The sequence below is a fragment of the Thermincola sp. GK-1 genome, assembly GCF_059412445.1.
On record NZ_JBSQAT010000007.1, the window covers coordinates 115,344 to 166,022 of the forward strand.

A 50,679-nucleotide genomic window follows, 5' to 3' on the forward strand; every position below is an offset into this window, starting at 1 on the left:
TGAAGTATACTGCAAAGTCATCCAGAATGAACATCTTGTTAAGAGTTGAAGAATTAATACCGTACTGGGTAAAGGTAAAAGCCAGAATTCCCGCCAGACCAAAAGTAATCAAGTATCCCAGGCCGTACCTTGACTGTTTCGGAACCAGCAGGCCCACAACCAGTACAACTAATGCCAGAAGGGCTGTTAATGCTTCTACGCTCAATAAGCCGTAATTGATCCCAGCCATTAGAAGTTCCCCCCTATCTTAACGGCCTCAGCAAGTTTGGCAGCTATCGGCGCCATGCCGGAGTTAACCATGTCCATAATTAAGGAGGGGAATACGCCGAAGAGTACCAGAGCGGCACCAAGAACAACAATCGGTACCATGGCCGGACCTTTGGCATCTTCCAGGTGGTCGAATTCTTCTTTCCTGGGTCCGAAGAGTACATTGGCCACCATTCTGAGCACGTAGACAGCGCCCAAAATTACCCCGGTAAGAGCTATTATAGCCAAGGCCCTGTATTCAGGCACCTGGAAAACTCCTACGAAAACCGTGAACTCAGGAACGAAGCTAACTAATCCCGGCAGACCGGCGGAAGCCATAGCGGCCATTACAAATCCTACGGCTGCACGCGGCATCTGGTGGGCCAGACCGCCCAAGTCAGGAATATACCTGGTATGGGTGCTTCCATAGAGGAAACCGATCATAGAGAAGAACAGAGCTGACATTACACCATGCGCAAACATGTTCGCAACTGCTCCGTTGAGACCGATAATATTCAGGGAAGCAACCCCGATCAGTACGAAGCCCATGTGGCTCACCGATGAATAACCGACAACGTATTTCATATCTTTCTGAGCCAGACAGATTAACGCGGCGTATACTACGTTTCCTACAGCAAGGATGGCAATCACGGGAGCCCAGAACTTGGCACCGAGTGGAAGAACAAATAAGCCAATCCTGATTAAACCGTAGCCACCGATTTTCTTCAATACTCCGGCGTGAATCATACTGACTGCAGTCGGCGCGCCGGCGTAACCGTCAGGTGACCAGGAATGGAACGGAAACATGGACAACAGCGTGGTGAAACCAAAAGCCATCATACCAAACACAACTACCTGGAATTCATAGCTGAAGTTGGCCTTAGCCAATTGGTCGATGGCAAAGGTCGGAGCGCCCAGTATGTCAGCAGCGGTAACATACATCCAAATCAGACCGGCCAACAGGAAAGCGCTACCTATCAACAGGTAAATAGTAAGTTTCATACCAGCATATTCCTTGGTAACCGGTTTTTGCTTACTCTGACTACCCCAGATGATAACCATGATGTAAATGGGAATAACCACTACTTCATAGAAGAGGAAGAATATGAACAGGTCACGGGCAATAAATGTTCCCATTACACCGGCTATCAGGATAAGCAACAGGATAAAGAACTCTTTCGGCCTGTTGTCGATACTCCATGAGGAGTAAACTGCCGTAAAACCAATCAGGTTGGTCAGTAACAGCAATGGTAAACTTAAACCGTCAACCCCCAGAGCATAAGTTACACCTAAATCAGGCACCCAGGGAATTGTTTCGGTAAACTGGTAGCCGCCACCGAGGTGGTTTTTGTAATAGATTACAAAAATCACAACGGTCAGAGCAAGGGAAATGAAGGTGGAAATAGCAGAAACTATTTTAATGGTTTTTGCTTCTTCCTTGGGTATGAAAACGTTTATCAGGGCACCGATTATTGGCGCCAGTAAAATCGTCGTCAGTATCGGGAAATCCATTACCTGCCACCTCCTAACAACAGGGCAGCTGCAGTAGTGGAATCGCCGTTAAAAGCCAGGACCAAAACGATAACTACCACCGCAGCAAACAGGACCAGAGCATAATGCTGCAGTTTTCCTGTTTCAGTTCTTCTCAGGATACTGCCAAGAATCTTTGCGGCTAATCCTACACCGTTAACAATATTGTCAACGATTACAATGTCAACCCAGTACAGAATCCTACCTACCCCGTCCAGAATATTATGGATTAGCCAGAGGTAAATTTCATCAATATAGAATTTGTTGTAAGACAGTTTGTAGATTATGCCCAGCTTGGCCAGTGGTTCCTCCATAACGGTTTTTCTACCGTATACCATGAAGGCGCCGATAATACCGATTAGTGCCACAGCAACGGACAACGCTATCAGCGGAACATTAGCATGAATTGGTTCATATTCGCCAAACCGGATGTAATAAGCAAAATTCTCGGCTCCGTGTGTCCAGGGAGTTCCAACCCATCCGCCAACCACTGACAACACTGCTAATACAACCAGCGGTAAAGCCATGGAAAAGGGCGCTTCATGGGGATGGAAATGGCTGTCTCTTTGCTCGCCATGGAAGCAAATGAAAAACATCCTGAACATATAGAAGGCAGTCATCATTGCCGTTAATGTGCCCAAAATGAACAGTATTGAATAGGCTCCCGCATAGGGACCGGTTGCATGATGGAAAGAAGAGTTGGCCAATACTGTTTCCAATATCAGGTCCTTACTGAAAAATCCTGCAAAGGGCGGAATCCCTGCAATAGCCAGACAACCTATGAAAAAGGTCCAGTAAGTAATCGGCATCTTTTTCTTCAAGCCGCCGTACTTCCAAATGTTAGCCTCATTATGCATAGCGTGGAGAACACTACCTGCACCGAGGAACATCAACGCCTTAAAGAATGCATGGGTCATCAGGTGGAACATGCTGGCTGTCAAACCGCCTGCACCTAAGGCCAGCATCATATAACCCAACTGGCTGACAGTAGAGTAAGCCAGGATCTTTTTCATCTCTATTTGAGTGAAGGCTATTGATGCGGCAAAAAAGGCTGTAAATCCACCGACTACTGCAACCAATAGCATGGCTGCAGGTACAGTCTTAAACAAAACCAGAATACGTCCTACCAGGTAGACGCCGGCAACAACCATTGTAGCAGCGTGAATCAACGCTGATACCGGTGTCGGGCCCTCCATGGCATCGGGCAGCCAAACGTGCAGTGGGAACTGACCCGATTTACCAATAGGACCAAGGAACAATATCATGGCAATAGCCGTTAATCCAGCCGCTGTAAGACTGGTGTACTGTGTAAAGTTAGGGATCATTTCTCCTAGCTTTTGCAAATCGAGAGTCCCGAAATTGATTTGCAACAACAGGATACCCATCAGTAAACCGAAGTCACCGGTTCTGGTAGTGATAAAAGCCTTTTTGGCAGCTTCACGGGCTGAATATTTATGCCACCAAAAACCGATCAAGAGGTAAGAACACAAACCTACCAATTCCCAGAAAATAAACATCTGTAACAGGTTGGGAGCAATAACCAAACCCAGCATAGAGGCCGCGAACAATGACAGGTAGGAGTAAAATACGGAAAAGTTCGGGTCTCCGTGCATATAACCAAGGGAGTAAATCTGTACCAAGGAAGCAATTAATGTTACGACAAACAACATCATTGCCGATGTCGGGTCAATCTGTACCCCCATTTCGATTTCCAGTCCCGGCATACTAAACCACGTGACTGCTTGCTTAAAGGGGTGTTCCGCTGTAATCGGGCTTTCCGCGTGGAAAACACCCAGGCCTACACTTATCGCCAGAACAAATGAAATTAAAATGCATGCAATTGATAGAGCTGCGCTGAGTTTCGGCCAGGGTTTTAAAACGAAGACGATTAATACGAAGGATAATACAGGTAGAAGCGGAATCAGCCACGCATTTTGTATGGCGAAATCAATCATTGTTTACTTTGCACCTACCTTTGTTAGTAGATAATCTACCATTTTAACCAATCAAAATCTTCAACGTTAACAGAAATCCGGTCACGGTATATAGCTACGATTAAGGCTAAACCAACTGCTACCTCTGCTGCGGCTACGGCAATAACAAAAATTGCAAAAACTTGGCCAGTAAAGTCGCCTGTAGTAATATACCTTGAAAAAGCAACGAGGTTGATATTAACAGCATTCAGCATTAATTCAAGACCCATCAGTATGGCAATGGCATTTCTTTTCGCCAAGGCGCCGAAAAGGCCTATACAGAAAAGCGTACCACTAAAAATCAAAAAATGTTGCAATCCGATCATGAGGTCTTTTTCACCTCTTTCGCTATTATTACTGCTCCTATCAAAGCAACCAGTAATAGAATTGCAGCTACTTCAAAAGGAATGACATATTTCTGCAACATTAGTTCAGCAATGGGGCCTACAGTCTCGGTGGGAGGCGCTGCATTACTTACAGCCCAGTTGGTTTTGAGAACCATAACTCCGTTGATAACAATCAATGCCAGAGCCACAATAGCTGCCAGTGGAGCATGCTTGGAGAATAAGTTGGACTGTTTCATATCTCCCCGTTGGGTAAGCATGATACCGAACACTACGAATATGGCAATAGCTCCTCCGTAAACAAGCACCTGTACAGCCGCCATAAAATCTGCCTGAAGCATCAGGTAGGTTGCGGCCACTCCGATAAAAGTAACGATCATGAACAGAGCGCTATGAAAAATGTTCCTGTTCATAACCATCATAAGAGCCGATCCTAATGTGATTATGGCTATAACCCAGAACATAATAGTCATCTAGATCTCACCCCTAACTGGCCTGAGCCGACTCGTTTTCTTCACTGTCGGCTTTAGTAGGCTTTTCATCATCCGGGGACGGAACATAACTGTTGAAAAGGTCCAAGTTTACATCTTCCCGGAAAAATTTCGTATTTTCAAATTCTTTAGTCCACTGTAAAGCCTTGGTCGGACAGGTTTCAACACAAAAACCGCAGTATAAACATCTCTCAACCATCATCTTATATCCAGTCAGTTTTTTCTTTTTATCTTCACCTTTTTCAGAGGTAATTTCGATGACATGGTTGGGGCAAGCGTTGGCACACAGTCCACAGGCTATACATTTGGGAACATTTAATTTGAAAGAACCCTTGAAACGGTCCGGTAAATTGGGTCTTTCCTCGGGATACTGCTGAGTAATCTTCTTTTCAAAGAAGTGTTTCAAAGTAATGCTGAGACCTTTTATAAGTCCTTGTCCAAACACTCTATCACCACCTAACCAGTTATCATTCGATAAACGTAAATACCGATTCCCGTAACCAGAATGTTCGCTAGCGAAACCGGAATCAGGAACTTCCAACCAAAGTGCATTAAGTGGTCAATACGGATCCGCGGATATGTCCACTTAACCCACATAAACAGAAAGATCATGAAGTAGATCTTTAGCAAGAGCCAAATAAACGGTGGTATAAAGGTCAAGCCAAAGGGTGCATTCCAGCCACCCAGGAACATAATAGAGGCTATAATAGAGACAGCTACCAGGTTTCCGTACTCAGCAATCATCCAGATAGCATAACGAATTCCCGAGTACTCAGTGAAATAACCGGCAACCAGTTCCTGCTCGCCCTCTGCGAGGTCAAAGGGTCCCCTGTTTGTTTCCGCCACAGTGGATATAAAGTAAACCACAAAAGCAACTAATTGTGGAATAATAAACCAGATATTTTTTTGAGCAGCAACTATATCGCTCAATTTCAGGGAACCAACCATCATCACTACGCCTAGCAGCGAAAATACCATGGGGATTTCGTAACTGATCATCTGAGCTACGGTCCGCATACCACCAATCAAGGAGTATTTGTTATTGGAAGCGAAACCACCCATCAAAAACGAAATTGTTGAAGTAGAACCAATTGCAATAAAGTAGAATAACCCGATATTCATATCTTTCAAGATTACTCCGTCGCCCAAAGGAATAACAGCCCAAGCAAGAAGAGCAGTTATGAAAAGTGTGGTACTTGCAATCTTGAACACTCTTTTATCTGCGGCAGCGGGAATAATATCTTCCTTGCCCAAAACCTTCACGATGTCCACAGGGAACTGCAGGAATCCAGCAGGCCCCAGCCGGTTTGGACCTCTACGCTGTTGGAAAAAAGCGCTGAATTTTCTTTCCAGCCACACAAGAACAATTAGGTTCATTAATATAAAGAGGATTACAACCAGTGTCCAGATAGCGGTGGTTATTAAGTCTGTGGCAGTAGCAGAAAAACCCAGGCTGTTAGTCAACCAATTCCTTAGGGCGTCAGCAACATTAATAAAAAAAGATTTTTCCATGCTTCTTCTCCCCTATAAACCCTATTTTTTTGGTCTTTCTTTCAACTTTAACGGTCGATTTCACCCAGAACTATATCGAGTGATGCCAAGGCTACTACTGCATCCATCAGGTGAAGCCCTTTAGCCATTTCAGGGAATATACCAACATTAACGAAGCAAGGTGAATAAATCCGAGTACGATAAGGCTTCGTTGAACCGTCACTCACAATGTGGAAGCCAAGATGCCCCTTGGCATTTTCAATACGACTGTAAACTTCACCGACAGGCGGTTTGATAACTTTCGGAACCTTGGCCATAATCGGGCCATCCGGAAGGTCTTTTAATGCCTGCTCGATAATCTTCACGCTTTCTTTCATTTCCTCGATACGGATCAGCACGCGGTCATAGGTATCGCCGCCCTGCCGCACGGGAACGTTAAACTTAAACCGGTCATAAACACTGTAAGGTTCGTCTCTTCTCAAGTCATAATCCACGCCCGATGCTCTAAGGTTAGGTCCGGTAAATCCATAATCAAGGGCCATTTCCTTGGAAACAGGCGCAACTCCTATGGTTCGGGCTTTAAATATTTCATTGCCAATTAAAATGCCTTCGTATTCTTCAATACAAGCAGGCAGCTTATCCAGCAACGCTCTGACTTTTTCCTCGAAACCATCAGGCAGGTCAGCGGCAACACCGCCGATTCTCATATAGTTATGCATAAGCCTTTGCCCCGAAACCATTTCCAATACATCAAGTATCTCATCTCTGTCACGGAACCCATAAAACCATGCGGTAGCGCCGGCCACGTCAAGAGCCATGGAAGCAAAATAAATGGCGTGGCTGGCCAAACGCTGCAGTTCTCCTACAATTACCCTGATATATTCCGCTCTTTCAGGGATCTCCTCAGTTATACCCAAAAGTTTTTCGACAGCCATGACATAGCCCCACTCATTAAGCATGCCTGCTACATAATCCAATCTGCCGTTATAAGGAATGAACTGAGTATAGGTGCGGGATTCCGCCAGTTTTTCCAGTCCGCGGTGCAGATACCCGATGTGGTTTACAGCCTTGGTAATATACTCTCCCTCAAGGTTTAATACACAACGGAATACACCGTGGGTACTGGGGTGGTGAGGTCCCAAATTCAGGGTTAGTTCTTGTGTTTTTAACATTATTTTACACCTCTACAATCCCGAAATTAAAATCCACAGTTCTTACTCCTATGCTTGCATTTTAAAGTCCTTCCGCAATGGGTGACCGACAAAATCGTCGGCCAATAAAATTCTCTTCAGGTTGGGATGACCTGTAAAAACTATGCCCATCAAGTCGTATACTTCCCTCTCCTGTACGTTGGCAGCATTCCAAACAGAAGTAATTGAAGGAACCTGAGGATTTGCTTTGTCCAGTTCAACCTTGACAGTTAGCTTATGCAGGTGAGTTAACGAATTCAGATGGTAAACTACGGTAAAGTTTTCTGGATAATCTACAGAACTGAGATTCATCAAAACTTTAAAATCATAATCGGGGTTGTCCCTCAGTTCCAACATCACTTCTACCAACTTATCAGGCTTTACTTTTATGGATTGATTTGTATTGTCTTCAAATATCTCGGCACAATCGCCAAACTTTTTATTCAGCTCGCCCACAAGAGCTTGACGGTCGATAACCTTAGCCATTCGCCTTCAACCTCGCAATTTTCTTTGGATTGGCAACTTTTTCCCGCAATTGCATAATACCGTAGATGAGTGCTTCGGGCCTGGGTGGGCATCCAGGGACATAAACATCTACAGGTAAGAAGGTATCTCCTCCCAAAACAACGTTGTAAGAGTCAACGAATGGTCCGCCGCTTATTGCGCAGCTACCCATAGCCAAAACATACTTCGGTTCAGCCATTTGTTCATAAAGCCGCAGTACTACAGGCTGCATTTTCTTGGTTATGGTTCCGGCTATAATCATAAGGTCACATTGCCGAGGAGAGGGGCGAAACACTTCGGACCCAAACCGGGCAAGGTCGTACCTTGTATCTGCAGCAGCCATCATCTCGATAGCACAGCAGGCCAAACCAAATGTCAAAGGCCAGAGGGACCTCGACCTGCACCAGTTGAATGCCGCTTCAACGGTACTTAGAACAACATTGTTCCTGACCAATTCGTCAACTTGGTTTGGTTTAATTACATCCATTCTAACGCTCCTTCCTTCCAAGCATAGAAAAATCCAACTAACAATATGGCAATAAATATAAACATTTCAACTATTGCAAATAAACCTAAGCTTTGGAATTTAATCGCCCAGGGATACAGGAAAATAGTTTCCACGTCGAAGGCAATAAATATTAACGCGTACATAAAATAACTAATCTTAAACTGTACCCAGGTTTCCCCTTGGGTATCCAAACCGCACTCATAAGTTAAAAGTTTTTGCGGTGTTGGATTTTTGGGGTGAAACAACCTCGAAAGCCATAAGAGCAAGGTCGGGAATATAATACCCCATAGCAAAATGACTCCTAATACCGCATAACCAGCGCCCATTTTCCCCCTCCTTTCATCTAAAGTTTTTTAAGCTGACGGATATAAAAAATATCCATTTAAACCCAGAGTTGACTAATTAATAGCCATAATTTAGAATTTTGCGAATCTTTAAGTTTTTATAAAAGGCGACTGTTTTGACCTGTCACCTTTATTGTCTTTTGGTATTCTTAAAATCAAGCACTTTATTTATGAATAAGGTTGTATTTGTCATCAGGTCCAGTTCTTTTAAGTCTTTAACAGGCTTTCCGTCGGCTGTGGTCAACAACTTAACCACAGGCCGGATGGGAAAACTTCTATGCACCTGCGTTACTACAGCTGTCTCACCTGTATTTAATAACACAGTGGACCCGACAGGATAAATAGAAATATTTTCTACAAACAGGCGGACCAAATCGGAATCAAAATGGTTTCCGCTGGAAGCAATTATGACTTCTATGGCCTCATAAGGATAAACGGCATTTTTATAAACCCTGTCCGCCGTTAAAGCGTCATAAACGTCAGCAATAGAAACTATCTTGCTGTATTCGTGAATTTCGGCGCCTTTAAACTTATATGGATACCCTGCCCCGTTAATCCTTTCATGGTGCTGCAGGCATATTCTGGCAGAGTTGCTACTTAAGTCAGGGTGGTTATTAAGCAATTCATAGCCGTATATAGGATGTTTCTTGATTTCCTCAAACTCTTCGTTAGTGAGATTAGCCGGCTTCAGTAGAATCCTATCGGGAACTTTAGTTTTTCCAATATCATGTAAAAGAGCGCCAATACCCAATTCTCTAAGTCTTAGCCTGCTATAATTGAGTGCGATGCCAATGGAAATCGCCAAAACACACACGTTTACAGAATGGGCAAAGGTGTAATCATCAAGTATCCTGATATCAGAAAGCTTGCCGATTATATTTGCATTTTCAAGTAACTCATTGATAATTTCATCCACAACCTTTTTGGGCCTTGCCAAATTAATAACATTTCCCATTTTGACATCACGGAAAATGTTCTGCACAACCCGTTCGGCCCTCACCCTGGTTTCCCAATTTATTACATCCGGCACTTCATTAACCGGCGCCAACGACTCCGAACTGTCCGATAGGTTGTCTTCAATATAAATAATGGGAACGCCATATCTGGCCAGCATACCGATATTTTTTTCGGATAAGATAGCGCCTTTTTTTAAAAGCAAATGACCTGTCCTGCTCCGCACGTCTCTGCCCACAACCATATTAGGTTTGGCGTCAAATAGAGCAATCCGTTTCATGGCAGATCCTCCGGAAGCAGTGTGAAAGTAGACAAAAACTTACACGGTAATATATATTCTATATTCATTTCAAAAATCCCTTCTTAAAAAAAGAAAATTGCCAAAATTACTGACTTCATTATACACATATTTGTATATTTATGTAGGATTTTGCCGGACCTGCCCAAAGGTTTTTCTGTGCACAGGACATGGCCCGTATTTTTTAAGAGCCTCCAGGTGAAAAGCGGTAGCATAACCTTTATGCTGGGCAAAGCCGTAATGCGGGTATAAAGCGTCCAGTTCCGTCATAATCCTATCCCTTGTTTCTTTAGCTAATATCGAAGCTGCGGCAATGGAACAACTCAAAGCGTCCCCGTGTACAATGGCTTTTTGTGGTATGGACACCCCCGGTATAGTTACTGCATCAACCAATAAATATTCCGGTTTCAAGGAAATTTTAGCCACCGCAATACGCATCGCCTTTAAAGCGGCCTGGTAAATGTTCATCTCGTCGATTTCCGTTTCACTGACTATACCAATGCCATAAGCAACGGCTCTTTCTTTGATTACTTCCTCCAATTCGCTTCTTTTCTCCGGTGACAGTTTTTTTGAATCATTCAGACCCTCAATTAGATCCCCCTGCTTTAGGATTACCGCAGCCGCTACAACTGGACCGGCCAAAGGCCCGCGCCCGGCTTCATCAATACCGGCAACCAATGTATACCCAGCAGCCCAAAGCTCCCTTTCATACTTAAGCAAAGCGTTAAGCCGCTCTTTTTCTTTTTCCATAGCTTCCAGACGTTTTTTACAGGTTAAATACAGATTTCTAACGCCAGTCCTGGAATCCTGCGCCATCAGTTCCAAAAAACCGGGCTGTATTTTCCGTATTTCTTTTACTTTTTCTTTTATCAGAGCCAGGCTCATTTTTGAAATATCCAAGAAACTCTCTCCCCAAAACTGTTGACATTTTTTAGTTTCTATATAAATATTTATTCTTTAACATTCGGGTAAACCCTGCAGAAAAAATAAGTTTTCTCTTTAGATAACAAATAATTGGCAAAAAAAAAACAACGCAGCTATGTATATGCCGCGTTCCGTTAACTACCAGGCAAATCAAGGGTAAATCGTCCCAGTTTTCCCGCCCGGAATTCTGCCAGAATAACACGGGCAGCTTTTTCCATATCTACCTGTCCACCCGGTATCAGAAGTCCCCGGCGGGCACCTATATCGGCGAGAATTTCTACCGGTTTTTCACTTAAACTGTCTAGCTTATAGCGGGCTTTCAATTTTTCCGGATGCATGTCCTTTAAGTATTTGAGCAGTTTTAATACAACCTGCTCCACGTTTATTACTTCTTCTTTTATCGCACCCGTCACAGCCAGTTTAAACCCAACTTCCGGGTCGTTAAATTTCGGCCAGAGGATTCCTGGTGTATCCAACAATTCCATATCTCTGCCTACCCGGATCCACTGTTTTCCCCGTGTTACGCCAGGCCGGTCCCCTGTCCTGGTAGCTCCTTTCCCGGCAAGTTTGTTGATTAAGGACGACTTCCCAACATTCGGTATACCTAAAATCATTGCTCTTATAGGCCTTGGTTTGCGTCCTTTCGCGGCCAGCTTTTGCATAACGGGTTCGCCGGCTTTCTTTGTCAATGCTACAAGCTTCTCTACCCCCTGCCCGGTCGTAGAATTTATGGCCATAGCATTACATCCGTCTCTGGCAAAAACCTGGGTCCACCGTTCTGTAAGATTCTGGTCGGCCAGGTCAGCTTTATTGAGAGCTACAACCCGGGGTTTGCCCTGAATTATTTCCTGTAGGTCAGGGTTCCTACTGCTGGAAGGAATTCTGGCATCAACCAGTTCAATCACAATATCAACAACCTTTAGGTTTTCCCGGACCATTTTCTTGGCTTTCACCATATGACCGGGAAACCACTGAATCACCGTATCTAGTTCCATGGAATCACCTTAAGAGAATAAGCTTGATTCATTTTATCATTCCGGCACGGGCCAGGGGCCAATATATCAGCATAGCCTTCCCTACTATGTTTTCCCGCGGCAAAGTACCCCATACCCGACTATCTTCACTGTTATTCCTATTATCGCCCATCATAAAATAACTTCCTTCCGGTACTTTAACCGGTCCATAACTGCCGTAGCGCAGGCCTTTGGGCAGGTACGGCTGATCAACTTTTTTTCCGTTTATATAGAGAACACTGTCCCTTATTTCCACTGTTTCGCCGGGTAGGCCTATAACCCTCTTAATAAAATCCCTTTTTGGGTTCCTGGGATATTTAAAAACTATTATATCACCCCTGGCCGGTTCCTTAAAACGGTATAGAAATTTATTAACTATTATACGGTCGCCGGGCTGTAATGTCGGTTCCATCGAACCGGAAGGTATATAAAAGGGCTGAAACAGAAATACCCTGATCACGAAAGCCAGGATAACAGCTATCGCCACTGATTCCAGAATTTCGCCAAAGAAACTACCCTTTTTTTTCTGATCATGTTCCAAGGCGCCTTCCGCAAAACCGGTCTGTGCTAATGTGCCTTTGGCCGCTTCAATCTTTTCCGGTTCCACACCAATTTGTCCAATATCTTCTTTAAAACCGTTTTCCCGTTCCATGGTTACCTCCTTATAAAAGGCCGCACTATGACCTTAACCCATCATAAGCCTTTCTACAGAACTATGTTGGCGGAATAAATATATTAGCCGATTGTAGTTTTTCTAAAAAAAACAGATTTTAAAAGGGACTGCGTAACAGTCCCTTTCGCTACTACCGCTTTTCTTTAATCCTGGCAGCTTTCCCTCTAACTTGTCTAAGGTAGAATAGTTTAGCGCGACGTACTTTACCACGTCTGACTACCTCTATCTTTTCTATTCTCGGTGAATGAAGAGGAAATGTCCTTTCCACACCAACACCATATGAAACCCTTCTAACGGTAAAGGTTTCTCTCAAACCGCCACCACGCCGCTTAATAACAGTACCTTCAAAAACCTGAATCCTCTCTCGGTTACCTTCAACTACCTTGACGTATACCTTTACAGTATCACCAGGCCTAAAATCAGGAATATTGTCCTTCATTTGCTCCTGCTCAATAGTTTTTAATACGTCCATTCTATGTACCCCCTTCCCACATAGATGTTCGTGACCGTCTTTTACGGCAGAGGACCATCCGTCATACAAAGAAGCGCATTTTAAAACTGCGTTATGAGAAACTAACAAGAGATATTATAGCATAGCCATATGGAAAACACAAGGTTTAATATTAGTTATTCCCACCATGGTGTTCCTTTAAGCCTGTCCAGAATAATTGCTACTGCGCTGCGCACACTCAAATGGTTATATGGACCGGCGCCATATATAGGTTCAAGGATATAATCAGATTTCAGCATAGTTTCTTTTTCTATCCCCCAGCCCGTACCAAATAATAGCAGATAAGGATCACCCGTATCCAACAATTTCCTCATTTCCTTGTAAGAAATAGTATTGGGGTATATCCGGGCATCGGTAGTTATTAATTTGGGAACCTGCCCTTCAACTTTTTCAATTTCCTGCATGGCAGAGTCCAAAGTATCTATGAGTTTTACCCTTTGAAAGGCCTCTTTGCGGTCTGGGTTGTAACTCGCCCCGTACCCTTCCTGCCAGTAATTAAGGATGTCGCTAATCAAACGCCGCTGGGTTTCAAGAGGATGAATGACATAATACCTGGCTATATCATAAGTACAGGCTGTTCGGGCAATATCATGAATATCCAAATTGGTAATTGAGGTGGTAATAACGTTCATATTTTTGTTGTATACCGGATAATGAAGTAAACCGATATATAATTTTGGCGCACTACTCACTGTGGTCATCCCCTGTATTGGTAATCTTTTTAACCCGTTTATTATCTTCTGCCCCTATCTCTTCCGCCAAAAGCTTGCGCTGCTCGGGCGTTAAACGGTCTTCGGAAAGCAGATCCGGTCGCATCTGCAGAGTCTTTAGCAAAGACTGCTTTAGCCTCCAGACTCTGATTTTTTCATGGTTCCCGCTCAATAAAATGTCAGGTACAGACATGCCCCTAAATTCACGGGGTCGCGTATAGTGCGGATACTCCAGTAGGTTATTGGAAAAGGATTCTTCCTTTGCTGATTCCTCGTCACCGAGAACACCGGGAATTAATCGCGCCACGGAATCAACTACCACCATGGCCGCCAACTCCCCGCCGGTAAGTATGTAATCACCGATAGATAATTCCATATCAATAAGTGATTTAATTCGTTCATCGACACCTTCGTAATGGCCGCAAATCAAAACAATATGGCCGTATTGCGAAAGCTTTCTGGCTATTTCCTGCTTGTACACTCTCCCTTGAGGAGACAAGAGAATGACTTGGCTTCTCCCTTTTTCCGGCCTAAGGGATTCTACAGCTTTAAATATCGGTTCAGGTTTCATAACCATTCCGGCGCCACCGCCGAAGGGATAATCATCTACAATCCGGTGCTTGTCCTCAGCAAAATCCCTAATATTAGTAGTATGTATTTCAATTAATCCTTTCTCTACCGCCCGCTTTATAATGCTTGCTCCAAAAGGTCCCACAAACATTTCCGGAAAAAGGGTCAGTATATCAAACCTCATAGCAACCACCGAACTCGTGCATCTATTCTAACAGCCCTTCCATTGGGCAAATTATCATCTCTTTTTTTTCCGTATCTATACTTTTTACTATCTGCTTTAAAGCAGGTATTAAATAATGTTTACCGCTTTTACTGTCTCTGACTTCATAAACATCGTTAGCCCCCGTTTGAATTACATCAGTGACTTCGCCCAGATATCTACCTTCATTGGTGAATACATTTAAGCCGATAATATCAAAAATATAATAACTGCCTTCCGGTAATGAACGCAGTTCATCCTTGGTAATACAAATTTCCCCGTTTTTTAGCAGTTCCGCTGCATTCATGTCTTTTATTTCCTCAAAACTTAGGACAACAAAATTTTTATGATATCTTACCTGTTTGATGGTTAACTCCCTTGTTGACTCTCCTGAAGTAAAATATACCTTCTCTAGTTCTTCCATCCTCCTGGGATCATCGGTTAAAGGAAATACCTTCACTTCCCCCTTGTGCCCATGAGTATTTATAATCTTGCCGATAGCAATCAACTTTTTAGTTGCCTGTTCCATTACCGATAGTTCTCCTCCGTATTTCTATTATACGGTCATCACATACAACAACCTCTACGTTAAATATATCCTGCCAGTTATCGCCCACTTTTATTTCGGCAAGGGTATCCAATGTACCCTGGATAATCTCTGAACCAATAGCAAGTTTACCAATCTGCTTAATTTGTTCCGTCAGTTGTTCCCTGGCCTTGGTCCTTTTTTCCCTTTCGTCCTGAAAATGTTTTTTCGCAGCAGGAATGCCTGCAGGATTTTGTTTTTCTAATTCGGCCACCGTGCGTTTCAGTTGAAAATCGATATTCTGCAACTCCAAATCAATTTTTCTGATCGCATCCTGGATTTGCGCTGCCATAGTATTTTTGAATTTTTCCGTAACCTTCGCCTTTACTGTAACCTGACGCAAAATAGTCAAACTATCCAAAACAAGACCCCACCCAACACATAAGATAACAAATAAAAAATAGGAGTAAGGGGCTGAAACCAGCCCCTCCTTTGGGTTATATAATTTCAACCATAACCTTTTTGCCTTCTTTAGCAGCAGCAGCTTTGATAACTGTTCTGATAGCCTTAGCAATTCTACCTTGTTTGCCAATAACCTTACCCATATCTTCAGGGGCGACTTTCAATTCCAAAACGAGAGATTTATCTCCCTCAACTACATTAATTTGCACCTGATCCGGGTTATCCACAAGGGACCGTGCTAAGTAATCAAGTAATTCCTTCATGGTTGCACCCCCCCGAAAAACCAAAGACAATTATTTATTAATTATTCCTACTTTGGTAAAAAGTGACCTGACAGTATCAGAAGGTTGTGCACCCTTGTTCAGCCATTCAACAGCCTTTTCTTTATTAACCTCTATAACAGCAGGGTCCTTCAAGGGATTGTAATAACCAATTTCCTCGATAAAGGCGCCGTCTCTCGGGGCCCTCTTATCGGCCACCACTATCCTGTAAAAAGGATTTTTCTTGGCGCCCATTCTGCGCAAGCGGATTCTGGTTGCCATGTTTTCACCTCCTTATATAATCTTACAATTTTTTCACATTATATACTTTATTTGAAAAATGGAAGCTTAAAGCCCCCACCTTTACGCTTCTTCAACATTTTTTCCATACCCATCATTTGTTTCATCATTTTCTTAGTTTGGTCAAACTGCTTAAGAAGTTTGTTTACATCGCTGACTTTGGTGCCGCTCCCCTTCGCAATCCTCTTTTTCCGGCTATCTTTGATGATGGAGGGGTTACGCCTTTCTTCCGGGGTCATTGATTGAATGATGGCTTCGATATGCAGCATTTCTTTTTCATCAACCTGCACATCTTTTAATTGTTTCAGATTTCCCATCCCCGGCAGCATACCCAAAATCTGGTCTAATGGTCCCATTTTACGTACCTGGCGCATCTGCTCCAAAAAATCCTCCAAGTTGTAATCCTGGGACTTAATTTTTTGCTGCAATTCACGAGCTTTATTGGCATCAAGGGTTGACTGGGCCTTTTCAATCAAGCTTAAAACGTCTCCCATACCCAAAATACGGGAAGCCATCCGGTCAGGGAAAAAGGGCTCAAGGGCATCAAGTTTTTCGCCCATTCCGACAAATTTTATAGGTTTGCCCGTGACTGCTTTTACTGATAAAGCAGCACCGCCACGGGTATCACCATCGAGCTTGGTAATAATGACTCCGTCAATACCAAGCTGTTCATCAAAGGTCTTGGCCACATTTACAGCATCCTGGCCGGTGGTGGCATCCATGACAAACAATATTTCGTGCGGTTTTACGCTTTCCTTGATGTTTTTCAGTTCCTCCATCAACTCTTCGTTGATATGCAGCCGTCCGGCAGTGTCGATAAGCACCATGTCATTCCCATAAGATTTGGCATGTTCAACGGCAGCTTTGGCAATATCAACAGGGTTGGTTTTATCTCCCAGACTAAAAACAGGAATATTCAATTGTTCGCCCAATACTTTCAACTGCTTGATTGCAGCAGGCCGGTATACATCCGCTGCCACAAGCAAAGGGCGCCTTCCCTGTTTCCGCAATTGATTCCCCAATTTCCCTACGGTTGTCGTTTTCCCGGCTCCTTGCAGGCCCACCAACATAACCACCGTGGGCGGCTTGGAAGAAATCGTAATTTTACTTTGGGTACCTCCCATCAATTCAGTTAATTCATCATTGACAATTTTAATAACCTGCTGACCAGGGGTTAGGCTTCCCAAAACCTCAGCCCCGATAGCCCGTTCCTTGACTTTTTTTACAAAATCTTTTACAACCTTATAGTTGACATCGGCCTCCAGGAGGGCTACCCTGACCTCCCGCATGGCTTCGTCAACATCTTTTTCATCCAGTTTTCCCTTACCTTTAAGTTTTTTGAAGGTATTTTGCAGCCGTTCAGCCAAGCTTTCGAATATCATATTTAGACCTCCCTATAAATTCGGGTCTTTACTCTGTTGGATATTTATGTTTATTTTCATCAATTAGTCGATTCATATACTAGCGGGTTTCCATTTCGACAACTTCAGCCAATAATTTTAAAGCCCGGTCCAATTCATCGTTTTTATGGTTTCTTTTTAATTCCGCGATAATTTTTGCTACCTGGTTAAGTTTTTCCCGTTCTTTATTAAACTTTTTCACTAACCCCAATTTGTTTTCGTATTCCTCAAGGATTTTTTCGCCCCGCTTTATTATGTCGTAAACCGCCTGCCGACTTACGGAATGTTCTTCCGCTATTTCACCAAGCGACAAATCATTATTATAGTACATTTCCATGTATGCAAATTGTTTATCCGTCAACAGTGGGCCATAAAAATCCAGGAGCAGTGAAATCCAACCGAGTTTGTCCAACCTCTTTCACCCTCTTATGTGTCAAGGGATTTTCCTTTACACATACTTGATTTTATAACAGGCTATATTAATTGTCAAGTAATCTTTAATTCTTTTTATCTACCCGCCGGACCGGCAATCCGGGCCATAATGTTAACATAAATTTAACAATGAATTAACAGGAAATCAACAATTCTAGAAGAACAATAATTATTCGTGTAATTTTAACAATCTTTTCAGACTATTGTCTAAAATTTAAGTTTACGGGGGAAGGAATATGTTTAAAATGTTCAGGTCCGAGGATGATAAGTTTTTTAGACTTTTCGAAGAATCCGCAGACATCTTACATGAAGGCGCTCTGCTTTTAAAGGATATGATGTCCAGGCATGAAGCTATGGAAGAACGGCTCGACGAACTCGTAGCCGTTGAGCAAAAGGGTGATAAAGTGACCGAACAAATTATAGACAAGCTGAACCAAACTTTTATAACCCCTTTCGACCGGGAAGACATCTATAGTTTGGCCAGGGAACTGGACGAAATATTAGATTCCATCTGCAGTACCGTGGAAAAAATGGTTATTTATGAAACCGGAATTCCTATCCAGAGATTTAGAGAAATGGTCGACATTTTCGTTGATGCTACCGATAAAGTTAAACAATCAGTTTACTACCTGAAAAACACCAAAAATAATACCGTCCAAATAATGGACCTGTGCTATGAGATTAAAAAACTGGAAACGGCAGGAGACAAAATATACAGGTTCGGAGTAGCCGATTTGTTTAAAAAGGCCGATGATGCTATTTTGGTTATCAAGTGGAAAGAAGTTTTCGAACAACTGGAAACAGCCCTTGACCGATGTGAAAAGGTGGCCAAACTGATACGCGGGGTAGTGGTGAAATATGCTTGATCTTTTAATCATCCTCGTAATTATTCTTGCCCTGGTTTTTGATTTTATTAACGGTTTTCACGATACAGCTAATGCCATAGCCACTTCCGTATCTACTAGAGTACTGACGCCCGCCAAAGCAATTATAATGGCTGCAGTCCTTAATTTTGTGGGAGCGCTTGCGAGTACGGAAGTGGCTCATACCATCGGCAACGGAATTGTGGACCCAAAGCTTATTAATAATGAAATCCTCATAGCCGGTCTAGCCGGCTCCATTATATGGAACCTCTTCACCTGGTATTACGGGCTACCCAGCAGTTCTTCCCACGCTCTAATCGGCGGCCTGGCAGGAGCGGCAGTGGCAAGTCGGGGGTTTGCCGTTCTTAATGTCAGAGGCTTAATAGAAAAGATCTTTATCCCCCTTATAACCTCTCCAATCATAGGTTTTCTTATTGCCTATTTGGTCATGAAATTTATTTTTATTCTTGTCGGCAACTGGTCCCATAGAAACGTTAACAAATACTTTTCCAAACTACAGATCTTATCCGCCGCATTTATGGCCTTTAGTCATGGTTCCAATGATGCCCAGAAATCAATGGGCATTATTACGGCGGCATTATTATCCGCCGGTCTCATCCCCGAGTTTAAAGTGCCGACTTTAGTCGTTGTTGCTTGCGCTACGGCAATGGCGTTAGGTACGTCTCTGGGCGGCTGGCGTATAATTAAAACCATGGGTTCCCGAATCATTCGCCTTGAACCTGTACACGGTTTTGCCGCTGAGTCATCGGCAGCGCTGGTAATCATAGCTGCTTCTTTATTAGGAAAGCCTGTCAGCACTACCCACGTTATATCGGCATCCATCATGGGTGTAGGCTCTACCCAACGACTGTCGGCGGTAAGATGGTCCGTGGCGAAAAATATTGTTAATGCCTGGATCCTTACGGCTCCACTCTCTGCCATCGTAGCAGCAATAGCATTTTTTATAATTAACTTTTTCCGGTAAAGCTCAAGACGCGCACCATAAAAAAGAGGCTTTTTCAGCCTCTTTTTTATGTACTCAGATTCACAATCCCAGTCAATTAAAAAGAACCAAATTTTTTCAGGTTTCTTTTGCGAAGGTAATCAATTTCTCTATCAATATCATCGTCTAAGTCCATAATTCTAACCAGCAGTTTTGCGCTTTCGGGACCTTTCTTGCTTTTCCATTCGTCAATTAAGTGGTTCCTCTCTAAGCGCAAGGATGCTAACCTACGCCCCGCCATTCACCTTCACCTCCTTACTCAAATGTGAAAATCTTCACTAACTTGTTTTATATATTATTCGACAGGTTTAAACAAATTCCTTCTTTTTTAAAAACTTTTTTATTTTTTTTGAAAAATCTTAATACATTAAAAAACAACGACAGTTGCAATTTTATCATAACTCGTTTTAAATTTCAACTAAAAATTCCTTCACTTCTTGACGGTTAATCTTTTTTCATTCTATCCGATCAATCTTTCCGCACAGCGTTGAGCCTGCCGAAGAACTTCCTTTTCGTCACAACACGTCATTTCCCGTCCTCTCATAACGATACTCCCGTTAATTATTACGGTATCAACATCAGAGGACTGGGCAGCATAAACCATATGGGCAAAATAGTCGTGTTTCGGGTATAAATGAGCTTTCTCCGTATTAATTAAAATCATATCCGCCTTATAACCCGGTGCAATTTTGCCCACTTGGTCCCCAAGGCCAACTACCTGAGCTGAACCGGTTGTGGCCATTTCCAGGGCTTTATATGAAGGTATCGTAGTGGGGTCCATTTTATTAACTTTGTGCAGCAAAGCAGCGGATCTCATTTCTTCCAGCATATCCAGGTTATTGTTACTGGCCGCGCCGTCGGTTCCCAATCCCACGGCAACTCCGGCAGCAAGCATTTCGGGAACAGGAGCAATGCCCGAGGCCAATTTCATATTGCTTTCCGGGTTATGAGCGACACCGACCTTTTTAGCTTGAAGAATTTTTATATCTTCCGGGCTAACGTGCACACAGTGGGCAGCAAGTACCGGATACTCAAACAGTCCCAAGTCGTTTAAATGCGCTACCGGTGATTTCCCGTACATTTTCCTGATGTCATTGTTTTCCTGAAATGTTTCAGATATATGAATATGTATACCGACCTTATATTTTTCCGCCAGGGCCATCACCTTTTCCAGGTAATCGGGCGGGCATGTATATGGTGCGTGAGGCCCAAGCATCACAGTTATTCTACCATCGGCGCCCTCCTGCCACTTTTCTATCAGCGCTTCGCTCTCTACAAGCGCCTGGAGACCGGTAGGAGCAACACCTATCATTCCTCTTGACAGGCAGGCTCTTATCCCCGTTTCTTCTACCGCCCTGGCCACATCTTCCATAAAGAAATACATATCGGCAAAAGTTGTGGTACCTGACTTAATCATCTCTAAAATACAGAGTTTTGTTCCCCAGTATACATCTTCTGCCGTTAGTTTTTCTTCCAAAGGCCAGATACGCTCTTGCAGCCACTGCATCAAGGGCAGATCGTCGGCATAACTCCGGAGCAAAGTCATAGCCGCATGAGTATGCGCATTGATAAAACCAGGTAGCAAAAGCATACCGGCTCCGTCAATTTCCTCGGCTGCAGCCCATCCTGCTTCGAGCCCTTCAGCCGCTCCGACATACTTTATCGTGTGCCCTTCAATAACTACTACGGCATCCCTGAGCACAAGGCCTTCTTCGGTCATTGGCAATACATCAACGTTTTTGATGATTTTTTTCATCGGAATCCCTCCATGATCCTGGCTTATCCTGTCACTTTAACGTGCACGCAAAGTGCGTGTGTAATATAGAATTTTGCACGCATGTTCCAGCGAAGTTGTCCACTGGTAAGCTTCCTCCAGCGTTTTCCCTCCTGCAAAAGTGCCATGCCCTTTCACCACCACAATTTTGTTTTCCTGAAGCAAAAGCGGAAGCTTTTCGGCAACCTCAGCCGAACCTATTGTTTCCCGAACGGTTAGCACCGGCACTTTCTTTAAGTAGTATTTACCTTCAGCATCAATGGGTTCAATTTCATCTTCCACCAAGGACAAAGCCGTGGCAAAAATGGGGTGGGCATGGACTAACGCCTGGGCCGAAGTATGCAGGTACACTGCCCTGTGCACCCCGATTTCCCGGGATACAAGGTTATGCTCGGGACCATCTTTCAGCAGGTCGGTTTCAATAAGGTCCTTCTCTGTCAGGTGGCCCAGCATGGAACCCCGCCTGGTAATAATTATCTTTTTTCCTGCTCTAACACTGAGGTTACCGCTATGCGAATTATTTAAACCGGCGGCAAAAAGGCCGCCGCCTACCAATTGAAATTCCTTCAGCAGCACCGTTCACCCTCCCAAACAGCATTATTCACCGTGTTTCCACCCGTACAGGTATTCTTCCTGTTCGGGAGTCAATTTATCAATACTGGTATCCATAGAATTCAGTTTAATCTCTGCTACTTTTTTGTCTATTTCCTCAGGTACCCTGTAAACCTTTTTCTCCAGTTTTTTACCTTCTTCCAGAATATATTTCGCGGAAAGGGCCTGTAGGGCAAAAGACATATCCATGATTTCCGCCGGGTGCCCGTCACCGGCAGCCAGGTTAACAAGCCTGCCTTCAGCCAACAGGTATATTTTTCTGCCATCAGGCATTTCGAACTCCTCAATATTTTGCCGGACCACCCGCTTCCCTTCGGCACCTTCCAACAATTCGGGCTTGTTTATTTCCACATCAAAATGCCCGGCATTAGCCAGCAAAGCGCCGTTTTTCATGACTTTATAATGCCTGCCCCTGATTACATCTTTGCACCCGGTAACGGTAATGAAAACATCTCCGTATTTAGCGGCCTCATCCATGGGCAAAACGGTAAATCCGTCCATATGGGCTTCAATGGCCTTGATCGGATCAATTTCCGTAACAATTACTTTAGCGCCAAGGCCTTTGGCCTTCATAGCGATACCTTTGCCGCACCAACCATAACCGGCTACAACTACGGTCTTGCCTGCCACAATCAGGTTAGTTGTGCGCATAATACCTGTCCAAACCGACTCGCCCGTTCCGTAACGGTTATCAAACAGGTACTTACAGTAAGCATCATTGACTGCGATCATGGGGAATTTCAGCAGTCCTTCCTTCTCCATGGCCCGCAGGCGGAGTACCCCCGTTGTCGTCTCTTCGCAGCCACCGATAATCTTGGGCAGTAAATGCGTCTTCTCATTGTGCAGCATGTTCACCAAATCTCCGCCATCGTCAATGACAATATCGGGTTCTGTATCAAGAACTTTGCCCAGGTGGTCGAAATATTCCTCTGTCGTCGCATTGTACCAGGCAAAAACCTTCAGCCCGTCTTCTACCAGAGCTGCCGCCACATCATCCTGAGTAGATAACGGGTTGCTGCCGGTGATAGCTACGTCAGCGCCGCCGGCTTTCAGTACCTTCCCTAAGTAAGCGGTTTTAGCCTCCAGATGGATACTGACAGCAATTCTTTTTCCGGCAAAAGGTTTCGTTTTTTCAAATTCCTTCCGAATTTCGTTCAGTACAGGCATATGTTCTTTTACCCAGTCTATTTTCAGGTGACCGCTGGGCGCCAGTTTAATGTCCCTAACCAAATAATCCATTTTCATCTATTCCTCCTCGCCGGTAAACAGTTTTTTTAGACCTTCCACAAAGGGCGGCCTGATAATGCCTTTATCAGTGATAATACCCGTTATTAATTCGTGCGGTGTCACGTCGAAGGCCGGATTAAAAACCTTCACTCCCTGGGGGGCGACGCCTTGCCCATAAAGAGAGATAACCTCCTCATGCCCTCTTTCCTCTATCGGTATCAGGTCACCGTTGACTAACGTCAGGTCAACGGTCGAACCGGGAGCAGCCACATAAAAAGGTACACGATTGGCCTTTGCCAGTACTGCTACGGTATAGGTACCAATCTTGTTAGCTACATCGCCGTTGGCAGCAATTCGGTCCGCTCCCACCACAACCAGATCAATCATACCCTTACGCATGAGGTAGCCCGCCATGTTATCGGTGATCAGTGTCACAGGTATATTATCCTGCATTAATTCCCATGCCGTAAGCCGGGCACCCTGCAACAAAGGCCTGGTTTCATCGGCATAGACATGAATATCTTTTCCTGCTGCATGGGCCGCCCGAATAACTCCCAAAGCCGTCCCATAACCGGCTGTAGCCAGCGCCCCTGCATTGCAATGTGTCAAAATATTTGCTTTTGCCGGGACAACTTCATTTCCGTAATGGCCTATTCTTTTGTTCATCTCTATATCTTCCCGGTAAATGGCCAGCGCTTCCTGAACAATACCTTCCTTCAGGTCTGCCCCGCTTTGAACAAGCTCCCTGGTTTTCGCCAGCATCCGCTCAATAGCCCAAAATAGATTAACCGCCGTGGGCCTGGTTGCCGCCAAATGCCGCCCTACTTCCTCCATGCGGGCCAGAAATTTCTGCCTATCGGCGTCATCTTCCTTTAAAGCCGCCAGAGCCATGCCAAAAGCGGCGCTGGCCCCGATAGCCGGCGCTCCTCTAACCTGCATGGTCTTAATGGCACGGGCCACATCCTCCGCAGTAAAACACTTAACATAAACAACTTCGTGGGGGAGCTTGGTCTGGTCCAGTAATTCCAGCCTATCTTCGTACCAGCACATTGTTTCCATAGCATACACCTCTGCTAACTGTTAACTGACTACGGGTCACTGCTCCACTTTATTTGCCCAGGGTGCCCAATTCGCCTAGGGCGTTTTGGCAAAGACAGTTCCTTTTGTGCGGCACCCTTTTTACAAAAGCCAATATCAACTTCCTAAACCTCTCGGAACTTTCCCGCATGGCTACCAATACTTCGGCATGGGTCAGGGGCTCCCTGGCAATACCGGCGGCATAATTTGTGACCACCGCCACCGTGGCATAACAAATTTCGGCTTCCCTGGCCAGTACCACTTCGGGTACACCCGTCATACCCACCAGATCTCCTCCTAACTGCCTGTACATCCGGATTTCGGCGGGCGTTTCAAACCTGGGTCCTTCAGTACATACATAGGTGCCGCCCTGGATGACAGGAATATCCTCACTGCAGGCAGCTTCATAGATAGTATTACGCAGCTCCGCGCAATAAGGTTCCGTCATATCTATATGAACCACGCCTTTCTGGCCGTCTTCGTAAAAAGTTTGGGGCCGGCTTTTCGTGAAATCCATAAACTGGTCGCAAAGGACGAAACTGCCCGGTCCCATCTCCGGGTTTAAAGAACCCACGGCGGCAGTGGCCAGAATCCTTTCTACCCCAAGGTTCTTCAAAGCCATAATGTTGCCCCGGTAATTAACCCGATGGGGGGGCAGGGCATGTCCTTTGCCATGCCGGTTCATAAACACTATATCCTCCCCGCAGCACTGGCCGGTAATCACATCTATCTCACCGTATTCCGTAACCACTTTATGTTCCTTTAAACCGTTCAACATACTTAGGTCATAAATACCTGTTCCACCTATTATCGCAAGCCTGGGCATAAGAACCTCCTACCGTCTATTTTTCGAATAATGCCTCAACAAATTCACCAGGTTTAAAAGGCCTGAGGTCTTCTATCTGTTCACCGACGCCTATCAGTTTAACTGGGACATCCAATTCCTTTTTAATACCTATGATAACGCCGCCTTTGGCGGTGCCGTCGAGTTTGGTCAATACTATGCCGGTAACCCCTACGGCTTCGCCGAATAGTTTTGCCTGGCTGATGGCATTCTGTCCGGTGGTAGCATCCAAAACCAGCAGCACTTCATGGGGAGCATCGGGCATTTCACGGTTAATAACACGGTATACCTTTTTCAATTCTTCCATCAGGTTTGACTTCGTATGCAACCTGCCCGCTGTATCAATAATCAATACATCTATATTCCTAGCCCGGGCAGCCTGAATAGCATCAAAAACTACCGCTGCCGGGTCAGCATTTTCTCTATGCTTAATTATATCGCAGCCGACCCTGTTGCTCCATATTTCTAATTGGTCAATAGCGGCAGCCCTGAAAGTATCACCGGCCGCCAGCAATACTTTCCTGCCGCCGACCTTGATCTGGTACGCCAGTTTGCCGATAGTGGTTGTTTTGCCGACACCGTTTACCCCCACTACCATAATAACATTGGGCTTACCTTTTTCCAATTCCAAGCGGCTTTCGTCATCCATAAGTACTTCAGTTATGATTTCCTGCAAGATATTTTTTAGTTCGGCAGCGTCTTCCACCTTGCGCTCCTTGACCCTTCTGCGCAGCTCTTCAACCAGTTCCAGGGCGGTATTAATTCCCACATCGCTCTGGATGAGCGCTTCTTCCAACTCTTCATACAGTTCTTCGTCGATTTTTTTCCGAGCGGTAACCAGAGATTCGATTTTTTCTACAAAACCCTCGCGGGTTTTAGTCAGCTTTTCTTTTAGTTTTGAAAAAAAACCCACTGCTATGAAAACCTCCCAAAAACCAAATTTAGGTTAAGGTAATTACCTTAACCTAAACATTTTAACATATCTAGCCCCTTATCTCAATTGGTTTGCACAAATTGGTATATTCCTGGGCCACACCGAATTTACGATTCCGGATGTCCGCCTCTTCCTGCGGAGTCCGCGCCGCAAAGAAACACTGGCCCAACTCTTCATCTTCATCTGCCAGTTCAAAAACTCGGTTGGTCACTTCAATAACCGTGGCCCCCAGAATTTTCCCGTCATTATCGTGACCAACAGCGATTATGGGCCTACCCCAGAAGCCCGGACCGGCATTTGCATCCCCTATATGCATGACACCGGTTCCACCGGGATGGGTATGCACGATTACTGCATTTTCCGGCACTTCGTGGGCATAAATCTGCCGTAAAGACTTACCGGTTATATCCACACAACTGGAAGCCAAAATGCGAGACGGAACATACCCTATACCTCCTACAACGATATCTCCTTTCGGTTCCACATGCCCCTTTTCGTTTACAACGGCAATAGTAGCCACTTCACGTCCCTGGCCTACGGCCATGGACCTGGATACCAACTTTTCCGCCAGACTTTTATCCATGGATTTTACTTCCGGCCTCGGCAACCGCCAGTCGTTCTGAAGGATTTCTTCCTTTTTTATTTCCGGCTGTTCGGATATGTCCAAAACTTCGAGCGGCCCAGATATTTCAAGATACTTGAGACTCATGACGGCTGAATTCCTGAGTATTTCTTTTTCCTCTTCCATAGTCTTAGCTGCCAGGATATGAATATCTATTTCTTCCGATTCCGTAGCCATATCAAAATATTCAGGCTTGGGATATATAATACCGACACCGGCTAAAGCCTTGCGTTTGACGCCAACAGCAATCATCGGTCGGTCATAGACATCTACTCCACCCACATCAGTAATAATTCCTGTCTTGCCTGGGCGAGTCATCAAAATAACAGCATTCTCAGGCATTTGCACCAATCCCTCAATCAGCGACTTCCCCGACATGTCGGTTATGGTATCCAATTGCCTACGAATAGGTAAACCGGACAAGCCCCCGTCAATCAAGGGAGTTATCCGGTCTATAATGCCATCGGCGTTAATCAGGCCGATGCAACCAACGTTTCTGCCTTGGCTGATTTCTACTGTTCTTTTAAAAAGCCTCTCCACAATATATCTTGCCACACCTTTAACCTGCATTCTTTAACCCCCTAAGTAAAATATAAGCGTTCCGCTACCGGAACACTTATATTGTTTCCTTACCTAAAACAGGGTATGCAGGCTAACTTACCTTGCTTATGGCGTCGGCCAGTTTCATGGAGACCATTTTGGAAACGCCCGTATCGTCAATAGTGACTCCATATAAAACATCGGCTGCTTCCATAGTTCCTTTCCTGTGGGTCACAACAATAAACTGAGTTTGCTTGGAAAACTTGCGCAGGAAGGCGGCATAACGGTCAACATTAGCTTCATCAAGGGAAGCTTCTATTTCGTCCAGGACACAAAAAGGACTCGGTTTGACCATGAGTACGGCAAATAAAAGTGAAATAGCGGTTAAGGCCCGTTCACCGCCGGATAATAATGACAAATGCTGCGGTTTTTTGCCGGGCGGTTGAGCAATTATCTCCACTCCTGTTTCCAGGATATTTTCTTTGTCGGTCATCTGAAGTTCGGCATGTCCGCCGCCAAAAAGCTCGGTAAAAACTCGCCGGAAATTTTCGTTGATTTCTTCGTAAGCTTTGCAGAAACGTTTGCTCATTATCTGGTCCATTTCTGAAATAACTTTATACAAAGAAACTCTGGCTTCCTCAAGATCGGCATACTGGGCTTTCAGAAAATTATATCTCTCGCTAACTTTCTCAAATTCTTCGATGGCAGCAAGGTTAACTGCTCCCAAGTCCGCAATGAGAGACTTCAGTTCCTTAATCCGGGCCTGAGCTTCCCGTTTGCTGCTGATTTCCGTTTTTTGCAGCAAAGCTTCCTCATAAGTTAACCCGAATTCTTCCAGGAGTTTACTTTGCTCATTTTCCATTTCCGCCTCCAGCCTGGTCTTCTTAACTTCCAGGCTGTGAATCTGATTTTGTAAACTGGCAAATTGCCTGTTCGCATTTTTGGCGGAGGTCTCTTTAAGTTCAATCTGGCCGGCCAAATGGTCCCTGTGGTTTTTTAATGCGCTAACGCGCTCTTCCATGCCCATTTTTTCTTCGACTAAAGTAGTAATCAGTTTTTCTAGTTTGCTGTTTTCAACTGCAATATTGCCTTCTTGCCGACCAATAAAATCGATTTCTTCCGATTTCACCCTGATTTGCCCGGCCAATTCATCAATCTCCTGGCGCACCCTGTCAAGAGTTTGCCGACAACTTATTTCTTCCTGCCTCAACCTGGCCAGTTCAATTTTTTTAGCGGTAACTTTACCGGTGACCTCGTTTCTGTGGACTTCCAGCGAAGCAAAGTCCTGCTGGCTCTCGGCCACCCTTTTGTTCAATTCATCATGCCGGATTTTCAACTGTTGGATTTTTCCGGTAATTTCTCCGTTCTGGGTTAAAACCTCCTTCAGCCGTTCGTCTAACTGGGCTACTTCCATTTCATAAACCTCCAAACTCTGCTCCAGTTTAGACTTTTGAATCTTGACCTGTTCCATTTCAGCCTTTAAGCCGGCGATTCTCAGTTGGCCCACCTGTTGGCTTTCCTTAATGCTTTCCAATTCTCCGGTCAGCTTTTCCTTCTCTTTCTGCAAAGCAGCTTCCTTATCCTGTACCGCTTTAACCTGTACCTGCAGGACAGCAATAGCAACCGCCAGTTCTTCGATTTCCCGCTTTCGTCCCAGGAGGTTGCTGCGGCTCTTGTTGTAGCTGCCGCCTGTTAAGGACCCCCCCGGGTTAACCACGTCTCCGTCCAAAGTAACCACTTTAAAGCCAAACTCATTATCTTTAGCTATTTGCAAAGCTGTATCAATGTCTTCGGCTACTATGATATTTCCCAAAAGGCTTTTCACTGCCGGTTCATATTCCCGATCAAAGGTAACCAACTCGGCAGCTATCCCAACACATCCTTTAGCCTTCAAAATCTTGTCCGAGCTGCGCAGTTCTTTGGCCTTGACCGTATTAAGCGGTAAAAAAGTAGCCCGCCCGGCATTGCATTTCTTTAAAAAGTCAATGGCGGCTTTAGCATCCTTGTCGGTTCTGGTCACAATAAACTGCAAAGCGCCGCCCAATGCTACCTCTACCGCAATTTCATATTTCTTCGGGACGTTTAAGAGTTCAGCCACTACGCCGCAGATACCGGCCAACTTCTTTTGTTTACCGGCTTTTAAAATTTCCCGGACGCCTTTGTGATAGCCCTCATAATCCTGCTCCATCTCTTCCAGGGCTTTTAATTTAGAAGCCAGTTTTTGTTTTTCTTCCGTTAAATTATTGAATTCGCGAGTAACATCCTGAATTTTAACCCTATTTTCATTGATTTTGGCAGCAATATCTTTTATTTTTGTTTCGGCAGAAGAGAGTTCATCTTCCGTTTCCCGGATGCTAATATTTAAACTTTCCAAAGTTGCCAATATCTGTTGCCGGTCTGCGGAGACATCCTTTATCAGGGTTACGAGCTGTTCCCTGCGTTTTTGCAGGGATTTTTCCTCTGCCTCCAAGGCATGGAGCCGGTTGTTCAAAGCAGCAGTTTCATTTAGAGTATCGATTATTTCTCCCTTGGCCTGCTCTATATCGTCGATTTTACTCCGGTTATCGGCTTCCAGTTCCCTCAACTGGGCCTCCAGTTCGGCCAGTTCGGTCTCCATAGTCCTAATGTTGTGGACCAGTTTCTCGTAGCCTTCCATTTCTCCTCTGGATTGCTCCCGAATGGCCGCCTGTTTGCCCGATAATTCATTAATTTCTGCCTGCAACCGCTCCTGTCGCTCTTTAAGGTTTTTGTTCCGTTCTCCGTTTATCCTGATATCAGCTTCCAGCTTTTCTATGGCACTGCTTTTCTCAAAAATATCCTGCTGCAAATTATTAATATTTTCGTTGGTCAGGTGTAGGTCGTGTTTAAGTTCTTCGATTTCGGAGTCTGTTTTACGCACCTCTGTCTCCAGGGCAATAATATCCTGACGCAGCTTTGCTTCCTCACCCGTCAGGGTCTCTAAACGATCTTTCTGGTCGGTTAACTGATGAACGGCAAGATTTATTTCCAGCTTGTCCAGTTCTTCTTTATAGCCAATGTATGTTTTTGCCCTGGTGGCTTGCTCCTCCAGCGGGCCTACCTGGTTTTCCAACTCTGCTATGATGTCATTAATCCGGACCATGTTTTGCTCGGTATCTTCCAGTTTGCGGACAGCCTGGAGCTTACGGTTCTTATATTTTACTATGCCGGCAGCCTCTTCAATAATCAAACGCCGGTCTTCTGATTTGGAACTTAATATCTCGTCTATTTTTCCTTGCCCGATAATGGAATAACCTTCCTTGCCAATACCGGTATCCATAAACAGTTCATGAATATCTTTCAGCCGGCAGGGTGTCTTGTTAATAAAAAATTCGCTCTCCCCGGATCTGAACACACGGCGAGTAACAGTAACTTCGCTGTATTCAACCGGGAATATCCCTGTAGAATTGTCTAAAGTCAGGGTAACCTCAGCCATACCGACAGGTTTTCTTTTATCGCTGCCGGAAAAAATGACGTCTTCCATCTTGGCTCCCCGTAGGATTTTTGCGCTCTGTTCGCCCAAAACCCAGCGAATGGCATCAGATATGTTACTTTTACCACTGCCATTTGGGCCGACAACGGCAGTAATTCCAGGGTTAAAATACAGTTCAGTCTTATCAGCCAGCGACTTAAACCCTTGGATTTCCAAACGTTTTAAATACAACTGGGTTTCTCCTCCTTAAGTCGGCTTCAATAAACCATATTAATTTTACCATACCAACCTGAAAAAGAAAACGGGCGCTGTATTTAACAAAAATCTGCCTCAACCCTGTTCCTGCCCATCTGCTTGGCCCTGTACAAGCATTCATCAGCCTTTGCCAGTAACTCATCAATACTTTGTACACCGCTGTGGAAACATGCCACGCCACAACTGACCGTAACATTTATTTTATAAACCTCTCCATCGTTGCCTATGATTTCAAAGCAAGTCTTCTGAACAGCATCTCTGATCAGCTCCGCAAATTCAACAGCCAGGTCACGGGTGACAGATGGGAGGACAACTACAAATTCCTCTCCCCCGTACCGGGCAGCTACGTCAATCTCCCGTATTTTTGCTTTTATTATAGCGGCGATTTTCTCAAGGACGCTGTCTCCGGCCAAGTGACCGTACCGGTCGTTAATTTCTTTAAAATTATCCAAATCAATCATTATGACACTAAGGCTATCCCCGGCATCCCTGGCCCTGATGAACTCCTCCTCTACAGTAGCCTGTAGAAATTTCCGGTTATAAGTCCTGGTCAGGAAATCAATGCTCGCAGAATGATGCTGTTTTTTTTCAGAAAAAGCCAGGTATGAACTGGTAAGGCCTATGAGCCACAGGTAGATCAGCCTTATCTCCAAAACATTCCATTCATAGCCCTGGGGATATGTGAGAATTACCGCTATCAGATAAGAAATACTGGCTAAAATCAGGCAGTATAGAGCCGGTCTGAACCCGAATAGCATGCCGGCCTGTAACACCAGTAAATAATAAACGTTAAAATTCTCGCTGCCTACTCCGCCTCTGGCAGTTACCATTATACTGATGATTATAGCATCCAGCAGGTGTACAACTACCCACAGACGCATAGAAAGCTTCCAGCGAAAATATGTGGCAGCAGTCAAAAAAACATTGACTGCAATAAATGTAATTAATGCATAAAAATCCAGGCCCTGCGGCCAAAGCCGACTGATGTGGTAAAGTATAGGAGAAAATAAAACCAGTACCCACCTCATTATGATTACAAAAATATGATTATCCCTATAATAATTCCACTGCCTCATTTTTCACCACCCGCTCCAAAATAGATTTCTACATTTTTTACCAATTACCTTTATGAATTGCGGTTTTTCAAAGTAACATTTTTCAAATTTTTCAAGTAAATTATTAAACCCAAAAGGAATTGGCCAATTTTTCGCGAATAGAAATATAAAAACTAATAAATTGTTTCTGGTGCCCGATATGGGAGAATAGGGAATTAGGTTAAAATCCTAAGCGGTCCCGCCACTGTAATTGGGGAATGGCCTTACAATTGTGCCACTCGGTTTTTCCGGGGAAGGCGTAAGGCCCGTGATGATCCATAAGCCAGGAGACCTGCCAGAAACTGTCGGTATTTTGCCCGCGGAGGCAAAAATGCAGCTTGGATGATGGTAAAGTCCAGAGCCTAGATGGTTCTGGATTTTTGTTTTTAAAATATTGAATTAATTTTTCAAATTTACAAGGAGGTATGTTTTATGGAACTCTACCAATCCACCCTGGAGCAAATCACAGATCTGAACAGGGAAACCATGCAGGCGGCCTGGGATCGCATTGATTCCCTGGCTACACCGACAAGGGCCCTAGGCCAGCTAAATAATATAGCTGCTCAGTTGGCAGGTATCATGGGCACTCCTACTCCTAAAATCCACAAGAAATGCGTCATCATAATGGGTGGCGACCATGGGATAGTGGATGAAGGGGTCAGCGCTTACCCGCAGGAAATCACCGTCGCTATGATGATGGTATTCACCAAGGGCGGAGCGGGTATCAACTGCCTGTCCAATCATGTCGGTTCCGATGTAATTGTAGTGGATATTGGGGTTAAAGGGGACACCTCTGTATTCCCCGGCGTTATCCAGAGAAAAATCAGGCCGGGAACAGCCAACATGGCTATTGGTCCGGCCATGACCAGAGAGGAAGCCATTGCAGCCATTGAGGTAGGAATTGAAATGGCCAATCAGCAGATTGACGCCGGTTATGACCTGCTGGCTACGGGAGATATGGGTATAGGTAATACAACCCCCAGCAGCGCCTTGCTGGCTGCTTTCACAGGTTTGTCTCCGGCAGAGGTAGCGGGCCGTGGAACGGGTGTCGATGATGAAGGATTGAAAAAGAAAATAAATGCCATTGCCAAAGCTTTAGAGGTAAATAAGCCCAATCCCAATGACCCCGTTGATGTGCTGTCCAAAGTAGGGGGCCTGGAAATAGCGGGCTTGACCGGTGTAATACTTGGCGCGGCAGCAAAAAAACGGCCGGTAATAATTGACGGCTTTATTTCCTCTGCCGCAGCGCTGGTAGCTGCAAAAATTTGTCCCCTTTCTGTCAAGTATATGATAGGTTCTCATTGTTCCGCCGAACAGGCCCATCATATTATGCTGGAAACTATCGGCCTAATGCCCGTCCTGAATTTGGAAATGCGCCTGGGCGAAGGAACAGGGGCTGCTCTTACCATGCCTATAGTTGAAGCGGCCACCAAAATTCTCACCGATATGTTTACTTTTCAAGACTTAGGTGTTCCGTGCTAATTTAGTCGCCGGTGACGAGCCACTTTAGCAGTGCAGCAACTGTTGCTCCGCAATTGTAAGGACCGCTGTAATAACACGAGCCGCTGTAACGGTGAAACCGGTCTATTGGAAGGGTGGGTGAAGCAGCATGTTGGAAGGGTGGGTGGGGTGTCCCGGCCACCACGGAGCTTTGTGCTGGAGAATACCGGCAGGGTAGGAGGGTATCTCCGCTACCCGGGAGCTTTGTGCTGCAAACCCTTGCCAGGAAGTCCGCTAACCGCTATGGAGGTAAAAACAACCGTTGCTCCGAGGTTACGGGCGGAGACAGTGTAAACTTCGTTCGGTTGAAATCGCTGAACCGGCCAAATCGTCATCCGTGACTCGTGGCCGGGTTTCCGGCGTCCGTGCCGGAAACAGCGATTTCAAGCCCTCGCTGTCGTTAACACTGTCTATCCGCCCTCCACCAAGTCGCAACTTATTGTTTTACCTCCATAGCGGTATCTTCTGTTTTCCTTAAAACGATGGTTGTTTCACCGGCACAGCGGCTTCCCTCAACTTCAAAGCAACTCTATGTCATATTTTCTAATATTTTGGGGAATCTTACCTTTTAAACAGATTGTTGGAAAGGAAGGTTCCCCATGTCTTTGTTAATGAATGCTCTTAAGCAGCACCACCTGACGGAGATGTATCTCTCCCTGCCTGTTGAACATAAAAAGGCCTGGCAGCAGTACTTCCCGAAAATATGCAACTGCAGCGATTGCAGCAGCGGAACAAACAAACCGTTTCCAATAAAATCCACGGCACGGTTTCTCTGGGTAACGGCCGCTAACGCCATTCCCCACCGTAACTACGACTTTGCGGAAATTCTTCTTAAAAAGGCGCTGGAATACGCCGATAATGGCGACGATATATTATGGATTCATGCCAATTTCGTCCAGCTTTATTACGACCAGATTGACAGCAAACCGGAAGCGCCTGAAAAATGTCTTCACCATTGCGAGGAACTAACTAAGATGGGCTATCTCAACAGGTGGGTTGACCGGATTCTTAATGAAATCAGTGAGGTTTAAAAGAGAAAACAACAACACGTTTCCTCTGATTAAGCAAACGTGTTGCTGTTTTCTCTTTCGATTTGGAGAGTACCTATTGCATTTGGAAAGCGTTAAAAATAAAATAATTCTTGAAGGGAGGTCGCAACAATGTGCAAGCATTTATATATCGACAAAGACACAGGCGTCGAATACTGCGAACTGCTGGATAAACCATGCGATGAAACTACTTTGGCTATATGCCCTTTGACCTTTGAACAATAATTATCATTATGCTAAGGCTTTCTGCCTTCCACTACCGCTACCACACCGCCACAAAAGTTGTGGTATTTTGTTTCTACTAACCCTGCTTCCCTAAACATTTGGACCAGGACTTTCTGGTTGGGGAAGACCTTTGCCGAGGCATGGAGATAACTGTAAGCTCCTTTGTTTCCGGCCCATAATTTGCCCATTGCAGGAATAACCTTCTCAAAGCAAAACCAGTATAACTGTTTAAATACCGGCGCTGTAGGCTGAGCCATATCCAGGGAAACTACTTTGGCGCCGGGTTTTACCACCCGCACCATTTCCCTGAGGGCAGTCATGATATCAGGCACGTTCCTCAGCCCCCAGCCCACTGTCGCACAATCAAAGGTATTTTCTGCAAAGGGCAGGGCCATGGCATTACCCTGGATCAAACTGATGTTATCCTTCAGGTCAAAGTTTTTTAAATTTTCTTTTGCCACCGCCAGCATCTTTTCCGAAAAATCCAACCCCGTTACCCTACCGTCGAGACCTGCTGCGCGAGCCAATTCCATAGTCAGCATCCCCGTCCCGCAGCAAACATCCAGTCCGTAACCCCCAGGCTGCAGTTCAGCCCTTTTTACAGCAAACTTCCGCCATTTTTTGTCCAGACCCCCAGTCATCAACGTGTTCATCAGGTCGTAACGCCGGGCAATGGAATTAAACATATCACGAACAAACTTTTCCTTGTTCTCTTTGCTCGGTAGCTTTGTCAAATAAGTTCCCCCTCTGCTTTCCACAGCCTATAAAATAAGGTCCTTTCGCCGCAGGACAACATCTTTTTCTTCTTCGTCGAGCCGCGTTAACTTTATTGTCCCCGGAACCAGTTCCGGGTCAGGTATAATCTTAACCGTTTTCAGGCCGTAGTGTTCCTGCAGGGCCTTAATATTCGTCGATTTGTGGCCGCGGGCCTTCGATTCATCCCTGGGGGAAACGGCAAATTCCACTTCTTTTATTCCGCCCGGTACCGCTCCGGCCCTATTCAGCAATTCCCGTAGTTGCTCATAAATCAAGGCCCCATAAACCAGTTCCCCGATGGCGGGATGATAAGGTCCGGCTATTATTTCACCGCCGGGAGAAATTTCTTCTGTGTTTTGTAACCCTATACGGATCACTTCTATGCCGGCCCTTTCAAAGCGGTTTAGCATTTTTTTGGCCGTATCCACCACTTCATTAACCTGCCAGGGGGAATATTTTCCCTGGCGGAACAGTCTCTCCAATTCCGTTCCCTTTAAGACGAGGACAGGATAAATCCGGACGAAATCCGGGCTGAGGTCGATAACCTCGTTGCAAGTCTTCAGGGCTTTTTCCTGGCTGTCGCCGGGCAAACCAATCATAATCTGGACACCCAGGAAGAAACCCCATGACTTTACTAATTTTGCCGCCTTAACCACGTGCTCAGTTGCATGGCCCCTCCGGGCAAAGGCTAATACATCTTTATCCATAGACTGGACACCCAGTTCAATAGTGTCTACACCGTAAGCCATTAATATGCTCAAAGTATCTTCATCAATTTTGTCAGGCCGGGTGGAAATTCGGATACCCTGTATTTTACCTGTCCGGTAATAATCCCATGCTGCCCGCAGAAATTTTCTCTGCTCGTCAACTGGAATAGCCGTAAAGCTTCCGCCGTAAAAGGCTACTTCGACTTTACGGTTTTCAACATCGGGCAAAGTTGCCAGGTAGTCCCCGATTTTTTTGGCTACTTCTTCCGCCGTAGGAATGTTTACCTGCCCGGTAATTTTCTTTTGGTTACAAAAGACACATTGATTGGGACAACCTAAGTCCGGTATAAAAATTGGAATGATAAAATGTCTGGTTTCCAATATCATTCACCCTTGGGAAGCACGTTGTAGCCGTTTTTTATCTTTTCCAGGGCGTCATGGGCGGCAGCCTGTTCAGCTTCTTTCTTGGTCCTCCCTTTTCCTACACCCCAGATCTTGCCATGGCAATAAACTCCGGCGGTAAAAACTTTATTATGGTCAGGCCCTTCTTCTCCTATGATGGCATAAGTCAGGGTGTTGTCAGCTTTTTGCTGTACCAACTCCTGCAACTCCGTCTTGTAATCTCCCGTTTGGCCGCCTTTTGCTACTACCTTGGAAATCTGTTCACTTAAAGTGTTAATGATAAAAAGTTTTGTTGTTTCCAGACCCTGATCCAGGTACACAGCGCCAAAAATAGCTTCCATGGCATCGGCCAATATGGAAGGCCTGTTCCTGCCGCCACTTCTCTCCTCACCCTTACCCATCAGAATGTACTGCCCTAAATTCATTGCCCGGGCCACTGAGGCCAAGGACGATTCGCAGACAATCCCTGCCCGCATTTTGGTGAGAACTCCTTCCGGGTAAGTGGGGAAGCGGTCGTAGAGATATTCACTTACTACCAGCTCCAGGACAGCATCCCCCAGAAATTCCAGCCGCTGATTGTGTTCTATGGGTTCACGTTTATTCTCGTGCGCATAAGAACTATGTGTTAACGCTGTAACCAGCAGTTCAGGTGAAGTCCAGTCTATTCCCATAACCCCGATAAGTTCGTCAATTTTGGGCCCCAGTATTCCCAACTTCATTGTCGGTCACATTACTCCTCAAATTTATTAAACAGGATTGTCCCATTATGGCCGCCAAAACCAAAGGAGTTGGATAAAGCAACGCGAACTTCCATCTCCTTGGCCTTATTTGGAACATAATCCAGGTCACATTCAGGGTCAGGGTTTTCCAGGTTTATGGTCGGCGGAACCTGGCCCTTTTGTATGGCCAGGATGCAGATAGCAGCTTCAATACCCCCTGCGGCGCCCAGTAAGTGTCCGGTCATGGACTTCGTAGACGAAACCGCTAACTTATAAGCATGCTCGCCAAATACCTTTTTGATGGCTTTCGTCTCCCCAATATCCCCCAGCGGAGTCGAAGTGCCATGGGCATTGATATACTGCACATCCTCGGGTTCAACACCGGCCTCGCGCATCGCCAACTCCATAGCTCTGGCAGCGCCAATACCGTCGGGGTCAGGTGCGGTAATATGGTAAGCGTCACAGGTTACTCCGTAACCGGATAGCTCAGCATAAATCTTCGCTCCTCTTTTCTGAGCATGTTCAAGAGACTCCAGAATCAAAACCCCGGCCCCTTCACCCATGACGAAACCATCTCTTTCCTTATCGAAAGGACGGCTGGCCTTTTCCGGTTCTTCGTTCCGGGTGGACATTGCCTTCATCGAACAGAAACCGGCCATAGCCAGCGGGATAATCGGCGCTTCCGCTCCACCGGTTATAACTACATCACATTCACCGTTCTTGATCAGGCGCATAGCCTCGCCGATAGCATTTGAGGCAGAGGCACATGCCGTGACCGTCGTGGTGTTAGGCCCTCTGAAACCGTAATTGATAGCTATATAAGCCCCACAGATATTGGCAATCATCATGGGCACGAAGAAAGGACTAATCCGCCCCGGACCTTTTGCCATCAGTATCCTGGCCTGCTCTTCAACGGTTTCAATGCCTCCCACGCCGCTCCCCAGTAAAACGCCGACCCGGTCTTTATCAAGTTTTTCAGGATCAAGGCCTGCATCTTCAATAGCCATTTTAGCCGCTGCCATGCCGTAATGGGTATACCTGTCCATGCGTCGTACTTCTTTTTTATCAAGGAAGTCCAGAGGGTCAAAGTCCTTTACTTCTCCGGCAATCTGGGTAGCCAAATCCGAAGCGTCAAAGCGGGTAATTCTGTTAATACCGCTCTTGCCCTCCAAAAGAGACTGCCAGAACTTATCCACGCCTGTCCCCACGGGAGAGACCACTCCTAAACCGGTAACAACTACTTTTTTCACCAAATAACCTACACCTCACTTCCGGCCATTTTAAATTCGTTCAGCAAATTCCTGATAATTTCTTTAACAGGTAATATGTCTTTAATTTCATGCACTTTTTCACCGGAAAAAACCAACCCATTTTCCATATCGCCCTGCTGTGCCTTTACCAATGCCTTAAGAATACAAAATCTTTTGGAACATTTTTTCAGACAGCCATCGCAGCTTTGAGGCGTAAGGGTCTCCCCATTAAACAACCTTTCGGTAAATTTATTCAACAGCCCTCTGCCGGGCAAACCAACCGGGCTTTCCAACACCACCACATCTTCGGGGCGGGCTTTTACATAAAGCTGTTTAAAAGCGTCAGCCACATTGGACTCTAAACTGGCCACAAACCTGGTACCCATTTGCACGGCATCGGCGCCCAGGTTAATGATTTCCCTAATATTGAAGCCGTTAATAATACCGCCGGCTGCAATGACCGGAATTTTAACAGCTTCCTTGATTTCAGGAATCAGCTTTTTGATGGATTCGGTGGTTCCCAGGTGTCCACCGGCCTCCTTGCCTTCTACAACAACGGCGGCAGCACCCATCTTTTCGGAAATCTTGGCCAGTTTAACGGAAGAAACAATTGGTACAATCGGGACATTAGCTTCCTTTCCCCAGGAAAACATGTCCCTGGAGAATCCGGCTCCGGAAACAATCAGATCGATACCCTCCGCTATAGCAGTTTTGACAAGCTGGGCAAATTCCCTAGCCGCAAACATGACGTTAATGCCTACTATACCTTTGGTCATTTCTTTAGCTTTTCTTATCTCATTGCGCAGCTCTTCAATTCCCATGCCGGTGGCTGCAATGAGTCCGATACCCCCCTCTTCAGCTACAGCACCTGCCAAAGGGGCAGTCGAAACCCTAACAGCCATGCCCCCCTGAATGATGGGCAGCTTTGGCATTAAATTGCCAATTCTCAACTCTGGTAAGTTCATAAAATCCTCCCGGTTTAAATATATAGCATTATTCTCAAAGAGTCCCGCAGTAACCCACGGGACTCTTTTAATCATCCAATGATATCATTTTACTGGTTATCTTCAATGTACTTAACTGCATCGGCGACAGTTCTGATCTTCTCGGCGTCTTCATCAGGAATTTCCATATCGAATTCCTCTTCCAACGCCATGACCAGCTCAACAATATCCAAAGAATCCGCACCCAAATCATCTATAAAAGTGGATTCCGGCTTCACTTCATCCTCTTCAACACCTAGTTGCTCTACGATAATGCTTTTAACTTTTTCGAAGGTTGTCATGGTTTCACCCCCTTCCAGACAAAACTGAAATAATATAAATTATTAGTGCATTACCATCCCGCCATCAACAGCGATGGTCTGCCCAGTAATATAACTGGCATTGTCAGAGGCCAGAAAAACAACCAGATTGGCTACATCTTCCGGTTGTCCCAGCCTGCCCAGCGGAATCTGCTTCTGCAGTTCCCCTTTTATTTCGTCGGAAAGGACATCCGTCATTTGCGTAACAATAAATCCGGGCGCAATGGCATTAGCCCTTACCCCTCTTGACGCCAACTCGCGGGCCACTGACTTGGTAAAACCAATGATCCCGGCCTTGGAAGCCGCATAGTTGGCCTGGCCTGCATTACCCATTAAACCGACAACGGAAGAGATGTTGATGATGACCCCACTGCGCTGCTTCATCATGGAGCGGCTAACTGCCTTTGTACAGTTAAAAACACCCTTTAGGTTCACTGCCAATACGGCATCCCAATCTTCTTCCTTCATCCGCATTAACAGTGTGTCTCGGGTGATACCTGCATTATTCACCAAAATATCAATACGCCCTAAATTGTCTATCACCCCGGCCACTGCCTCATCAACTTTATCGGCCTGAGCTACGTTAACTTCGTAGCCTTCGGCATCAAAACCGGCAGCCTTTAATTCCGTAACACAATTCTGCAGTTCTACGGCATTTACGTCAAAAATGACAACACGCGCTCCCTGTCGGGCCAGGGCTTCACATATGGCCTTGCCAATCCCACGGGACCCGCCCGTTACTATGGCAATTTTATCCCTTAGAACCATTCTATATAACCTCCTCCAATTTAGCAAGGGTATTTTCCAACGAAGTTAAATCTTCTATGTTATAAACGGTTACTTCGCGGTTAATTTTCCGGATCAGGCCTGTTAGAACTTTACCCGGACCGATTTCCACAAAAGTGTCCACGCCATGGGCTATCATATTTTGCACCATATCCTCCCATAGTACTGAGTGGCTTACCTGCCTGGTCAGGAATTCGCGAATTTCCTCCACGTCACTGACAAAATCAGCCGTCACATTGCAAATAAAAGGATATTTAGGCGCATTAATTACCGTTTCCTTAAGTATTTGCGCAAGGTTTTCCTCAGCCGGTTTCATCAGGCTGGAATGAAACGGCCCGCTGACATTCAGGGTGACTATTCTTTTGGCCCCAAGTGCACGGCACAGTTCAGCGGCCTTTTCCAGGCCACCCGCTGTGCCTGAGATAACTATCTGCCCCGGGCAATTGTAATTAGCTATTTCTACCTTGCCGGCAGCGGACGCCTCGCGGCAGGCCTTTTCCACCGCACTGCGCTCCAGGCCCAGAACAGCGGCCATGCCACCCTCTCCCTTGGACGCCGCCTCTTCCATCAAGCGGCCCCTTTTTTCGACCAATTGCACAGCCTCTTCAAAATAAAGGCATTCGGCAGCTACCAGAGCCGAATATTCGCCCAGGCTGTGTCCGGCTACCACCTGCACAGGGATTTTGTTGCGCTTACTAAATTCACGAAAAAGAACTGTGCTGGTCGTCAGCATAGCCGGTTGAGTTACAGGAGTTTTGCGCAGTTCTTCCTCCGGGCCGTGAAAACAAACTGATGACAGGCTGTAACCCAGTAATTGGTCGGCCTTTTCAAATAACGCCCTTGCTTCAGAGGAATTATCATATAAATCTTTACCCATGCCCACATACTGGGAGCCCTGTCCCGGGAATACAACAGCCAGTTTCATTATCTGACAGCCTCCAGACTTTTTAAGGTTTGCTCGGCGCCGGCAATAATCTCCTCAATAATAGCACGCGCCGGTTTGATTTCCTTCACCATACCGGCAATCTGGCCTGCCATCACCGAGCCCATCTCAATATCACCGTCGATCATGGCCTTTTTCAGACTGCCGGCGCCCAATGCTTCCAATTCTTCCACAGATACCCGCCGCTCCTCCATATCTTCAAATTCCTTGGTCAGCTTGTTTTTCAGGCAACGCACGGGATGGCCCGTAATTCTTCCGGTAATAACAGTATCTCTGTCTTTCGCCTTCAGGATAAACTCTTTGACGTTTGGGTGAATAGTACATTCTTCGGCGCACATAAAACGGGTACCAACCTGGATTCCCTTGGCTCCCAAAGCCAGGGCAGCGACCAAACCCCTGCCGTCGGCGATTCCACCCGCAGCAATTACCGGTATATCAACGGCATCAACGATTTGCGGCACCATGGCCATGGTCGTCAATTCTCCGATATGGCCGCCCGATTCCATGCCTTCGGCAACAACCGCATCAGCCCCGGCCTTCTCCATTCTTTTGGCCAGAGCCACCGATGGAATTACAGGTATAACCCGGGTTCCGTTTTCTTTTAATGCCGGTATGTATTTCCCCGGCGAACCGGCGCCGGTGGTTATGACGGGAACTTTCTCCTGCAAAACCACCTGCATTACTTCTTCCACATGGGGAGACATCAACATCACATTTACCCCAAAGGGCTTATTGGTCCGTTCCCTGGCTTTCCTTATTTCATCTCTTACCCATTCAGCAGGGGCATGTCCGGCTCCTATAATACCCAGTCCGCCCGCTTCAGACACGGCAGCAGCCAGCTCAGCCGTGGATACCCAGGCCATCCCGCCCTGCAATATGGGATATTCAATTTCTAAAAGATCGCACAGTTCTGTCTTCAAAGGCATTCTCCTCCCTACATTAATTTTGGGGATTATATACTCCACCTGATGACAGCAGCAGCCCAGGTCAAACCTGCGCCAAAACCTACCAATGCTAAATTATCCCCCGATTTAATTAATCCTCTTTCCCGGGCTTCGTATAAGGCTACAGGTATAGAAGCAGCAGAGGTATTACCATATCTGTCTACGTTTACATATACCTTGTCCATGGGCATAGCCAGCCTTTTCGCTGCTGCCTCGATAATACGCAAATTAGCCTGGTGCGGAATAAAAAAATCTATATCGGCAGGCGTTAAACCCGCTCTTTCTATAACCTCCAGAGCAGCATCGCCCATTATTTTGACGGCAAATTTGAACACTTCCCGGCCGTTCATTTTCAGGTAGCCGTCGGGCCCCATCATTAACAACCCACCACCGCTGCCGTCAGATCCTAACTGAAAAGAAAGGAGACCATAACCTTTTTGCGTAGGTCTTAATACAGCAGCTCCCGCACCGTCACCAAACAACACGCAGGTATTGCGGTCCTGCCAGTTAACTATTTTAGACAAAACCTCCGCCCCTATAACCAAAACCGTTTCATACTGGCCTGATGCTATATACTGGGCTCCGGTAACCAAACCATATACAAAACCGGAACAGCCGGCAGCCAGGTCAAAACTGGCAGCCTTGACAGCGCCCAGCCTTTTCTGAACCAGGCAAGCCGTGGACGGAAAAGAATAGTCGGGAGTAACGGTGGCCACAATTATCAGGTCAACTTCCTCAGCCCCAACCCCGGCATCAGCAAGGGCGTTTTTCGCTGCTTCCACCGCCAGGTCCGAAGTGTTTTGCCCTTTTTCTGCCATTCTGCGCTCTACTATCCCGGTCCTGGACCGGATCCACTCATCGCTGGTGTCCACAAGTTTCTCCAGGTCATAGTTAGTCATGACCCGGTTGGGAATACTGGCCCCGATGCCGGCAATACCGACCGGAACCGGATTAAATCCTGGCATGTTCATCATCTCCCAAAATGGTTTCGTGGATGCTGTCCCGAATACAGTCCACTACTTTTTTTTCGACGCATTCCTTGGCCACCCTTACGGCATTGGCAATTGCTTTCGCGTCAGAACTACCGTGGCTGATGATGCTTATCCCGTTAACCCCCAAAAGCGGCGCCCCGCCATATTCAGCATAATCTATCCGCTTTTTAAGGCCTTTGGCCTGGGTAAAGACAAGGGCAGCGCCCACTTTAACAAAAATATTTTTTTTCAGTTCCTGCTTGATCATCCACATGAGATCGCGAGCCAATCCTTCGCCGAATTTCAGCACCACATTGCCAACAAAACCGTCGCAAACTATGACGTCAGCCCGGCCTCTGGTGATATCGCGGCCCTCGATATTACCGATAAAGTTGAGCTTACTTTCCTTCAGTAATCGGTGAGCTTCCACATACAATTCCTTACCCTTGGATTCCTCTTCACCTATGTTCAGAAGGCCTACCCGCGGTTGGGCAATCCCCATGATTTTCTTCGCGTAAATATGCCCCATAATAGCAAATTGCACCAGGTTAACAGGTTTACATTCTGCATTGGCCCCCACATCCAAAAGGAGACAGTAACCGGTGAGGGTGGGTATTATGCTGGCAATGGCCGGCCTGTCTATGCCTTTTATCCTGCCCAAACCAAGCAGTGAAGCCCCCATGGCCGCGCCGGTGCTACCCGCAGACACCACTGCATCGGCCTGTTCTTCTTTGATTAACCTGTTGCACACAACAATGGAGGAATCTCTTTTCTTTCTAACAGCAACGGCCGGCGCTTCATCCATGCGGATTACCTCGGAAGCATGTACAACAGAAATTAGGTTTTTATCATATGCATATTGGGCCAGTTCCTTGGTGATAGCCGCGTGGTCACCGACCAAAACAACTTCAAGTTTATGCAGCTTTACTGCTTCAACGGCTCCCTTGACAATTTCCACGGGCGCATAGTCTCCGCCCATAGCATCCACTGCTATTTTCACTGCATCGTCGCCTCCTTATCAGAAAGGGCAAATATTATAAAAGTACCTTCAAAAACTATTTCCTGTCCGGATTTCGATTCGACCCCGACTATATATTTGTTACCTTTGCGGCCTTTCACCGTAGCCTTAGCAACTATCCGCTCGCCCAACTTCACCTGTCGTTTAAAGAAAATCCTGGCTGTCCCGGTCAGCGCCACTTCAGCGTTTATACAGGCCACGGCCAGAGAATTTGCCTGGGCAAATATAAAGTGGCCCCTGGCAATCCCCGTTTTCTGAAAGATCATATCTTCGTTTATGTTCATAACAGAGATTCCTGACCGGTTAAGTTCCAGGTCAATTAAATCGCCGATTACCTCGCTACCGCTCAAAGACCTCAATTCGGCATAACTCTTCTCAGCCATCTGCTTAACCCGTTCACGAACTTCCGGAATGTTCAATTCCAACCTGTCCAACCGAATAGTCTGGATACTTACGGAAAACATTCTGGCCAGCTCTTCATCGGTAAGAAAAGGGTTGTTTTCCAACGCTGTTTTTAATTTTTCCAGTCTCCTAGCTTTAGCAGATGTGCTCGCCATATTAATACCACCTAGTTTTAGCACCTATCCTTAGCACCTGGTACTAATTATAATATATAGTATACTCCAAAATTATGCAAGTTAAAAGAATATTGGTTTTTGTCAAAAATAAAAAAACAAAAAAACAGATGCCTCAAGACATCTGTTCACCTACATAAGACGCGTTACTTACTCTCAGCAGCAACAACCTCTTTATCTTTGTAATATCCGCATTCCGGACAAACTCTATGTGGTAACTTTGGTTCATGGCACTGTGGACAGGAAATAAAACCTGGCGCTGTAAGCTTTTGGGTAGCCCTTCTTTTCCTTACACGGGACTTGGATTGTCTGTGCTGTTGTACACCCATTTATTTTACACCCCCTTTAAAGCCCTACGATTTAAAATAGTTTTTCAACACCTCGAAACGAGGGTCAATATCGTCATCTTCACAATTACATGCAGTCTTATTCAGGTTTATCCCACACTTTTTGCACAGCCCCTTGCACTCCTCGGAACAAACCTGCTTCATGGGCAGCTCCAAAAGAATACTCTCCACTATCATATCTGTCAGATCCAGCTTTTCCCCGCTGATAATTTCCGTTTCCTCTTCTGACCCTTCGGCAGATGCATCTTCCGGGGTCAACCGGAATGCCCGCTCAAAGGAAGTTGCCAGTTCATGAGGATATTGCTCCAAACAGCGGGAACAAGTTAGTCTTAACCTGGCTGAGATATTGCCCAGAACAATTAATTTCCCGCCGGTATTTTCGATTTTACCCGTTATCTCAACAGGTTCGGAAAACTCTATCCGGTCTTTCCCATTGGTAATAGGTTCCATTTGCTCCCGCAGTTGAAATGTTTCTCTCAGTTCGGGAGTCCTTTTAACCTTACTAATATCGATAACCATACAGTACACCTCATTAGTCAAACAAATTAAATTATAACTATAGTCTATTTTTTTGTCAAGGAAAATAATAACTCGGGCACGGCGGTCTTATTCCCCTGAGCCTGTACAGCCGTAATAGCAACTACGTTGACAATGTCTTCCTCGCTGCAGCCTCTGGACAGGTCATTAACAGGTTTTGCCATCCCCTGCAGGACAGGGCCGATAGCCTCGGCATTGGCCAATCTCTGCCCCAATTTGTAGCCTATATTTCCAGACTGCAAGTCGGGAAATATCAGCACATTCACCCTACCGGCCACTTGACTGCCCGGTGCTTTGTAACGTCCCACCGAAGGAACCAGGGCCGCATCAGCCTGCAGTTCCCCATCAATCACCAGGGAAGGGTACCTTTGCCTGGCTATCTCCGTAGCCTGTCTGACCTTAAAAACTTTTTCATGCCGGGCGCTCCCTTTGGTAGAAAAGGACAGCATCCCTACCCGCGGCTCCATGCCAAGTAAAGATTTGGCAGTTACAGCCGACGTATAGGCGATTTCGGCAAGTTGTTCCGCTGTTGGGTCAGGGTTAACGGCACAGTCAGCAAACAGCATAACTCCATCGTCACCAAAATCCTTGTTCGGAACAATCATAATAAAAGCGCCGGAGACAACGGAAATGCCAGGAGCGGTTTTGATTATCTGCAGGGCAGGCCTCAAAACATCTGCTGTAGGTGACAAAGACCCGGCCACCATCCCGTCGCAATCCCCCGCTTTCACCATCAGAGCTCCATAATAAAGAGGGTTTTTTACCAAACCGCCCGCTTCCTCGTAAGTTAGACCTTTGTGCTTACGCAGGTTATAAAGAAGGTCCCTGTATGGGTTAAACTTCTTTGTCTGAGAAACAATTTCAATGCCATCAAGGGAGATGTTATGCTCTCGTTCTATGCGTGTAAAATAACCTTTTTCCCCGAGCAGCACTACATGAGCAATACCCAGCCGTTCTATTTCACCGGCTGCTTTTAAAACCCTTAAGTCCGAACTTTCAGGCAACACTATTCTTGTTTTAAACCTTCTTGCTTTTTCTTTTATTTGCGCCAGTACGTCCAATTGTCTTACTCCTTAATGATAAAGGTTCATCGTATATAAAGTGTTCCACACTCGCGCCCAGAATATTGCTTAATTTTTACCGGGTAAGTAGTAATAACAGGCCGCTGTGACGGTGGAACAACCTTTGCCTTGTGGATGCCGCTACGCCCGTGAAACAACCGTTGCTCCGGGGCTACGGGCAGAGCCGCTGTAAACTCCGTTCGGTTGAAATTATTGAGTCGCAACTTGTTGTTTCACCGGGCAGCGGCCTCTTTCTCACCCTTACCCAAGGCAGGGTAGGCAGGGTTCTCCGCCTACCGTTTGGGAGCGACTGCGCCCGCAAAACCGCTGCCGGACAGGCAGGAGGTTCCCGCATATTCGAAGATGGCGAAGGCCGCCGGGAAGTCCGGCGCTCAACGCAGGTTGAGTGACCGGACGGGAGGCGGCCTGACTTATTATAAATGCAATAGGAGCCGTCGAGTTCGGGAACGCTGCCTGCCCGGCAAGGGTTTGCAGCACAAAGCTCCCAGGTAGCGGAGGCACCCTCCTGCCCTGCCGTTACTCTGGGCAAAATTTGAGGTTTATAGTATAATTGGTTTAAATCTTGACCGCATCAACCTGTAGGGAGGGTATTGCGCCATGCGGGTAGTAGGCCTCGTTACCGAATATAACCCTTTTCATAACGGCCACCTGTTCCATCTGACGAAGGCAAAAGAATTGGCCGAAGCTGAATACGCCATTGCTGTTATGAGCGGACATTTCCTACAGCGGGGTGAACCGGCGCTGCTGGACAAATGGACCCGCGCCAGGATGGCTATAGCGGCAGGAGTCGACCTGGTACTGGAACTCCCGTATGTTTTTTCCAGCCGCAGCGCCAATGCCTTTGCTTGCGGAGCTGTAAGCATATTGCATGGTACGGGTATAGTCACCCATTTATGTTTTGGTAGTGAAGCAGGTAATATTGAACCGCTGGCCCAAATTGCCCGGCTTTACCTGCAGGAACCACCGGAGCTTAGCGCGTTGATTAAAAAGCAGTTGAAATCAGGATTGATCTTACCCCTGGCCCAGACAAAAGCCCTGGCCGAATATTTGCACAGAAATAATATGGTAGATCTGAAGCCGGAAATATTAAATAATCCCAACAATATTTTGGGCATCGAATACCTGCGCTGTTTAATGGCTCTAAACAGTCCCATCAAACCTTTAACAGTGCAAAGGATTGCTGCCGGGTATCACGACAGAAAATTCCGGGGCAGTTTTGCCAGCGCCACCAGCATTAGGGAGTTTTTGTTCACAAATCGGGATATTGACAGTTTAAAAGACGTAATGCCGTCAACATCGCTGAAGATTCTAAAGGAAGAATTAAGCAAGGGGTATGGTCCCGTTAGCTGGGAAAACTTTTTTCCAATTCTGTTATATTGCTTAAGAACAGCGGATCCTGCCTGGTTAACCAATATTCTCGATATAACTGAGGGGCTGGAAAACAGAGTTTTAAGTTTGTTGGGGGAAGCAGCCTCTTTCCGGTCACTGGTAGAAAAAATCAAAACAAAAAGGTATACCTGGACAAGGATTCAGAGGGTGTTAAACTATATCCTGATGGAATATACCAAAGAGGATGCAGCATATTTTGACGAAAAAGGTCCCCAGTATATTAGGGTCCTTGCTGTTTCCGAAAAAGGCAGGTTGCTGCTGGCAAAAATGCGAAAAAAAGCGGCCCTGCCCCTCATTACCAGAGTAGCTCCTGCTTACAAAAAGGGCACGGCCTTGATGAAACGCATGTTGGATTACGACATCAAATCTTCAGACATATATACCCTTGGTTACGGAAATGCTGCAAAATTTGTAAAGGGCAGGGATTTTGTAACGGGTCCAATAGTGGTAAAATAAAGGAATACTCCCGCGGGCGCCTTTATATAATGGTATTAGTTTAAGCGCCGAGGTGCTGCCATGATTGTTACCGCTTCTCTGGCTACCTGTATCACCCTGTTTTTCGCCAAATCTTTTACCAAATCGGAAATAAAAGCTCGCCAGTTCTCACGCTACTTTTGGACGGCCTGCGTTATCTTTTTTATCGCCAGCATGGTAACTTACCCCAAGGAGGTTTACGAAGCCTCCGTACGCGGGCTAAAGGCCTGGTGGGATATAGTTTTCCCTGCCCTGCTGCCCTTTTTCATCGGCGCCGAACTTTTGATGGGGTTTGGCCTTGTCAGGTTCATGGGAGTTCTTTTAGAGCCTGTTATGCGCCCTCTTTTTAATGTACCCGGCTCAGGTTCCCTGGTAACGGCTATCGGGTATACTTCCGGTTTCCCTATCAGTTCTTTTGTTACGGCTAAATTACGTAAAGAAGGGTTATGTACCAGGGGCGAAGCGGAGCGCCTCATGTCCTTCACCAACAACGCATCTCCCCTCTTCATGCTGGTAGCTGTATCCGTGGGTATGTTTAATAACCCCTCTTTGGGCATCCTATTAGCTACTACCCACTACCTGGCCAACCTTACCGTTGGTCTGGGGTTGCGCGCCTATTCCCGGAAAGAGCGGGAAACAACACCCTTCTATCCTTCTTCTGAACATCTTTTGAAAAGAGCCTTCCGGGAACTAAAAAAAGCCCAGGCCGAAGACACTCGCCCTTTCGGCAAACTCCTGGGAGACGCCATCGCCACCTCTGCAGACAAACTGCTCGTCATCGGGGGTTTCGTCATCATTTTTTCCATTCTTATCAGTGTCTTAAAAGAAATCGGCTTTATGGGGTTATTGATTTCTGCTCTGAACTTTTTGTTTTCGCCCTTCGGCATCCACCCGGCCGCTTCCGCAGCCCTGGCGCAAGGGTTATTTGAAATTACCCTTGGCTGTAAAGCAGCCAGTGAATCGGCGGCACCCTTCATTCAGCAGATTACCGTAACCAGCGCCATCCTGGCCTGGAGCGGCCTGTCGGTACATGCCCAGGTAGCGAGCATGGTCAGCGATACCGACATAAGAATGCTGCCCTTTCTCATAGCCCGGTTTTTCCATGCCCTTATTGCCGCCGCTTATACTTACATTATCGTCTCCACTAACCTTTTTCCCATACATCAGGTTCAGCCTTCTTTCAAGCCATTGGACGCTGCCCTCCCTGTTTCCTGGCTGGGAGTATTCTATTCATCTTTAAAGTGGGGAACATTCGCCCTGCTGTCTTTAATTGTCGTAGGCATCGCCTTCTCCATCCTTCGCTCGGTAAGGCTCTATCGGTTCAAGTACAGGTGAGGCAACCATTGCTCCGTAGCCATAGCTGCCGCTGGATGGTGCAATAACCGTTGTACCGTAGCCATAGCTGCCCGCAGCTTCGGCGCAACGGTTGTTGCACCGTTTGCCTCCGACCGGCGAATAGCAAATGTTCCACAAGAACAAATTCGCCTATCGGCGATTCTTTCTTGAACTATACAAACGATTCACTATTATAGGGTTGGCTAATGCCAACT

The 50,679-nt window shown here is 45.9% G+C and carries 57 protein-coding genes and 1 riboswitch (1 of these 58 cut by a window edge); of the genes, 7 read left to right on the forward strand and 50 right to left on the reverse strand.

Features of this window, described 5'->3' with window-relative positions; all coding sequences use genetic code 11:
- From ACSNJE_RS08740 to ACSNJE_RS08855, 24 genes are all read right to left on the reverse strand, one after another.
- On the reverse strand, positions 1–229 hold the start of the coding sequence (locus ACSNJE_RS08740; RefSeq protein WP_013120878.1) for an NADH-quinone oxidoreductase subunit N. Its footprint begins 1,211 nt before the window's first position; the window shows 229 of its 1,440 coding nt (coding positions 1–229); its start codon is at positions 227–229; its stop codon lies off the left edge, out of view.
- Complete coding sequence (locus ACSNJE_RS08745; protein ID WP_013120879.1) at positions 229–1,758, reverse strand: complex I subunit 4 family protein; 1,530 nt, start codon at positions 1,756–1,758, stop codon at positions 229–231. The genes ACSNJE_RS08740 and ACSNJE_RS08745 overlap by 1 nt, the downstream gene beginning before the upstream one ends.
- The gene (nuoL, locus tag ACSNJE_RS08750; protein ID WP_052217891.1) at positions 1,758–3,731 is read right to left on the reverse strand and encodes an NADH-quinone oxidoreductase subunit L; all 1,974 of its coding nucleotides are present in this window, start codon (positions 3,729–3,731) and stop codon (positions 1,758–1,760) included. Before nuoL ends, ACSNJE_RS08745 begins: the two co-directional genes overlap by 1 nt.
- 35 nt (positions 3,732–3,766) lie before the next feature.
- On the reverse strand, positions 3,767–4,075 hold the full coding sequence (gene nuoK / locus ACSNJE_RS08755; RefSeq protein ID WP_013120881.1) for an NADH-quinone oxidoreductase subunit NuoK: 309 nt from the start codon (positions 4,073–4,075) through the stop codon (positions 3,767–3,769).
- Positions 4,072–4,566, reverse strand: coding sequence for an NADH-quinone oxidoreductase subunit J family protein (locus ACSNJE_RS08760; protein WP_013120882.1), 495 nt, complete (start codon positions 4,564–4,566; stop codon positions 4,072–4,074). Before ACSNJE_RS08760 ends, nuoK begins: the two co-directional genes overlap by 4 nt.
- A gap of 13 nt (positions 4,567–4,579) precedes the next feature.
- Positions 4,580–5,029, reverse strand: coding sequence for a NuoI/complex I 23 kDa subunit family protein (locus tag ACSNJE_RS08765; RefSeq protein WP_013120883.1), 450 nt, complete (start codon positions 5,027–5,029; stop codon positions 4,580–4,582).
- 11 nt (positions 5,030–5,040) lie between these two features.
- Entirely contained in the window at positions 5,041–6,096 is a 1,056-nt protein-coding gene (gene nuoH / locus ACSNJE_RS08770) for an NADH-quinone oxidoreductase subunit NuoH (RefSeq protein ID WP_052217889.1), read from the reverse strand.
- A gap of 47 nt (positions 6,097–6,143) precedes the next feature.
- On the reverse strand, positions 6,144–7,247 hold the full coding sequence (locus tag ACSNJE_RS08775) for an NADH-quinone oxidoreductase subunit D (protein ID WP_013120885.1): 1,104 nt from the start codon (positions 7,245–7,247) through the stop codon (positions 6,144–6,146).
- Positions 7,248–7,295: 48 nt separating this feature from the next.
- Positions 7,296–7,751, reverse strand: coding sequence for an NADH-quinone oxidoreductase subunit C (locus ACSNJE_RS08780; RefSeq protein ID WP_013120886.1), 456 nt, complete (start codon positions 7,749–7,751; stop codon positions 7,296–7,298).
- A complete protein-coding gene (locus ACSNJE_RS08785) occupies positions 7,744–8,256 on the reverse strand; it encodes an NADH-quinone oxidoreductase subunit B (protein WP_013120887.1) in 513 nt (170 codons plus the stop codon). The genes ACSNJE_RS08780 and ACSNJE_RS08785 overlap by 8 nt, the downstream gene beginning before the upstream one ends.
- On the reverse strand, positions 8,247–8,603 hold the full coding sequence (locus ACSNJE_RS08790; protein ID WP_013120888.1) for an NADH-quinone oxidoreductase subunit A: 357 nt from the start codon (positions 8,601–8,603) through the stop codon (positions 8,247–8,249). Before ACSNJE_RS08790 ends, ACSNJE_RS08785 begins: the two co-directional genes overlap by 10 nt.
- A gap of 148 nt (positions 8,604–8,751) precedes the next feature.
- The gene (locus tag ACSNJE_RS08795; protein ID WP_052217887.1) at positions 8,752–9,855 is read right to left on the reverse strand and encodes an HD-GYP domain-containing protein; all 1,104 of its coding nucleotides are present in this window, start codon (positions 9,853–9,855) and stop codon (positions 8,752–8,754) included.
- Positions 9,856–9,993: 138 nt separating this feature from the next.
- On the reverse strand, positions 9,994–10,758 hold the full coding sequence (gene rnhB / locus ACSNJE_RS08800; protein WP_052217977.1) for a ribonuclease HII: 765 nt from the start codon (positions 10,756–10,758) through the stop codon (positions 9,994–9,996).
- Positions 10,759–10,931: 173 nt separating this feature from the next.
- Positions 10,932–11,792, reverse strand: coding sequence for a ribosome biogenesis GTPase YlqF (gene ylqF / locus ACSNJE_RS08805; protein WP_495252509.1), 861 nt, complete (start codon positions 11,790–11,792; stop codon positions 10,932–10,934).
- A 28-nt stretch (positions 11,793–11,820) separates the two neighbouring features.
- Positions 11,821–12,462, reverse strand: coding sequence for a signal peptidase I (gene lepB / locus ACSNJE_RS08810; protein ID WP_083436850.1), 642 nt, complete (start codon positions 12,460–12,462; stop codon positions 11,821–11,823).
- Positions 12,463–12,613: 151 nt separating this feature from the next.
- Positions 12,614–12,955, reverse strand: a complete 342-nt coding sequence (gene rplS, locus ACSNJE_RS08815) for a 50S ribosomal protein L19 (protein WP_013120893.1) — start codon at positions 12,953–12,955, stop codon at positions 12,614–12,616.
- Positions 12,956–13,110: 155 nt separating this feature from the next.
- Entirely contained in the window at positions 13,111–13,686 is a 576-nt protein-coding gene (locus tag ACSNJE_RS08820; RefSeq protein WP_495252510.1) for an RNA methyltransferase, read from the reverse strand.
- Positions 13,679–14,458 (reverse strand): tRNA (guanosine(37)-N1)-methyltransferase TrmD, encoded by a 780-nt coding sequence (gene trmD / locus ACSNJE_RS08825; RefSeq protein WP_495252511.1) that lies wholly within the window; start codon positions 14,456–14,458, stop codon positions 13,679–13,681. Before trmD ends, ACSNJE_RS08820 begins: the two co-directional genes overlap by 8 nt.
- Positions 14,459–14,480: 22 nt before the next feature.
- Positions 14,481–15,005, reverse strand: a complete 525-nt coding sequence (gene rimM, locus ACSNJE_RS08830) for a ribosome maturation factor RimM (RefSeq protein WP_052217880.1) — start codon at positions 15,003–15,005, stop codon at positions 14,481–14,483.
- Positions 14,989–15,423 (reverse strand): YlqD family protein, encoded by a 435-nt coding sequence (locus ACSNJE_RS08835; protein WP_242843565.1) that lies wholly within the window; start codon positions 15,421–15,423, stop codon positions 14,989–14,991. The genes rimM and ACSNJE_RS08835 overlap by 17 nt, the downstream gene beginning before the upstream one ends.
- A 76-nt stretch (positions 15,424–15,499) precedes the next feature.
- Positions 15,500–15,727 (reverse strand): KH domain-containing protein, encoded by a 228-nt coding sequence (locus tag ACSNJE_RS08840; protein ID WP_013120898.1) that lies wholly within the window; start codon positions 15,725–15,727, stop codon positions 15,500–15,502.
- Positions 15,728–15,757: 30 nt separating this feature from the next.
- Positions 15,758–16,006, reverse strand: coding sequence for a 30S ribosomal protein S16 (gene rpsP, locus ACSNJE_RS08845; RefSeq protein WP_013120899.1), 249 nt, complete (start codon positions 16,004–16,006; stop codon positions 15,758–15,760).
- A 47-nt stretch (positions 16,007–16,053) separates the two neighbouring features.
- Positions 16,054–17,403 (reverse strand): signal recognition particle protein, encoded by a 1,350-nt coding sequence (gene ffh, locus ACSNJE_RS08850; protein ID WP_486679324.1) that lies wholly within the window; start codon positions 17,401–17,403, stop codon positions 16,054–16,056.
- A gap of 82 nt (positions 17,404–17,485) precedes the next feature.
- Positions 17,486–17,836 (reverse strand): putative DNA-binding protein, encoded by a 351-nt coding sequence (locus tag ACSNJE_RS08855; RefSeq protein ID WP_013120901.1) that lies wholly within the window; start codon positions 17,834–17,836, stop codon positions 17,486–17,488.
- A gap of 256 nt (positions 17,837–18,092) precedes the next feature.
- On the opposite strand from ACSNJE_RS08855, the gene ACSNJE_RS08860 reads away from it, so the two are divergent.
- Together ACSNJE_RS08860 and ACSNJE_RS08865 are read left to right on the forward strand one after the other, a co-directional pair.
- On the forward strand, positions 18,093–18,722 hold the full coding sequence (locus tag ACSNJE_RS08860; protein ID WP_495252512.1) for a DUF47 domain-containing protein: 630 nt from the start codon (positions 18,093–18,095) through the stop codon (positions 18,720–18,722).
- Entirely contained in the window at positions 18,715–19,704 is a 990-nt protein-coding gene (locus ACSNJE_RS08865) for an inorganic phosphate transporter (protein ID WP_474773991.1), read from the forward strand. The genes ACSNJE_RS08860 and ACSNJE_RS08865 overlap by 8 nt, the downstream gene beginning before the upstream one ends.
- Positions 19,705–19,780: 76 nt before the next feature.
- Here the strand turns inward: ACSNJE_RS08865 and ACSNJE_RS08870 are convergent, their stop codons facing one another.
- From ACSNJE_RS08870 to ACSNJE_RS08915, 10 genes are all read right to left on the reverse strand, one after another.
- Positions 19,781–19,963, reverse strand: coding sequence for a hypothetical protein (locus tag ACSNJE_RS08870; protein ID WP_013120904.1), 183 nt, complete (start codon positions 19,961–19,963; stop codon positions 19,781–19,783).
- Positions 19,964–20,182: 219 nt separating this feature from the next.
- Positions 20,183–21,478 (reverse strand): amidohydrolase, encoded by a 1,296-nt coding sequence (locus ACSNJE_RS08875; RefSeq protein WP_495252513.1) that lies wholly within the window; start codon positions 21,476–21,478, stop codon positions 20,183–20,185.
- Between the two features lie 36 nt (positions 21,479–21,514).
- Positions 21,515–22,072, reverse strand: coding sequence for an aldolase (locus ACSNJE_RS08880; protein WP_474773993.1), 558 nt, complete (start codon positions 22,070–22,072; stop codon positions 21,515–21,517).
- Between the two features lie 21 nt (positions 22,073–22,093).
- Positions 22,094–23,353 (reverse strand): adenosylhomocysteinase, encoded by a 1,260-nt coding sequence (locus tag ACSNJE_RS08885; RefSeq protein WP_495252514.1) that lies wholly within the window; start codon positions 23,351–23,353, stop codon positions 22,094–22,096.
- Positions 23,354–24,394, reverse strand: a complete 1,041-nt coding sequence (mtnA, locus tag ACSNJE_RS08890) for an S-methyl-5-thioribose-1-phosphate isomerase (protein WP_052217869.1) — start codon at positions 24,392–24,394, stop codon at positions 23,354–23,356. It abuts the gene before it with no gap.
- Positions 24,395–24,443: 49 nt separating this feature from the next.
- Entirely contained in the window at positions 24,444–25,238 is a 795-nt protein-coding gene (gene mtnP, locus ACSNJE_RS08895) for an S-methyl-5'-thioadenosine phosphorylase (RefSeq protein ID WP_495252515.1), read from the reverse strand.
- A gap of 16 nt (positions 25,239–25,254) precedes the next feature.
- Entirely contained in the window at positions 25,255–26,169 is a 915-nt protein-coding gene (ftsY, locus tag ACSNJE_RS08900) for a signal recognition particle-docking protein FtsY (RefSeq protein ID WP_474773994.1), read from the reverse strand.
- Between the two features lie 70 nt (positions 26,170–26,239).
- Positions 26,240–27,382 carry a peptidase S7 gene (locus ACSNJE_RS08905; protein WP_495252516.1) on the reverse strand — a complete coding sequence of 381 codons (1,143 nt, stop codon included), beginning with the start codon at positions 27,380–27,382 and terminating at the stop codon, positions 26,240–26,242.
- 82 nt (positions 27,383–27,464) lie between these two features.
- The gene (gene smc / locus ACSNJE_RS08910; protein ID WP_495252517.1) at positions 27,465–31,034 is read right to left on the reverse strand and encodes a chromosome segregation protein SMC; all 3,570 of its coding nucleotides are present in this window, start codon (positions 31,032–31,034) and stop codon (positions 27,465–27,467) included.
- A gap of 83 nt (positions 31,035–31,117) precedes the next feature.
- Positions 31,118–32,134: a GGDEF domain-containing protein gene (locus ACSNJE_RS08915; protein ID WP_495252518.1), complete on the reverse strand. Its 1,017-nt coding sequence runs from the start codon at positions 32,132–32,134 to the stop codon at positions 31,118–31,120.
- Between the two features lie 150 nt (positions 32,135–32,284).
- A riboswitch (cobalamin riboswitch) is annotated at positions 32,285–32,466 on the forward strand.
- 118 nt (positions 32,467–32,584) lie between these two features.
- Here ACSNJE_RS08915 and cobT point away from each other — a divergent pair.
- Entirely contained in the window at positions 32,585–33,634 is a 1,050-nt protein-coding gene (gene cobT, locus ACSNJE_RS08920; protein WP_495252519.1) for a nicotinate-nucleotide--dimethylbenzimidazole phosphoribosyltransferase, read from the forward strand.
- Between the two features lie 291 nt (positions 33,635–33,925).
- Here the strand turns inward: cobT and ACSNJE_RS08925 are convergent, their stop codons facing one another.
- Entirely contained in the window at positions 33,926–34,087 is a 162-nt protein-coding gene (locus ACSNJE_RS08925) for a hypothetical protein (protein WP_495252520.1), read from the reverse strand.
- A gap of 164 nt (positions 34,088–34,251) precedes the next feature.
- On the opposite strand from ACSNJE_RS08925, the gene ACSNJE_RS08930 reads away from it, so the two are divergent.
- Positions 34,252–34,683 carry a hypothetical protein gene (locus tag ACSNJE_RS08930; RefSeq protein ID WP_495252521.1) on the forward strand — a complete coding sequence of 144 codons (432 nt, stop codon included), beginning with the start codon at positions 34,252–34,254 and terminating at the stop codon, positions 34,681–34,683.
- A gap of 254 nt (positions 34,684–34,937) precedes the next feature.
- Here the strand turns inward: ACSNJE_RS08930 and ACSNJE_RS08935 are convergent, their stop codons facing one another.
- The 15 genes from ACSNJE_RS08935 to pta form a co-directional block, all read right to left on the reverse strand.
- The gene (locus ACSNJE_RS08935; RefSeq protein ID WP_083436848.1) at positions 34,938–35,660 is read right to left on the reverse strand and encodes a demethylmenaquinone methyltransferase; all 723 of its coding nucleotides are present in this window, start codon (positions 35,658–35,660) and stop codon (positions 34,938–34,940) included.
- A 27-nt stretch (positions 35,661–35,687) separates the two neighbouring features.
- Positions 35,688–36,776, reverse strand: coding sequence for an elongator complex protein 3 (locus ACSNJE_RS08940; protein WP_013120918.1), 1,089 nt, complete (start codon positions 36,774–36,776; stop codon positions 35,688–35,690).
- Positions 36,773–37,510: a ribonuclease III gene (rnc, locus tag ACSNJE_RS08945; RefSeq protein WP_052217848.1), complete on the reverse strand. Its 738-nt coding sequence runs from the start codon at positions 37,508–37,510 to the stop codon at positions 36,773–36,775. The genes ACSNJE_RS08940 and rnc overlap by 4 nt, the downstream gene beginning before the upstream one ends.
- 11 nt (positions 37,511–37,521) lie before the next feature.
- Positions 37,522–38,763, reverse strand: a complete 1,242-nt coding sequence (gene fabF / locus ACSNJE_RS08950) for a beta-ketoacyl-ACP synthase II (protein WP_052217846.1) — start codon at positions 38,761–38,763, stop codon at positions 37,522–37,524.
- A gap of 5 nt (positions 38,764–38,768) precedes the next feature.
- On the reverse strand, positions 38,769–39,725 hold the full coding sequence (locus ACSNJE_RS08955; protein ID WP_052217845.1) for an NAD(P)H-dependent flavin oxidoreductase: 957 nt from the start codon (positions 39,723–39,725) through the stop codon (positions 38,769–38,771).
- Between the two features lie 89 nt (positions 39,726–39,814).
- On the reverse strand, positions 39,815–40,045 hold the full coding sequence (gene acpP / locus ACSNJE_RS08960; protein ID WP_013120922.1) for an acyl carrier protein: 231 nt from the start codon (positions 40,043–40,045) through the stop codon (positions 39,815–39,817).
- Between the two features lie 42 nt (positions 40,046–40,087).
- The gene (gene fabG, locus ACSNJE_RS08965; RefSeq protein ID WP_495252522.1) at positions 40,088–40,831 is read right to left on the reverse strand and encodes a 3-oxoacyl-[acyl-carrier-protein] reductase; all 744 of its coding nucleotides are present in this window, start codon (positions 40,829–40,831) and stop codon (positions 40,088–40,090) included.
- Between the two features lies 1 nt (position 40,832).
- On the reverse strand, positions 40,833–41,774 hold the full coding sequence (fabD, locus tag ACSNJE_RS08970; RefSeq protein ID WP_052217841.1) for an ACP S-malonyltransferase: 942 nt from the start codon (positions 41,772–41,774) through the stop codon (positions 40,833–40,835).
- On the reverse strand, positions 41,774–42,718 hold the full coding sequence (gene fabK / locus ACSNJE_RS08975; protein WP_052217839.1) for an enoyl-[acyl-carrier-protein] reductase FabK: 945 nt from the start codon (positions 42,716–42,718) through the stop codon (positions 41,774–41,776). Before fabK ends, fabD begins: the two co-directional genes overlap by 1 nt.
- Positions 42,719–42,744: 26 nt before the next feature.
- On the reverse strand, positions 42,745–43,701 hold the full coding sequence (locus ACSNJE_RS08980) for a beta-ketoacyl-ACP synthase III (RefSeq protein ID WP_495252523.1): 957 nt from the start codon (positions 43,699–43,701) through the stop codon (positions 42,745–42,747).
- Positions 43,688–44,707: a phosphate acyltransferase PlsX gene (gene plsX, locus ACSNJE_RS08985; RefSeq protein WP_495252524.1), complete on the reverse strand. Its 1,020-nt coding sequence runs from the start codon at positions 44,705–44,707 to the stop codon at positions 43,688–43,690. The genes ACSNJE_RS08980 and plsX overlap by 14 nt, the downstream gene beginning before the upstream one ends.
- A complete protein-coding gene (fapR, locus tag ACSNJE_RS08990) occupies positions 44,704–45,282 on the reverse strand; it encodes a transcription factor FapR (protein WP_013120928.1) in 579 nt (192 codons plus the stop codon). Before fapR ends, plsX begins: the two co-directional genes overlap by 4 nt.
- A 164-nt stretch (positions 45,283–45,446) precedes the next feature.
- A complete protein-coding gene (gene rpmF / locus ACSNJE_RS08995) occupies positions 45,447–45,629 on the reverse strand; it encodes a 50S ribosomal protein L32 (protein ID WP_013120929.1) in 183 nt (60 codons plus the stop codon).
- A gap of 24 nt (positions 45,630–45,653) precedes the next feature.
- Positions 45,654–46,166 (reverse strand): YceD family protein, encoded by a 513-nt coding sequence (locus ACSNJE_RS09000; RefSeq protein WP_013120930.1) that lies wholly within the window; start codon positions 46,164–46,166, stop codon positions 45,654–45,656.
- A gap of 44 nt (positions 46,167–46,210) precedes the next feature.
- On the reverse strand, positions 46,211–47,245 hold the full coding sequence (pta, locus tag ACSNJE_RS09005) for a phosphate acetyltransferase (RefSeq protein ID WP_495252525.1): 1,035 nt from the start codon (positions 47,243–47,245) through the stop codon (positions 46,211–46,213).
- 149 nt (positions 47,246–47,394) lie between these two features.
- Here pta and ACSNJE_RS09010 point away from each other — a divergent pair, with 149 nt between their 5' ends.
- The 3 genes from ACSNJE_RS09010 (at position 47,395) to ylbJ (ending at position 50,464) form a co-directional block, all read left to right on the forward strand.
- The gene (locus ACSNJE_RS09010) at positions 47,395–47,655 is read left to right on the forward strand and encodes a hypothetical protein (protein WP_495252526.1); all 261 of its coding nucleotides are present in this window, start codon (positions 47,395–47,397) and stop codon (positions 47,653–47,655) included.
- A gap of 208 nt (positions 47,656–47,863) precedes the next feature.
- Positions 47,864–49,111, forward strand: a complete 1,248-nt coding sequence (locus tag ACSNJE_RS09015; RefSeq protein WP_474774322.1) for a nucleotidyltransferase — start codon at positions 47,864–47,866, stop codon at positions 49,109–49,111.
- Positions 49,112–49,171: 60 nt separating this feature from the next.
- Positions 49,172–50,464 carry a sporulation integral membrane protein YlbJ gene (ylbJ, locus tag ACSNJE_RS09020; protein WP_495252527.1) on the forward strand — a complete coding sequence of 431 codons (1,293 nt, stop codon included), beginning with the start codon at positions 49,172–49,174 and terminating at the stop codon, positions 50,462–50,464.
- Positions 50,465–50,679 lie beyond the last annotated feature (215 nt).

Bases quoted from the DNA above. Each gene is read 5' to 3' on its own strand.
- ACSNJE_RS08780 (WP_013120886.1), bottom strand. From the start codon at position 7,751: ATGGCTAAGGTTATCGACCGTCAAGCTCTTGTGGGCGAGCTGAATAAA.
- ACSNJE_RS08840 (WP_013120898.1), bottom strand. From the start codon at position 15,727: ATGAAGGAATTACTTGATTACTTAGCACGGTCCCTTGTGGATAACCCG.
- ACSNJE_RS08885 (WP_495252514.1), bottom strand. From the start codon at position 23,353: ATGAAAATGGATTATTTGGTTAGGGACATTAAACTGGCGCCCAGCGGT.
- ylbJ (WP_495252527.1), top strand. From the start codon at position 49,172: ATGATTGTTACCGCTTCTCTGGCTACCTGTATCACCCTGTTTTTCGCC.
- ACSNJE_RS08745 (WP_013120879.1), bottom strand. From the start codon at position 1,758: ATGGATTTCCCGATACTGACGACGATTTTACTGGCGCCAATAATCGGT.
- ACSNJE_RS08875 (WP_495252513.1), bottom strand. From the start codon at position 21,478: ATGAAAAAAATCATCAAAAACGTTGATGTATTGCCAATGACCGAAGAA.
- ACSNJE_RS08790 (WP_013120888.1), bottom strand. From the start codon at position 8,603: ATGGGCGCTGGTTATGCGGTATTAGGAGTCATTTTGCTATGGGGTATT.
- ACSNJE_RS08865 (WP_474773991.1), top strand. From the start codon at position 18,715: ATGCTTGATCTTTTAATCATCCTCGTAATTATTCTTGCCCTGGTTTTT.
- rnc (WP_052217848.1), bottom strand. From the start codon at position 37,510: ATGAAGTTGGGAATACTGGGGCCCAAAATTGACGAACTTATCGGGGTT.
- fapR (WP_013120928.1), bottom strand. From the start codon at position 45,282: ATGGCGAGCACATCTGCTAAAGCTAGGAGACTGGAAAAATTAAAAACA.
- fabD (WP_052217841.1), bottom strand. From the start codon at position 41,774: ATGAAACTGGCTGTTGTATTCCCGGGACAGGGCTCCCAGTATGTGGGC.
- ACSNJE_RS08955 (WP_052217845.1), bottom strand. From the start codon at position 39,725: ATGAACTTACCAGAGTTGAGAATTGGCAATTTAATGCCAAAGCTGCCC.
- rplS (WP_013120893.1), bottom strand. From the start codon at position 12,955: ATGGACGTATTAAAAACTATTGAGCAGGAGCAAATGAAGGACAATATT.
- rpmF (WP_013120929.1), bottom strand. From the start codon at position 45,629: ATGGGTGTACAACAGCACAGACAATCCAAGTCCCGTGTAAGGAAAAGA.
- nuoH (WP_052217889.1), bottom strand. From the start codon at position 6,096: ATGGAAAAATCTTTTTTTATTAATGTTGCTGACGCCCTAAGGAATTGG.
- ACSNJE_RS08870 (WP_013120904.1), bottom strand. From the start codon at position 19,963: ATGGCGGGGCGTAGGTTAGCATCCTTGCGCTTAGAGAGGAACCACTTA.
- ACSNJE_RS08915 (WP_495252518.1), bottom strand. From the start codon at position 32,134: ATGAGGCAGTGGAATTATTATAGGGATAATCATATTTTTGTAATCATA.
- acpP (WP_013120922.1), bottom strand. From the start codon at position 40,045: ATGACAACCTTCGAAAAAGTTAAAAGCATTATCGTAGAGCAACTAGGT.
- nuoK (WP_013120881.1), bottom strand. From the start codon at position 4,075: ATGATCGGATTGCAACATTTTTTGATTTTTAGTGGTACGCTTTTCTGT.
- ACSNJE_RS08760 (WP_013120882.1), bottom strand. From the start codon at position 4,566: ATGACTATTATGTTCTGGGTTATAGCCATAATCACATTAGGATCGGCT.
- ACSNJE_RS08905 (WP_495252516.1), bottom strand. From the start codon at position 27,382: ATGCAGGTTAAAGGTGTGGCAAGATATATTGTGGAGAGGCTTTTTAAA.
- rpsP (WP_013120899.1), bottom strand. From the start codon at position 16,006: ATGGCAACCAGAATCCGCTTGCGCAGAATGGGCGCCAAGAAAAATCCT.
- nuoL (WP_052217891.1), bottom strand. From the start codon at position 3,731: ATGATTGATTTCGCCATACAAAATGCGTGGCTGATTCCGCTTCTACCT.
- lepB (WP_083436850.1), bottom strand. From the start codon at position 12,462: ATGGAACGGGAAAACGGTTTTAAAGAAGATATTGGACAAATTGGTGTG.
- ACSNJE_RS08930 (WP_495252521.1), top strand. From the start codon at position 34,252: ATGTCTTTGTTAATGAATGCTCTTAAGCAGCACCACCTGACGGAGATG.
- ACSNJE_RS08980 (WP_495252523.1), bottom strand. From the start codon at position 43,701: ATGCCAGGATTTAATCCGGTTCCGGTCGGTATTGCCGGCATCGGGGCC.
- mtnP (WP_495252515.1), bottom strand. From the start codon at position 25,238: ATGCCCAGGCTTGCGATAATAGGTGGAACAGGTATTTATGACCTAAGT.
- trmD (WP_495252511.1), bottom strand. From the start codon at position 14,458: ATGAGGTTTGATATACTGACCCTTTTTCCGGAAATGTTTGTGGGACCT.
- fabK (WP_052217839.1), bottom strand. From the start codon at position 42,718: ATGCCTTTGAAGACAGAACTGTGCGATCTTTTAGAAATTGAATATCCC.
- ACSNJE_RS08775 (WP_013120885.1), bottom strand. From the start codon at position 7,247: ATGTTAAAAACACAAGAACTAACCCTGAATTTGGGACCTCACCACCCC.
- rimM (WP_052217880.1), bottom strand. From the start codon at position 15,005: ATGGAACAGGCAACTAAAAAGTTGATTGCTATCGGCAAGATTATAAAT.
- ACSNJE_RS09000 (WP_013120930.1), bottom strand. From the start codon at position 46,166: ATGGTTATCGATATTAGTAAGGTTAAAAGGACTCCCGAACTGAGAGAA.
- ACSNJE_RS08940 (WP_013120918.1), bottom strand. From the start codon at position 36,776: ATGATATTGGAAACCAGACATTTTATCATTCCAATTTTTATACCGGAC.
- cobT (WP_495252519.1), top strand. From the start codon at position 32,585: ATGGAACTCTACCAATCCACCCTGGAGCAAATCACAGATCTGAACAGG.
- rnhB (WP_052217977.1), bottom strand. From the start codon at position 10,758: ATGAGCCTGGCTCTGATAAAAGAAAAAGTAAAAGAAATACGGAAAATA.
- ACSNJE_RS08860 (WP_495252512.1), top strand. From the start codon at position 18,093: ATGTTTAAAATGTTCAGGTCCGAGGATGATAAGTTTTTTAGACTTTTC.
- ACSNJE_RS08795 (WP_052217887.1), bottom strand. From the start codon at position 9,855: ATGAAACGGATTGCTCTATTTGACGCCAAACCTAATATGGTTGTGGGC.
- mtnA (WP_052217869.1), bottom strand. From the start codon at position 24,394: ATGGAAACAATGTGCTGGTACGAAGATAGGCTGGAATTACTGGACCAG.
- ylqF (WP_495252509.1), bottom strand. From the start codon at position 11,792: ATGGAACTAGATACGGTGATTCAGTGGTTTCCCGGTCATATGGTGAAA.
- ACSNJE_RS09015 (WP_474774322.1), top strand. From the start codon at position 47,864: ATGCGGGTAGTAGGCCTCGTTACCGAATATAACCCTTTTCATAACGGC.
- fabG (WP_495252522.1), bottom strand. From the start codon at position 40,831: ATGGTTCTAAGGGATAAAATTGCCATAGTAACGGGCGGGTCCCGTGGG.
- ACSNJE_RS08785 (WP_013120887.1), bottom strand. From the start codon at position 8,256: ATGGATGTAATTAAACCAAACCAAGTTGACGAATTGGTCAGGAACAAT.